Consider the following 55,551-nt stretch of genomic DNA (forward strand, 5'->3'; position numbering starts at 1 on the left):
TGCAATGGTAAGTTGAGGGCATTCACAAAGGCCGCAATAGCACCGTTACCATGGCCTTTGACCACTTGAACTTGACCATCTTTTTCGACTTTGGCTTGAATAGAGAAGTTGTCCTCGTTATCGGCATCTTCGCGACTGATAATTTGGTGACTGATAAGACGCCATGGTGTGTGGCGATCCAAATATTCAGCCTTAAAGATATCAAAGACTTGGTTGGCGACGACTTCTTGACCGGTCTCATCCGTCACACGTTGGATAGCGCGACTAAATTCAATTTGTAAGCGACGAGGCAAGTTCAAACCATGCTCTTGTTCGAGCAGATAAGAGACACCGCCTTTGCCGGATTGACTATTGACACGAATAATCGCATCATAGCTACGTCCCACATCAGCAGGATCAATAGGTAAATAAGGCACTTCCCAGACGGCGTCGGCTTTTTGTTGCGCCATGCCTTTTTTGATGGCATCTTGGTGTGAACCCGAAAAGGCTGTAAAGACCAAATCACCCGCATAAGGATGACGCGGATGCACCGGTAATTGGTTGCAGTATTCGGCCGTGAGGCGAACCGCATCAATATCAGAAAAATCCAATCCTGGATTAATGCCCTGACAATAAAGGTTAAGAGCAAGGGTGACCAAGCATACATTACCCGTGCGTTCACCACTAGCAAACAAGCAACCTTCGACCCTATCGGCGCCGGCCATTTGTGCTAATTCTGCAGCCGCCACGGCGGTACCACGGTCATTATGCGGATGCACACTGACAATACACGCCTCGCGGTTTTCGACATGGTTACAGAAATATTCGATTTGGTCAGCGTAGAGATTTGGCGTGGTTGATTCGATGGTCGCTGGCAAATTAAAGACGATTTTTTTGTCTGGGCTGGCACCATAGGTGCGGCCAACGGCATTGCAGACTTCAACGGCAAATTCAGGCTCAGTGGTACTGAAGACCTCTGGGGAGTACTCATAGCGCCATTGCGTTTGTGGATACTGCTCCATGGCTTGCATGACCATTTTGGTTCCCGCAATCGCTAAATCCCGAATCTGCTCCTTAGACATATTAAAGACAATCTTACGGAAAGAAGGCGCGCAGGCATTGTAAAGGTGGATCATGGCTTGTTTAGCACCGGAGGCGGCTTGCGCCGTACGTTCAATCAAATCCTGGCGCGATTGTGTCAAAACAATAATGGTGACATCATCTGGAATAAGGTGATCATCAATGAGACGGCGTACAAAGTCATAGTCCGTTTGTGAGGCTGAAGGGAAACCGACTTCGATTTCTTTGAAGCCGATTTCACAGAGCTTTTTAAAAAACTTGAGTTTACGCTCCACGCTCATCGGTTCAATCAAAGATTGGTTACCGTCACGCAAATCCGTACTCATCCAGATCGGCGGATGGGTGATGGACTTGGAGGGCCACGTTCTTTGAGAAAAATCACCATTAAAAGGTTTAAACGGCACGTATTTTGAGGCTGGATTGCTAAGCATAGGACACCTGTGTTTGAGTTAATTTATTAGTAAAAAAGGCAATACAAGTGGTTCTTGGGCAGTCTTGAGGAATGCTAAAAAAGGAGCTTGGAGAACCGTGGTGGCAAAAATCAGTATGTGGTTAGGTAGAACCAAACTATTTGAATGGTTACCAAGCGCCACCGAGCTCTAGGCCTGATAACCGATCGCTAAAAGAGATAGCAGAGATAGCAGTGACAGCAAAGCAGGCACAAACAGGGTTTGTGTGTCTGCGTGATTAGCGAAGTGAGATGGTAGATGAGAATAAGAAGAGCGCTGTGCAGGCATGTGAGCCATGGACACCATAAACACGCGAGAGCAAACACCTCGTGCTTGCTTAGGGCAAGCGACTAATGTCTTGTGAGAATGGGATAAAGTGTTTGTCTTCATGGTTAACTATTATTAGCATGGAAAGGGGTAATTGACAAGCGTTGAGCCTAAGTAATTACCCCTAGCAGCAACAACCATAAAGGTTTATTTGGGCGCCTGTTCATCACTCGCGCTGATGATCGGGGTAGGTGGCTCTTCAGCTGTACTGGCAGGTTCGAGACTACGATCACGTTCCCTGGCGCGATGACGTGGGGTTTTGAGCCAATCTTCTTGCTCTTGGATTTTGCTCAGATGCAGGTGGCGACCTTGGCGTATTTCTTGGCGAGTGCGATAAAGGTCTTGGATAGAGATAGGATGGTGCCGATCAACCCAGACCCAATCTAAAACGGCATGAGCCTGTACAGAGAGCTGCTGTAATAGCGGGCGCAAAGCGGTATTACTCGGGTATTGACGACTGACACTCTGTAGCATTTGCTTTAGGCTGGCACTGATAATGTAATAAAACACCACGGTAAGAATAAGGACCACGCCCCACCATAAATAGGGGTTAATGTTATTCATAAAATCCGGCAAGGTGCTCTGATTGATTTTGGAGAAGACCACCGAAAAAAAAGATTGGTCTGAGGATGCTTGCCCCAGACGCGACCAATCGACGTGATCCCCAAAGGCAAAAATTTTGTTAACGAGATATAACCAAAGGACAAAAAGCACAAGCAATAACAGACCCGTCAGGATTAGCGTCTTGCGGCTATGACGCAAGATAAACTGCTGTAAAAGCTTGAGATCTTGGCGTTGCTGATCGGGATTTTGAGCGGTCTTAGAATAGGCAGACATACGAAGAAAGATCAAAAAAAGGTTAAGTGAGCCGCGCACATGCGCTATATCAGTACCTGTGCGCCCACGCTAAGTGATTGATTTTAACCAAGAGTGTGGCAAAAAAGAACAGGTTTGTAAATAACCTTACTCCTGTGATAAGTATTATTGACAACTTTTTAAAAGAAAGTGATAATAATTCTTATGTATATTTGTATTTGTAACGCCGTCACCGACAAAGCCATCAAAGAAGCGGTGGCCAAAGGCGTTTCTACTTTCGATGAATTACAAAACGAGCTAGGCGTGGGTAATTGCTGCGGCTGTTGCAAGCAATCGGCCCATGAGTACCTGCCTCAGCGCGGTGCTGGCGCCAGCGGTGGTTTTTCTAATTTAGTCAAAGTAGTTTCTATGCGTGCCGAATAGGCTTTCTCATCAGTCATTATCAGCGCTTTGCTTAGAGCTCAGCGCTCGGCTTTTTTGCACCTTTTTTCTTGTCCTTTTGCCCGCTCTGAGGCTACCTTTCATTCCTCTCTGCCACCCTTGATCGCAGCATTTTTTAACAGCTCAAACCTACCCCTAAGTCATTGAATCTTAATGATATTCCTTATCAATTGTATTCAGAATTACTACCTGCATACATACGACCTGAACGAGGTTTTGTAAGTAAGTGGTTTTGCTATAATCGTGGTGTAGATTATTACCCTATCATTAAAGAGGGACGATTATGAAAGCAGATAAAGATGTTAATAAACAACTAAATATTCAACTCACTAAAACCTTAACAGCGATCAACCAGTACTTTTTGCATGCTCGCATCCTAAAACACTGGGGATTTGGCGAACTCAACGAACATGAGTACAAAAAATCCATTCGCGACATGAAAGATTCGGATATTTTGATTCAACGAATTTTATTACTCGAAGGTTTACCTAATCTTCAAGATATCAATAAAGTTCGTGTGGGCGAAGATATTCCAGAAATCATCTCCTGTGATTTAAGCCTCGAGCAAGAGCGTCATACGGGCTTAGTCGAAGCCATCGCTCACTGTGAAGAGGTTGGTGATTATGTGAGTCGTGATATTCTAAATCACTTGCTCGACGAAAACGAAGAGCAAATTGACTGGCTTGAAACTCAGCTCGAACTTATCGATAGCATGGGTCTAGAGAAATACAGTCAATCACAAATGGAAATTGAAACGGAATAAGGCCTTAGACCTTATCGGTCATAATGACGTTTGTGTACGAGCCCGAATAAGCGTTACGTTTATTCGGGCTTTTTTTAGCTTAGCCAGAAAGGGTAGTTTGCTAAGATTGAGGTGGACTTAAACCGTCAATAGGGCGCCTCATAATGCGGCGATACCTTCAAAGATATACACCTTTGTTTACAAAAAAACGATTTTAATTCAAAACCTTAGAGGCTATTAAGTTGTATAATGGTAATACATGCTAATACGGTGAGTGCAGCGTTTAAGGGTATAACGATTCGCTGTGAAGTATATTTCTGCAGATATCTGCTCTGCGATCCTTGCCGTATTTATTTTTAATTCTTTTCTTCTAGGAGATTGCTATGACAGATTGCAAACAAACTCATCACCAACAACATGATCACGAACATGGTCCTGATTGCGGTCATGTGGCTGTCGTTCACGACGGACATGTTGACTATTTGCATGATGGTCATTTACACCATCCACATGGTGATCACGTCGATGAGCACGTTATTGAAGTATCCGAGACCAATCCTGACCAATGCACACCAGAGCATGCTTGCAATGGTCACGAAAAAGGTCACGTCCATGGCCCAGATTGCGGCCACGAAGCGGTACCACACGGTGATCATGTCGACTATTTAGTCGATGGTCATTTACATCACCCTCATGGCGACCATTGTGATGATCATGGCCCTGTTGAATTAGCCAACAAAAAAGAATCTTAAGAGTTTCTGTAAGATACAAAGGCTACAAACTTAGGTTTGTAGCCTTTTTTGTGTATAAATCATACGAAGCCAAGGCGGCATACAAGAGCTCTATTCAATAGACACAAAAAAAGCCCGAATAATATGAGATTATTCGGGCTTTTGAAATTTGGAGCGGGAAACGAGTCTCGAACTCGCGACCTCAACCTTGGCAAGGTTGCGCTCTACCAACTGAGCTATTCCCGCAGTTAAGTAAATAACTATACACTAATTTATTGGGCAGGGCAATCATTTATTTGGCCCCAAGCGTTATTTGCCCCACAATATTGCTGACGAGTGTTGCGAATACACGACGGTCGGCTATTAAAGTCCAGGCGTCGGCAAGCGGCCATTTTTTGTTGGAACTCCCCTTGCCAAGCTGCACCCGCAGAACTAGTAGCCGTCGTATTATTTCTTTGCAACGGTCGATAGTTAGCGCTAGCACCCGTATCACCCTCAGTGACGGTATAGGCGCCGGCGTTATTGGCGCTGTTATTTTTTTCGCCAGTTTCTGCATTTTTCTCGGATTGTTTAACGCTATTGCTATCAATCTTCCAGTTGACAGCTTGATGTTCTGGAGGTACGCCTTGAGAGCCATTGAGTAGCGGTTGCTGTGGCTGATTCATGACGGGACGCCCTTGCGCATCGACTTGGGGTTCGGGATCCAAGATGGCGGTATTGGGAATGTTGGCTTGATCTGGAACGTGATCAATCAACCAGTCACCTGCTTTGAGACCAATCGTGGTGGCAATCGCCGCAAAAATCAAAAGAGAAAAAATTAATAAACGCCAAGACATATGGGTTCCTTTTAGGACATATAGGGTGATTTTACTCGGTTTATAAGTTTATTGCGTTTGCGAAAATACCTGACCACTATGCTCGCGCATCATATGGAACTCTATGGCTGGATTCAGATCTTGAGCAACCCGTAATTGCGCCGGTGAACTCACTAAAAATGCGGGCGCATTGACCACATCGTAAGCAATATGTTGGCTATTGCTTTGCATGAATTTTTTGAGCGCGACGGGATCATCGCTGGTAAACCAACGAGCCATATTGTAACGACTTGGACGCAAAATCGCATCTACGTTGTATTCGGTTTTCAGGCGATGTGCTACCACTTCAAATTGCAACTGTCCCACAGCTCCTAAGAGCAAAGCACTGCCGATTTCGGGACGGAAGACCTGAATGGCACCTTCCTCACCGAGTTGGGTCAGGCCCGTGCGTAATTGTTTACTACGCAGTGGATCTTTGACTTCGACTTCGCGGAATAATTCGGGCGCAAAAAAAGGTAAACCCGTAAAGTGCAGGGTCTCGCCTTCGGTGAGTACATCGCCTAAATGTAAGACTCCATGGTTGGGAATACCGATCACGTCGCCCGCATAGGCTTCATCGAGAATGTCGCGGCGCTGCGACAAAAACGAAACCACATTACTGCTGCGTAATTCTTTACCAGTGCGCACGATCTTAAGACGCATACCGCGCTCAAAACGTCCTGAGCTCACGCGCACAAAGGCTACACGGTCGCGGTGCGCAGGATCCATATTGGCTTGTACCTTAAAGACGACCCCTGTGAATTTATTTTCATCGGGCTCAACTAAGCGTTCAAGTGCTTGCCGTGGGCTTGGTGCTGGCGCCCATTGAACCAAGGTTTCTAGCACTTCTTGCACACCAAAGTTATTGACCGCAGAGCCAAAGAAAATCGGTGTTTGCTCTCCCGCCAGAAAGGCCGCTTGATCAAATGCAGGAGCCGCTTCTTGAATCAGTTCAATCTCTTCACGAGCCTTGGCAAAGGTGCTGCCAAAGCGTTCAGCAATCTGCGGATTATCTAGGCCTTGCATAAACTCAACGTCGCCACCACGCTTATCTTGACCCGCCTTAAAGACGCGCATGCGGTCTTTTTGTAAGTCAAACACTCCGGCAAAATGCTTACCCATGCCCACTGGCCATGTAAAGGGCACGCCATCCATGCCTAAGTGCGATTCGACTTCACTGAGCAGATCGAGCGGTTCTTGAACCTCACGGTCAAATTTATTAATAAAGGTAATGATAGGGGTATGGCGCGCCCGACAAACTTCTAATAGGCGAATAGTCTGAGGTTCGATACCATTGGCACCATCGATCACCATAATGGCGGCGTCGACTGCCGTGAGTACACGATAGGTATCTTCAGAAAAGTCTTGGTGGCCTGGGGTATCAAGTAAATTGATGACACAATCTTGATACTCCATTTGCATCACGGAAGAAGCCACGGAAATACCGCGTTGTTTTTCAATTTCCATCCAGTCCGACGAGGCATGACGGCTCGCCTTGCGAGCCTTAACGCTACCGGCAATTTGAATCGCCCCTGCAAACAAAAGTAGCTTTTCGGTTAAGGTGGTTTTACCCGCATCTGGGTGAGAAATAATGGCAAAGGTTCGGCGCCGCTTTACTTCTGAGCGGATTTTATTGGCGGCAGTAGGTTGAGACATAGGTTTGGTAATCAGTAGCAAGATGCTACCCAGAAACTAAAAGGTCTAAGCACTTGCATCAAGACCTACATTTCGGTAGCACTTAAAATGACTTATTTTAACAAAACCAACCATCACTTAGGATTGAACGACTAAGGAATAAGTATATTAAGAGGGGCTGATAATGAGGGGATGAGATAGCCAAAAATACAGGAAAGTGTGACCCTAAAGTGTATAAGATAGTTTTGTTATCAACGGTTGCGCCATATATAATACATTATTATATAGTAGTGAATATAATAGTTAAAATTAGCTAATAGGTTAAAATTACTAATATAACGAAGGCTCTAAATGGGTACAGCTAATGGCGCAAAAAGTAAACGTAAAAAATGTCCTCAAAAACATAGCATTATTCAGTAAGTTAGATGATCATGCCTTAGATATTTTGGTGGAAGGGACGCGCCGTATGCAATGCAAAAAGGGTGATGTGTTGTTTAGCTCTGGAGAGCGTTGCGAAGGGTTGCACACAGTGGTGTATGGCCTTGTCAAATTATCTATTCTCTCTGTCCCAGGGGTCGAAAAAGTCGTTCGTATCGTGCATCCTCCACAAAATGTCGGTAAGCCATTTTTGTTTAGCGATATGCCTTATAGCGTCACGGCCACGGTACTCGAGGACACCCTGATTTTTTTCACCAGCAAAGAAGCCATCTTTGAGGTCATGTATGACAATCCGGTGTTTGTCAATCAGATGCTGCATGGTTTAAGCAATTGGATTTATAGTTTGATGTACGACATCGAATCGTATTCATTACACTCAGCTGCACAGCGAGTGATTGGTTTTTTGCTCAAAGACAAAGAAATGGGTAATGGTGATGTCATTACCCTGAGTACCAATAAATCTGTGATTGCTTCTCGACTCAATATCACCCCCGAGCATTTTTCGCGTCTGCTACAAGAACTATCACATGACGGTCTCATAGAAGTTAAAGGGCGTAATATTAGAATCAACGACGTTGAACGACTCAAAAACTATTAAGTAAAAAGACTCGTTAGATGTGCACCTTAGTAGACGGTGACTTCGTAGTTGTGGTCAGCGATACGTTTTGTGCTAAAAGAGATACCGTTTTGTCGGAGAACACGGTAGACGTGGAAAGGATCAATATCAAAGATGAAGGTGGTAGGATTATTATTACTATTATTAATAATATCTAAGGCTTGGACGATGTATTCAACCGGTTCAGCACCTCGAAAATCGTAAATATTATTGGCCATGATTTGGCTCCTTATGCGATGAGATAGCCTTACAAAAAAGCTATGACATCAATAAATTTTTTTTAAAGATGCACTCATTAAAGCATAAGGGGGATTGATGAACAATAAAATCAGACTAGCAGGCTTTATTTTTTTAGTTTAGGTCAATAAATAATTGAATTATTTATAGTTTTGTTGCGTATAACCCAAAAAAAATGCCAATCCACCCACGAGATTGGCATACAAAATCGTCCTACATTATGTCGTCAGACTTAGTCTATTGCTAAGAGTATGTATTTGATTTCGATATAGTCTTCAATACCGTATTTGGAGCCTTCTCGGCCCAAGCCAGAATGTTTGACACCGCCAAATGGCGCGGCCTCATTGGAAATCAGACCGCTATTGACGCCGACAATACCATATTCCAATTGCTCAGCGACGCGTACGATGCGACTCACATCCTTGGCATAAAAATAAGAGGCCAAACCAAATTCCGTATCATTAGCGTATTGCACCACTTCGTCATCCGCTTCAAATTTAAAAATAGGGGCCAAAGGACCGAAGGTCTCTTCTTTGGCGACCTGCATGTCTTGGGTAACATCGCGTAATACGGTGGGCTCAAAAAAGAGTTCGCCTATCTCATTGAGGACCTTGCCACCCGCGACCACTTGGGCGCCTTTAGAGGTGGCGTCATTGATATGTTCTTGTACTTTTTTGATAGCGTCTGCATTGATCAGCGGACCGACTGTTACGCCTTCTTGGGTGCCATCGCCAACCTTCAGTTTGGCTACCGCGGCTTGGAATTTTTGTAGAAAGTCTTCGTAAACGGCACTCTGCACATAAATGCGATTGGCGCAAACGCAGGTCTGACCGGCATTGCGGTATTTGCAAGCGATCGCCCCTTCGACGGCTTGATCTAAATCGGCATCATCAAAGACGATGAAAGGTGCATTGCCTCCTAATTCCATACTGATTTTTTTGATGGTGGAAGCGGTTTGCGCCATCAGTTTGGCACCTACAGCGGTAGAACCCGTAAAACTAAATTTTTTGATGCGATCGTCTTCAGTGAGGACCTGGCCGAGTTCGCTCGAGCTCCCCGTAATGACGTTAAAAACACCCGCCGGGATGCCAGCACGGTGTGCGAGTTCAGCCAAGGCTAGGGCCGATAATGGCGTTTGCGATGCGGGACGAATAATAAAGGTACATCCAGCGGCTAAAGCGGGTGCGGCCTTGCGCGTGATCATGGCATTGGGGAAGTTCCACGGGGTAATGGCGGCGCAGACACCAATGGCTTGTTTCTTGACCAAAATATGGGTTTTACTATCTGGGCCAGGAATAATATCGCCATAGATCCGCTTGGCTTCTTCGGCATACCATTCTATATAGGAGGCACCGTAAGCGATTTCACCTTTGGCTTCTGCCAGCGGTTTGCCTTGTTCTAGGGTCAGGAGTAAACCTAAATCCTCTTGGTGCTGCATGATTAGGTCAAACCACTGCCGCAAAATCTGGCTGCGTTCTTTGGCTGATTTTTGTTGCCATGCCTTGAGCGCGTCTTGCGCGGCGCTGACTGCTTCTTCGGCTTCAGCGGCGCTAAGGGCAGGCACTTTGGCGATTTCTTGGCCTGTCGCGGGATTGACTACACTGATGGTTTCGGCGGATTTGGCATCACGCCAAGTACCGTTAATATAGACTTGTTGCTTGAGTAAGTTGCCGTCTTTGAGGCCTAAGCTAGACATGTGTACCTCCTTGGTAATCAAAAAGTCAGCGTAACAATTAGATTGTAATCGCTTACTTGACGAAAACAATGCCCTTGTTCACTAACATAACATGCTTAGCTTAAGCTTGGCGCTCTTGCCAAGCGAGGCGCCACTTTATTGGTCGGCGTGCTTAGCGCTCGGTTGGTCGCTGTGGTTGTCGTTATCCTTATCCTTATCCTTATCCTTATCTAGGATCTCAACACTGACAGTGCGACCCGCTACAAAACCTAAATTATCATGAGGGATCGCATCCAAAACGATTTTGACAGGAATACGTTGCGCTAAGCGTACCCATGTAAAGGTAGGGTTAACATTGGCCAACAAGCCTGAACTACGATCGCGCTCACGATCTTCGATACCGCTGGCAATACCCTGTACATGACCTTCATATACCTCAGACTCACCCATGAGTTTGACGCGTGCCCGGTCACCCAAATGGATTTTTTTAAGTTTAGTTTCTTCAAAGTAACCTACAACGTACAGTTGTTGACGATTAATAATGGCCGCAATCGGTTCTCCCGTGCGAACATAGTTGCCGACACGTAAGGAGAAATTCGATAGGGTGCCGTCGTCTGGCGCTTTGACATCAGCACGCTGGCGATTGAGCTTGGCTAAATCTAAATTGTGTTCGGCAATGCCAACGGCCGCTTTTTTCTGGGCGAGATTAGCTTGAGCCTGTTCAAGCACGGCACGTTTTTGTTCGTAAGCGGCTTGTTTAGAAGCACTGGTGGTGCGCATAGTATCGATTTCGAGCTTAGAAGCGGCGCCATTGTCCAGAGCGATATAACGTTGTGCATTCTTTTTGGCGAGCTCATATTCTTTTTTGGCCGCGCGGATATTGGCTTGGGCGACGGTAATATTGGCCTGAGCTTGTTGATAGGCGGCCTGGCTACTTTCAAGGTCTGCTTGGGCTTGTTGCACATTTAAATTAGCACGAGCGATATCGATTCTAAACAATAAATCACCTTTTTTGACCTCCTGATTGTCTTGCACCTGGACGTCAGTGACTAGGCCTGAGACATCGGGGGCGACATTATAAACGTCGGCGCGCACCCGACCATCGCGCGTCCATGGCTCTTCGCTGTAATATGACCAAATATGCAGACAGCCAAAAATCGCAATAATGATGACCAACAAAAGTAATAAATATCGAGCAATTTTTTTTGAAGTGGGCATGGTTTTTTATAAAAAAAGTGTATTCAGGAGCATATGCAATTTATGCACGATCACCAAGCAGGTGAAATACCAAAATAAATAGAAAATACTGGGGTAGGCTATCCAACCGCGAACGACTAGCTTATCGACGATTAAGTAATTAAAGAGGCGAAACACTAAATAGGCGAGCAGCAGCTCCACCAAAAACAAGGGTAGGTATAGACCAACAAAATCAAATTCACTAATGGTCATTGTGATAGTACCCAAGCGTGCAATATCTCTGTATATCTATGCATTATGTGACCTCCTGAGTATTTCTGTTAAGGAACAAAAAATCGTAGTACAAATTATTGCAAGCCATAATGACGCGCTCGCGATAATTGTCATCATCCATTTGGAATGCCTGACGTTGCAATTGTTGCAGAGACTTGAGAATCGCTTCGTAGTAATACGGCTGTCCCTGAAATTGCCGCGCTTGACTGCGGTATTCTTTGGTATAGAGCTGGCGCACACGACGAATAGCCGATTTGACTGTGGACGGCGTGTTGTCGAGTTGCTCAATTTCGTGTAAGCGATTGAGATCCAAAATATTGGTACTCTCTAGCAAGGATTCGTTTAGGGCCCGGTGTAGATCTTGATCACTGACTACCTTAGTATTGAGCAGGGCGATGCGATCAACAATCTCTCTGAGTTGCAGGCGTAAGCGAGCCCCAAAATTAAGCTGGACAGCTTTGGCTAGCGATTGGTAATGGGCGCTTAAGATACGTTTGGCTGAGGTATCGGGTGAGACGGCACGAATATAGTACATACAGGTCAAGGAAATCATTGGGCCGAGCACAGTACCAATGGCGCTTTCGATCGACATTTGCGGATTAATCACATAGGTATTGTGTAAATTTGTCGACATAATAAAGCCAACGCAGGACGCCAAACCAAAGCCATAGAGCTTAGGATTAGAAAACACTAAGGTGCAGGCAATAATCACGGGCGTAAACACGATCATTAATTGCACAAAGCTCGTGACTGACGGAAAAATATAAAACAAATACAAATACAACAGCACGAGACCACAAGTAGAACCTAGGGTAAATTGCTTGAGACCCGGTACGGGGTCGTCAAAGCGCGTCAAAATACACGCCGAAATAGCGGTAAATTGCGCCATCATATAGCCATCGAGCCATCCTGAATAAATCCACAACAGCATAGAAATGGTGACCGCTAAGAACGAAGCAAAGGCGCCACGTAAGGCCATACCATGGTCACGGTGGGGCCGCGCCGCATGTCTGACTTGCTCAATTTGTTTGGGCAGGCGGCGTCGGCCCATACCGATGTTGTACCAAATCAGGTGAATCGCATTCATACTCTGAATGAAGTGGCGTAAGTCCATACGAACCGCTTCGATCGTGGTTTGCGTGGTTTGGTCAAAAAAACGTAAGCGAGGATCTTCAAAAAACGCGTTGTACTGAGCGGGCAATTCTTCGGGGTGTCGGATGTCTTTGCCAGGCCGCTTAAGAAAACTGATGACTTCCTCGATCAAGGGCTGCATTTGGCTGCGAAATTTTGGTTGCAGTCGATCTAATTGCGCCAAACGCTGTGCTAAGGAGGCGAGATTTAGAAATACCAAAGAAAATTGCCGTAACAACTCCCGCAACGACTGGTACATACCGATGTATTTGCTTTTTTCATAGAGCAAATGGTCGACACTGAGCTGAATGTTGTAGACCGTGCTATTGAGGGCGGTGACATCTTGGAGCGTTTGTTCTGGGTGCTCAGTCTGGAATTGTTTACGTAGGACGTCTAGGGTTTGCTCAAGTGCCCGATTGATGCGGGGTTTAATGGAGTCACCAATATGTTGCGGAAAGATAGAGACACTGACGACGGCTGTGATGATGACGGCAATGGCATTTTCCATGACGCGATTAAAGACTATGTCATAGATACTGATATGTTTATCTATATTAAAAATAATCTCGACCGTAGCAATGACCCCCATATAAGCCGCAAAAAGCGCAATATTACCAATCGGACTGGCATCGATCATACAGACGTAAATACAAACGCCGACCCAACACGCCAAAAATACGGCATAAAGCACAGGGTAATTGATGAGGTGCGGCATGGTCAGTACAGCCATGGTGGCGCCGAGTAAGGTGCCGAGTAGACGGCCGATACTCTTAGAGATGACCATGCCCGATAAAGGCAAAGATACCAAGAACACTGAGCCCATCGATAAGACTGGCTTGAGAAAATCTAAAGAAAAAGATATATACAAAGCCAGAAACGCGGACAGCAGCGTCTTAAAAGCAAAAATCCAGTCGTTTTTAGACGGCCGGAAAGCAGCTATATCGTGTATTAACATAATTGGATGTAGGAATGCGGGGCTGTGGTTTTAAAGATTAGTTGTTATGACCACAGTGTCAAGCGATCCATTATACCGTATTCGCTAATACCTTTAAATGACTTAGGACTATTGTGGGGCGTCGTCAGCGACGCTGTCTTTCGTAAAAATTGTCAACACATGGCTGGTGTACTAGTAAATACTCAGTATAATGAATGGGTTCTTAACCTTAGCAATAGGAAATGGCATGAAAGCTTTTTTTAAATTATTAGCGTCTTTTATGATGCTAACGCTGCTGGCAGGTTGCGGCTATAACGACATCCAATCGCTCGATGAAAATGTCAAAGCGGCATGGTCAGAAACCCTCAACCAATACCAACGTCGTGCCGATTTAGTGCCGCAGTTGGTCAGTAGTGTTAACTCTTACATGAAACACGAGCATGATGTGCTGGCTGAAGTGACTGAGGCCCGCTCCAAAGTCGGCTCTGTCAACGTCAATGCCAGCGAATTGCCCTCCGATGAGCAAATGCAGCAATTCCAACAAGCCCAAGGTAGTTTAACGGCCGCCTTGTCACGTTTGATCGCTGTTTCAGAAAACTACCCAGAGCTCAAAAGTGATGCATTATTTAAGGATTTAAACGTGCAGCTTGAAGGCACCGAAAACCGTATTGCCACAGCACGCGGTCGTTACATCAAAGAAGTACAAACCTTTAATACCTTTATTCGTCGTTTCCCAACCGTGATTACAGCCAAGATTTTTGGTTACAAACGGGTGCCAAATTTTGGGGTGGGTCAGGAAGATCAGCTCATGAAGGCTCCTAAGCTAGAGTTTGATAATACCAAAGCCAACTAAAGGCACGATTTACAAAAAACCCCAGCGTTAAGCTGGGGTTTTTTGTGAGTGCGGGGATCTAGCTTTTTCGTGTTTGAGTTTTGTGACGAATTAACTCAATAATCATGGGTACCAGGGAGATAACAATAATGCCCAAAATGACAATAGAGAGGTTGTTTTTGACAATAGGTAAATTAGCGAATAAATAACCCGCCCCGACGAATAAGACAATCCACAAGGCACCCCCAATGATGTTATAGCGTAAGAAATGGCCATAATGCATATGACCTAGACCCGCAACAAATGGCGCAAACGTGCGTACGATAGGCACAAAGCGGGCGAGGATGATGGTTTTGCCGCCATATTTTTGATAGAACTGATGGGTTTTTTCGAGGTAGGCAGGCTTGAGGAATTTGGCATCGGGATTCTTAAATAAGCGTTGCCCAAAATATTTACCTATAAAAAAGTTACACGCATCGCCCAAAACCGCCGCCAAAAACAGTAGCGCCAGTAACAGCCAAATATTCATGCCGCCAATTGCCGCAATGCCACCGGCCGCAAATAATAAGGAGTCCCCTGGGAGTACAGGGGTGACCACTAAGCCAGTCTCGCAAAATACAATCAAAAATAAAATGGCATAAATCCAGAGACCATAATTGGCCGCGAGCCATTGTAAATGCTGGTCAATGTGGAGCACAAAATCGATAAAGGTTTGCAGCATCTTTGAGCCTATGAATAAAGGGAGGGAGAGATAAACGCCAGCAAAAAGAGACCCCTATGAGCGATACATGTGCGGGCTTAATAACAGCTGCCGTAAATTGTTGAAACGGTAATCTACATAGCTGGGACGCAGGGCTCTTTGCTTGCCTAAAGGCGAGCCACTATTATAAATATAAACCGTTTGCCAACCTAAGGTTTTGGCCGCTTTTAGGTTTCTAAGTGTATCTTCAACAAAGATGATTTTTTTGCTGGGTTCCTGTAGATGCGCTTGTAATTGACGCATTAAGGCAAGCGAGGGTTTGGTCTTGTGGCGACCCTGCAGTATCATATGATCGATGGCGCAAATGCCTTTAAAGCAAGAATGAATATTGAGTCGATGGAGTACTCTTTCGGCATATTCTTGGGGCGCGTTCGTCAGTACGTACAAGGTACCTGGTAAACGCTTAAGGAGCGCCGGTAGATTATGTTCAAAGAGTACTTCGGCTTGGACATTAAAATCGTGACTCAGACGCAAAAATTCTTGGCGATCAATATGATGATGTTTGCTCAAACCAATCACCGTTGCGCCGTACTTCTCGAGGTATTTTGTGCGCAGAAAAGCGGCCTCCTGCTCTGATACCTGCAGGCTGTGCATAACGGCTTGAGTCATTTTGTGGTGCAGGGTCTTAAAGACCGACCACGAGGCATTATGTAGGGTATTGTCTAAATCAAAAAACCAAATCGGTCCAGGACGATGGGCTTGATTGTGAAAATACTTAATCAGCATCTTAAACAGTGATCATAGTGCCGACCCCGTCATCACTCAACAGCTCAAGTAATAAGCAATGCGGCACTCGGCCATCGACGATGTGTACGGCACCTACGCCTTTTTGGGCCGCACCAAGGGCCGATTCGATTTTGGGGATCATGCCGCCAGAAATGGTCTGGTCGGCAATAAAGTCTTGAATACGTTGACTATCTAGATTGCGGATTAATTGTCCGGATTTATCGAGGACACCAGGGGTGTTAGTCATTAAGAGCAGTTTTTCGGCCTGTAAAACCGTCGCCATTTCGCCAGCGACAACATCTGCATTGATGTTATAGACCGAGTTATCTTCGGGATCAAAACCAATCGGTGAAACCACAGGAATAAATTGACTTTGTTGCAATACTTTGATGATGCTGGGATCGATCTTCGTGATGTTGCCCACATAGCCAATATCTAAGGGGTGGCTAGGCGCCTCTTGATTGGGCATGAGTTTTTTGTGAGCATGGATCATGGCACCGTCTTTGCCCGTCAGTCCTACGGCTTTGCCGCCAGCTTCGTTAATCATCATGACAATGTCTTGCTGGACTTGGCCTGCCAATACCCACTCGACCACTTCCATGGTGTCCATATCAGTGACGCGCATGCCTTGGATGAACGTACCCTCTTTGCCAAGGCGTTGGAGGGCTGAATTGATTTGTGGACCACCTCCATGGACAACAATAGGATTCATGCCAATAAGCTTGAGCATCACAATATCATAGGCAAAGCTGCGCTGTAACTGCTCATCAATCATGGCATTGCCGCCGTATTTGACCACAATGGTTTTGCCATGAAATTGCCGTATATAAGGCATGGATTCGGCAATGATATCGGCACGTAAGGCGGCACTAATAGGGTCGGTAGCGAGGGACGGTAGGGGTGCTTGACTCATAGCGTAAGGTACTTATAACACGGACGATGGACTAACTTTGTTGTAGCGTTTGTTGTAGTAAGGACTCAAATTCGGCATCATCGTAATCACCAATCAAGCGTTTCACAATATTGCCTTGGCGATCGAGCAGATAGGCGACGGGCGTATAACGGACATTATCAAAAGCCTTGGCAATGGAGCCGTCGTCGTGAACGACTGTAAAGGGCAGTTGATTTTTTTGGACATAGTTGTGGATCTTATCAGTTTGGTCGTAAGCCATGGCAACGGCCACTTGGTTATAGCCTTGGTCGTGATATTTATGATAGATCTTGACGAGCTGTGGCATTTTTTTGTTACAGGTGACGCAACTCGTTGCCCAGAATTCCACCAAGGTAACGTGGCCTTGGAGGTCTTTGGTCGTAAAGGTTTGACCATTAATGCTGGTGAACTGAGCCTGCGGTGCTGGTTCGCGGTTATGACAGGCACTGAGGCTCAGCCCTAGTAACGCGGTGATAAGTAAGAATTTGATGAGTTTGAACATCGTCCTGCTCCAGCGCACCCAGCGCGGGCTGGGTGTTTAAGTGTTTATTTGAGAGGATAGGTTTGAGTATAGCCACTGTCAGCCGCTTGTTGACTAGACTCATTGCTCGGCGTGGCTGGCGTCGTTTCACTGGTAGCGGTGGCGCTATTGCTAATAATGTCAAAAGCTTTGACGACTTGTTTGACACCGCTAATACGAGAAGCCGCTTGAGCCGCCAAATTGGCTTCGGTGGCATTGACTTGACCCATTAAATAGACTACGCCCTTAGACACCGTGAGGGCAATAGTGCGGCTTGGGACACCCTTAGTGGCAATCAGCTCAGTACGCACTTTGGAAGCAATCCATGAGTCATTACTGCGACTACCAAAGTCGGCCACAGGGCCCACTTTCAATTGATTAAGAACCTCTCGTACGTCTTTGCTCTTGCGCGCAATCTGACCGGCCTTGGTTTTGGAGGCTTCATCGAGGATCTCGCCCGTCAGTAGAACCCGCTGATTAAAGGTTAGGGCATTGACTCGAGTCGTATTAGATGGGAAAGCAGAACCGACCTCGTGCTCAACGCGTATGGAGATGGATTTATCAGTGAGCTGCATGCCAGAACTACGGCGGTCAGTCGCGACGGTGGCACCTGCGGCCGCAGCACCGCCCACAAATAAGGGTACACAAGCGGTATTGGTCAGACAAAGCGAAGCCAACAGTAGCGCCAAAGGTAAACGCTGAGGTAGTAAAGAAGAACTTGGTTTCATGCTTAAGAATCCCCAAAAATCGACGCGTCGAGTAGATCGCAAATAATATGTAAGAACAAGATGTGCATTTCTTGGATGCGCATGGTGCGTTGATCCGGTATGCATAAATGCACATCATCATTTTGCAACAGGGTGCCGATCTGACCACCATCACGGCCAGTTAACGCAATGACATGCATATCGGCGGCGTGCGCCGCCTCGATAGCTTGTATCACATTTTCTGAATTACCACTGGTCGAAAGAGCCACCAATAAGTCGCCGGCTTGACCGAGGGCCTGCACTTGGCGACTAAAGATCTGATCAAAGCCGTAATCATTGCCCACTGCCGTCAAAATGGAAGTATCTGTGGTGAGGGCGACGCCAGGAAGCGCAAAGCGTTCGTTCTCAAAGCGACCCACTAGTTCCGCAATAAAATGTTGGGCATCGGCCGCTGAGCCACCATTACCGCAAGCTAAGACCTTGCGATTATTGGCAATGACGCTGGTCAATAAAGAGCCGGCCGTCGCTAGAGGCTGAGCCAGCAACTCAAGGGTGCGGGTGGCCACGGCAATGTGGTCTTCAAAATGGGTTTGAATTCTTTGCTGACTATCCATGAAATCAAAGACTATAAAGGCAAGTTTAAAAGACTTATTTTAACTTATTTAAGATCATGCTTATAGTTAAATGAATGCCGATTGAGCGCCGACGAAAGACAGGGCGAGTGCGACACTAGACAAAAGCGCTTTTGATCCACTGTGGCGGTTCTTGACCTTCAAAAAGCACCACATCAAAGCGACAAGCAGGTAGCTGATCAGCAAAATAATGATGCGTACAAAAATCTAACCAAAGTGCCGCCGTTTGTCGTAGACGCTGCTGCTTAGCCGCATTGATGCTGGCGCCCGCACCGCCGTAACGCGCATGCTGCCTGGCTCTCACTTCGACCCACACTAAAATGGACTGATCGCGCATGACCAGATCGATTTCGCCAAAAGGAGATTTAAGATTGCGACAGAGCAGGTGCAAACCACGCTGCTGCAAAAATTCCAAAGCCGCTTCTTCGTAGGCTAAGCCTTGCTGTTGGGAGGGCGAGAGTTTAGTCTCTCGCGGCGCGGTTTGTGGGCAAAGCGTAGCCGCTTGGGTGAGGCGTTGCTGGCGACGCTTGAGCAGCTGCTGGCGACTAAGACGGAAAACTAGCTGCTGCAAGCTGTCGTCGGGTGGCAGTTCTGGCATGACAGTTCCGGCAGCTTAAGGGATAATAATAAAGCATAGCAACTACCTTTCTAGAGAATGATGATGAGCGGACAAAAATATCCCGCGGGCCTGAGCATGGATGAGCTAGCACAGCAACACTGGCCCGAAGCCACCTTATATGTAGTGGCGACGCCTATTGGTAATATGGCTGATTTGAGCCAACGCGCGTTGTACGCCTTGCAAATCGCGGATCAAATTGCTTGTGAAGACACCCGTAGCAGTCGCGGTTTATTAGCCAATTATGGTATCTCTAAACCCTTAATCGCGGCGCATCGTCATAATGAAAGCAAAGTCGCCGAGACTATCTTAATGGCACTCAGACGCGGTCAACGCTTGGCTTTAATTTCCGATGCAGGCACACCCGCCGTGAGTGATCCTGGTGCGCATATTGTGGAATTAGTGCACAAGACTGGCTTTAGGGTGGTGCCGATACCAGGTGCCTCGGCGGTGACTACGCTATTGATGGCCAGTGGCCTTACCTCCGACAAAAATCCAGCGTTTGCCTTTGCGGGCTTTGCGCCACACAGGGTCAAAGCTCGCCAGGCTTGGTTAGCGCAATGGGTCAAGCTACCGGCCACCGTGGTCATGTATGAAACACCGCACAGAATACAGGCCTTTGCCCGAGATCTCAGACAATTAGTGGCACCACAAAGACGTATTGCGGTGGGGCGAGAGCTGACTAAACGTTTTGAAGAAATCGCGGTGATGACTGTCTCGGATTTGGAAATGTGGCTATTAGAAGAAACAAATCGACTCAAGGGTGAATTTGCATTAGCGCTAGAAGCCCCCGCCGAGACCACTGATCAGGGCCTTGAGACCAAGGTGCAGGGGCTTTTAGAGGCCTTATTGCAACAGCAATTATCGGTGCGCGATAGTGTGGCCATTGTTTGTAATAGCTTTGATGTTAGTCGTGATATGGTTTATGAAGCGGCTTTAGCTCTCAAACAAAATATGTAAGATTAGTCAACCTTACTCGCACTCATACTAAGGGCACCTCAGTTCAAGTCCACAAAAAAAGCAGCCGAGGCTGCTTTTTTTGTATTCTTGCTGAGGCTGTGCGCATCACAGAAGATGCCCTGTCGCGACTTAAAGAATCGGTTTGCCTTTGTTCAGTAATTCGATTTTGACTTTGGCTTTACCCGATTTAATCATACCAAGCTTCTTAGCGGCCGCGTAAGATAAGTCCAAGACACGATTATCATGGAAGGGGCCTCTATCGGTCACTCGGACGACCACGCTTTTGCCAGTACCGACATGGGAGACGCGAATCAAGCTGTTGAGCGGTAATTCACGGTGAGCGGCCGTGAGTTCGTTAGCACTGAATTTCTCGCCATTGGCAGCCTTACGACCATGAAAACCAGGACCATACCAAGAGGCTGTGCCAGTTTGCGTAAATTGCTTGATTTCAGCAAAAGGCACATAGCGTTTGCCATTGACGACATAGGCTTTGCCTTTTTTGAATTGGCTTGGTGCGGCTTTTAGGCCCGCTTTACCACTACTGGCTGATAGTTTGTTAGCGGTGCTGCTATCACCAGTTGAGCTCAGGGTGACCACATCTTCGGGACTAAAGTCATCGCTTTCGTCTTGATCATCTAGGCTCGCGAGATGAAAGAATTTCGCTTGCTCTAATTCACTTTCAGGGAAAATACCATTGGTGGTCAGACGATAATGCTGAACCTTATTATCTGCAGTTTGATGTTGCAATTCAGTATTGGCAGGCAATAACTGTGTTGCTGCCAATGGTTGTGACGCAGCGCTGCTGGCGCTAGTAGAGGAGGCGCTAGCAGTAGTCACGGCCGCCGTTGCAGTAGGGGTGGGAGCGGCAATCGCTGTTGTAGGCGCTGTAGTTGCTGGATCAGCAGTCATGGTGGGGACTGTGTTGGCCACTACAGGGGCTGTATGACTTTGTAAATTATAATTAAGTTCCGGTTTGGCGCTTAAGGCTTGAGCCTGAGCAGAATACCCAGTTACCATTAAGGCAGAGACACCAATACAGCCACAAAATAGTTTTTTTAGAGTTAACATATGCTGAAAATATAGTTAAGACAACTATTTCTAGTGTAATGAGGGTCTACCAATATACCAGATTTTTGCACCTCTTAGCCATAATTGCCGTTAATAAATAGCAGTTATGGCTTTTTTTGTTGTTTTTGTGCCATGGCATCGACTAGAGATTCAAGGCACGGTGTCGAATCCGCAAGGGTTTGTGATCACTTAAGCGCTGGGCTAATTGTTCGGTTACATAGACGGAACGGTGTTGACCACCGGTACAGCCAATCGCAACAGTGAGATAGCTACGCGTGTCTTGCATATAAACAGGAAGCCATTTTTTGATGAAGTGCTCGATGTCGGTAATTAGCTCTTCTACATGATTTTGTTGTTGTAACCAGTCACCGATGGCTTGATCGCACCCAGTCAGGGGCCGTAAGTCACTGACATAATGAGGATTCGGTAAGCAGCGCACATCAAAAACAAGGTCAGCACTACTGGGTACGCCTTTTTTGAAGGCAAAGGATTCTAAGGTAAGCAAGAGGCTGCCTCTTTCGGCCTGAACTACATCCTTGACCCAGCTACGTAGTTTGATAGGGCTAAGGTTGGAGGTATCGATGACATGGCCCATTTGTCGCAAATAACCCATTAAATTGCGCTCATAGGCAATGCATTCTTCGAGAGAGGGCGAGGTCCCCAGTTGATGCTCAAGACGTTGGGTTAAAGGATGGCGACGGCGTGATTCTGAGTAACGATGGAAAAGCGTTTGGTCATTGGCTTCCAGGAAAAGAATCTCTAAAGCCACCCCCATGTTTTGGACGTTTTCGATGACGCTGCCTAATTTGGCGATATCGCCATGTGAGCGAGCATCAATCGCCACGGCGACTTTTTCGAGGTTTTCATCCTGAATCGAAACAATGAACTCGCTGAGCAAGCGCAGCGGTAGGTTATCGACGCAGTTGTAACCTAAGTCTTCTAACTGTTTGAGGGCAACAGATTTGCCCGATCCAGAAATCCCGGTAATAAGTACAATAGGTGCCATTACTGTTGACCTTGATCGAGTTGATTTTGTTTCATGGCGGCGCTTTGGCGTTGCATAAATTCGCCAAGTGTGTCGATACCGCGCAATTGCAAGATGGTGTTACGTACCGCTGCCTCGACCAAAACCGCCAGGTTACGACCGGCCGCGACAGGAATCATGACATAACGTATAGGCAAACCCAAGACTTCCTGGGTTTGAGCCTGCATAGGTAGACGCTCGTATTCATTATGATCCGCCTGCACTAAATTGACGATGAGTTTGAGGCTCATTTTGCGACGGACAGAGGTCTCGCCAAAGATGGTGCAGATATCGAGTAAACCAATACCACGGACCTCGAGGAGATTACGCAGCAGCGGTGGACAATGCCCTACGATAAGGGTGGGCGCGACTCTAGAAAACTGCACAGCATCATCGGCGACCAAGCCATGGCCGCGAGAGATCAATTCCAGTGCTAGCTCACTCTTGCCTAGACCCGACTTGCCAGTAATCAATACACCGACGCCAAGGACATCCATAAAAACGCCATGGACAGTGGTTTGTGGTGCATAGTGACGACCTAAGTACTCACGTAAAACATCAATCACATGAGCCGCATTCGAATTGGATGACAATAAAGGCAAGTCGTAACGATTACAGAAGTCAATCAGATCTGCTGGAACTTCGAGCTCATCAGCCACGATTAAACAGGGGGCGCCGCCATTACAGAGTTCAAGCAGAATACGTTCGCGCAGATTGGCCGATTTTTTGTTGTAAAAAACGATTTCTTCTTTGCCAAAAATTTGAATCCGAGAAGGATGGATCATATTAAGATGACCCACTAAATCCGAGCCTGAAGTATTCGCTCCGATGAATTTGCGATTGACGCCATTTTGGCCGGCAATCCACACTAAACGTGCGGTGTTTTGGTTAGCGGCGATAATGTCAGCAATCGATAGCATGGGCGGCTCTTAGGGCTGGGTGGTGAGCAATTCAAAAATACGCTGCGGTTCTTTTTCTTCGCGTAATTGCTTGCGGATTTCTTCGTTGGAGAGCACATGCGCTAAGTGCGCCAGAATCTCCAAATGCTCTTGGGTGGCATTTTCGGGAACCAGTAAGATCATCAATAAATTGACATTTTGGTTGTCGGGCGCATCGAAAGGAATGGCGTTTTCGAGACGCATAAAAGCGGCTAAAGGGCGTTCTAAGCTTTGAATACGGCCATGAGGAATTGCCACACCATGACCAAGCGCAGTGGAACCTAAGCGCTCGCGCGAAAATAAGCTATCTGAAATGACACTACGGGAAATACCTTCATTATTTTCGAATAGTAGTGCAACTTGTTCAAAGGCACGCTTCTTACTGGTTACATTTTGGTCAAGCAAAATATTGCTGACCGTTAATATATTGGATAGTTGATTCATAAAATAACTAAGAGGGATTTAGAGCAATAAACGTGGTGCAGTTTCAAGTAAAAACCCAGCGCTTAAAGCTGGGTTATGTAACAAAATAATTATCCTGAGATCATTATAGGAGATTTATGCTGCATGCACACGCTTGGTGCCCTGCTGCAGGGATTCTTTTTGTTTGGATTTATGTTTGCTGACCAAACGATCGAGTTTCTCGGAGAGGGCATCGATGGCTGTGTACAGATTATGGTCAGAGGCCTCGCAAAATAATTCTTTGCCTGGGATACGAACTGCAATTTCGGCTTGGTGATTATTGCGTTCAAGACTATAAATGCAGTGCGCTTCGGTGATATTGTCTAGGCGCTTAAGGACGCGTTGGAGTTTGTTTTCGGTGAACTCGCGAATAGCGGGAGTAACGTCTAGATGATGACCTGTAATTTTTAGATTCATAACGACTCCTTTATAGGTAAAGAACAAAGCGGAATGCCTTGTGACCGAGACTAACCGTAACTCATAGATAAATATTCTACGGTTAGACCCTGAATTCACTTTAGCATAAAGAAAAGCGTTTGCAAATAAAGAAGGCCTGAGGGCTAAAACCGACTCAAATTCGCACCAAAAGGGAGCCCTAGCGGCTATACATATCTCTTTTTGTGTAAAATTAGCAACAAATTGTTACGAACTACGTATTTTAACGTATGCACTTTTTGTCATAGCAAGAATTAAATAAAAAGCGGCTTTTAAAGTCGATAGCCGTGTTTGTGCGCCTAAAAAGTGCGACAAAAAACTCTCAATTTTATTTATGGATGGAGGCTTTCTGGTTTTTTACTAGTGTTTACCACGACTAACAATAAGGACTCAGCCGATATCTAGATAAAAACATCCACTTTACAAAAGAGCGTGAGTTTTTAACAATTGAAACTTCTTATCAATAATAAAATTTTAGGCGTTTTAGGCGCTGAACTATCACTAATTTTTATTAGTTAGGACAAGGGGAGTTATGAAAAGGTCTGTTGAAGCGTTAGGCATGGGATTAGCGTTTGTCACCATTCCTGATGAGTCAGATACGACACATCCAAAAACGGCACAGGAAGATCAGGCGTATACGCCCGATACCATCGAGCATATGATTCGGCAGCATCCGATGCTCACCAAACGCGAAAAACAAATTTGTTATTTAATTCTGCAAGGCATCCAAAACAAGGAAATCGCTTTTTTACTAAAAATATCCGAGCGCACTGTGGGTACCCATAGAGCCAATATTTATAGGAAATTTGACGTCAAAAATGCCGTGGAATTATTTCACTACCATTTTTTTGAATAGGGGGAATTATGTTAGCGAAATTAGAATCAGAAAAGCTGAGTCGTTTAACATCGAGAGAGAAGGAAGTTTTTGCTCTTATTTCTAAGGGGTTAACCAATAAGCTCTCGGCTGAATTATTGGGCATTTCCAAGCGCACGGTAGAAATTCATCGCGCCAATATCCTCAAAAAATATCAGGCCCGTAATGTTGTGCAGCTCAATCACATGCTGACGTTATTGGATCAGGATGATTATCAGGCCAGCGCTTAGGCGGCTAAAAGTGATGATAGTTTGAGGATCGTCATATTTAAAAAGCGGGGGCTTGACGTCTTGACCAGGCCGCTAACTGACAATAGTGAGCCCAATCAAAAAATGGGCCTGGATCGGTCTTGCGAACAGGGGCGATGTGCTCATGACCGCGCACAGCGCGTAAGGGATATCGCACTTTTAGGATCGCGGTGAGTGCTGCCGCTTGTTGATATTGCACCGGCGTAAAGGCTTCGAAATCGCAGCCTTCGAGCTCAATACCAATCGAGTAGGGGTTACAAGGACCCATACCCTCAAAGTCAGAGGCGCCGGCATGCCAGGCCGCTTGCTCGGTGCTAACAAACTGCACAATTAAGCCCTCACGACGAATCAGAAAATGGCTCGAGACGCGTAGCTGCGCAATGCCTGCAAAATAAGGATGTTGCTCAGGATTGAGGCAATTACAAAACAATTGCTCGATATAGGGACCGCCATATTGGTAGGGCGGCAGACTAATATTGTGCAGTACCAGCAAACACGGGGCTAAGTGGGTTGGCCGCGCTGCATAATTTGGGGATAAACAGTGTTGTACTTGTGGATGGTCTTTTAGGAAACCGTGGCGATCGAGTTGAAGCTGACTCATGACAATAGAACCTCAAGCACAAAGCGGGTGCCGGTATAAGCCAGCATAATCAGTACAAAACCCGTAAGCGTCCAACCTAGGGCTAAACGACCACGCCAGCCCCAGACCGCACGGCCAAACAATAAAAAGGCAAATACGGCCCAAGCAATAATCGTAAAAAACGTCTTGTGATCGAATGGCAAGAGCGTACCATCGCTGTGATAAGAGACCCACATACCCGTTAGAATCGCTAGCGTCAGCAATATAAAGCCCGTCCAAATGAGGCGGAATAACAAATGCTCTTGTGTGAGTAAAGGCGGTTGTGCATCAATCAAGCGCGATATAAACGCCTTGTGTTTGGCGAAGTTTTGGGGCTTATGTAAGTGCCGATCGAGTAAGGCCGTGCAAATTGCCTGGATCGTTGCTAATGCAATCAAACTATATGCAAATAAAGATATAATCAGATGCACGCGAAAGATCTCGTTTTTGATGACGATGGTCGCGCTATGATGCGAAACAGGAAATAGCGCTGCGACGATACAGACGATAGTCGCGGGGACGCTCAGTGGTAAAATCTGCGCATCTAGTCTATGAAAATTACCTTCTAGCCAAAATACGATCAAGCCTAACCACATCGTAAATGACAGGCTCAAACTCCAACTAATATGCAAGTGGTGTTGACTAATGAGTCCACTATGTATTGCAAAACCATGCACAATAATGGTGAGGGCCAACGCCCAGTGGCGTAAGCGGTGCCATTTTTCAAAATCTTGATTGTGCGTGAGGGCATAGCCTATAGAGCAGCCAAGCAAAATATAAGCAAGCGCGGCTAAATAATGCAATCCTATATCGGTGGACATAATTGTAGGTACCTAATATTTCAGCAATTAAGCAACAATAATGTAGTATAACCTGTCTGTTAGACAGCAACCAGAGTGAAAATACATGTTTGATAATCTTACCAACCGTTTAAGCAAAGTCGTAAAAACACTGCGGGGCCAAGCGCGACTGACTGAGGCAAATACCCAAGAGATGTTGCGTGAAGTACGCATGGCCTTACTCGAGGCGGATGTGGCTCTGCCTGTGGTCAAAGAGTTTATTAGTCGCGTCAAAGAAAAGGCGATGGGCGAGGAAGTCGCCGCCAGCCTGAGTCCAGGGCAGGCGTTGGTAGGTTTGGTGCACAAGGAATTAACCGCTATTATGGGCGGCGATGACCCCGCCAGTCAGGCCACATTGTCACTGGCCACGCAACCGCCAGCGATTATCTTGATGGCTGGTTTACAAGGGGCGGGTAAAACGACCACCACGGCCAAGTTGGCTAAATTACTACACGAGGGTGAGCTTAGCCAAAACGGCAAAAAAATCGCCAAAAAGAAAGTCTTAGTGGTCTCTGTCGACGTTTATCGACCAGCGGCTATTGAGCAGCTCAAGACCGTGGCTGCTCAGGTCGGAGTTGACTTTTTCCCGTCAGAGGGTTCACAAAAACCGTCAGATATTGCAGCAGCGGCGGTGGATTTCGCTAAAAAGCATTATTACGATGTCTTAATCGTCGATACTGCAGGGCGTTTGGGCATTGATGACGCCATGATGCAAGAAATTAGCGCCTTGCATACGCAACTTAACCCTATTGAAACCTTGTTTGTAGTTGATGCCATGCAAGGTCAGGATGCGGTCAATGTCGCCAAAGCCTTCTCTGAAGTACTGCCACTGACAGGCGTGGTCATGACCAAACTGGATGGTGATTCACGTGGCGGGGCGGCCTTGTCGGTGCGTTTTGTTACGGGCAAACCATTGAAATTCATCGGTGTCTCAGAAAAACTCGATGGTCTCGAAGTCTTTCACCCAGAGCGTATGGCGCAACGCGTATTGGGCATGGGCGATATCGTATCGTTGGTCGAACAAGCGCAACGCAACATTGATATTAGCGAAGCCGAAAAATTCGCCAAAAAAGTCAAAAAGGGTGAGCGCTTTGATTTGAATGATTTCAAAAATCAACTGCAGCAAATCAAAAACATGGGAGATATGGGCTCCTTGGTCAAAAAACTACCGGGCCAACTGGGGCAGGCAATGGGTCAAGTAGACAGCGCCGAAGCCGAAAAACAGCTCAAACGCACCGAAGCTATTATCAACTCCATGACCATACAAGAGCGTAGTAAACCAGAGATTTTGAAGGCCTCCCGAAAGCAGCGCATCGCCAAAGGTGCTGGTGTGCAAGTGCAAGAGGTGAATAAGCTGCTCAAACAATTTGAACAGATGCAAGGCATGATGAAACTCATGAAGAAAGGCGGCATGGGCAAGATGATGCGCGCCATGGGGGGTATGCGCAATATGCGCAATATGATGGGGGGCGGACGCCGTCGCTAAATTACCCCGGCCTCAATTAAAACCCGCCACTTATGTGCAAGTGTCACAGTTTTTTGTTGCTATTTGCACATAAGTCTCGGAATTTAAATAAAAAATTGCTGTTAGCCTTGCTAAAAACGAAAAAATATCATATACTTATGAATTCCATAATTTCTATGGAACTACAAACCCAGACATCAAACCCACAATAGTTAGTGAATAGCTACTGAATAGCTAGTGCTATAGAGAAACTATAGTAAGCATTAAAAACTTATGGGCTAAGAAATTATAAAAGCAAAGTATAAAAGCTACCTTTAATAAGCGGTTATATAAGAGATTATATACATAAGAACTTACAAACAAGTTCTTAGGGCTAAGCCCTTAGGAGTAAGTTTTTAGGCTTATAAGCTATTGATTTTATAATTAATTTTTTAGCTCCTCTAACTATTACGGGACCAATACTGGTTATATCAAGAGTGCGTGCCTTCTCAGGGCGCGAATTCTTATTTAGGTTCATTCTCTATGATTAGAGAATGGTAATGTAACTAAGTTGGAACAGGAATAATCATGATCCAAATGCAAAGCACGCTTGACGTGGCTGATAACACGGGTGCACGTAGCATTATGTGCATTAAAGTGTTGGGCGGCTCCAAACGCCGTTATGCTGCTATCGGTGACATTATCAAAGTCACTGTCAAAGAAGCAGCGCCTCGCGGTCGCGTAAAAAAAGGCGAAGTATATAACGCAGTGGTAGTACGCACTGCAAAAGGTGTTCGTCGTAAAGACGGCTCGTTAGTCCGCTTTGGCGGAAATGCAGCGGTATTGCTAAATAACAAATTAGAACCCATCGGTACACGTATCTTTGGCCCTGTTACGCGCGAATTGCGTACAGAAAAATTTATGAAGATCGTTTCGTTGGCGCCAGAAGTCATCTAGGAGCAATAATGCAACATATTCGTAAAGGTGATGAAGTTATTGTCTTAGCGGGTCGCGATAAGACTCGCCGCGGTACCGTATTGGCACGTGTTGGTGCTGATAAAGTGCTTGTCGAAGGCATTAACGAAGTAAAAAAACACCAAAAACCAAATCCTATGACCAATGAGCCTGGTGGCATCATCAAAAAAGCTATGCCTATCCACATCTCTAATGTGGCTTTGTTCAACCCAGAAACGGGTAAGGCTGACAAAGTTTCATTCAAAGAGCAAGATGGTCATAAAGTTCGTGTTTACCGCTCCAACGGCAATGTCGTTGGCGTGAAATCGTAAGGGGCGAAAAATATGTCTCGTTTTCAAGAGCTATATAACAGCAAAATTGCCGACGATTTGAAAAAACAATTCAACTACACCAGTTCAATGGAAGTGCCTCGCATTACCAAGATCACTTTGAACATCGGTCTATCTGAAGCAGTATCCGACAAAAAAGTCATCGAACATGCAGTTGAAGATTTAAGTAAAATTTCAGGCCAAAAACCTGTCGTAACCAAAAGCCGTAAAGCAATCGCGGGCTTCAAAATCCGTGAAAACTATCCTATCGGTTGCATGGTGACACTACGTGGCCGTCGTATGTACGAGTTTTTAGATCGTCTTATCACTATCGCTTTACCACGTGTACGTGACTTCCGAGGTGTCTCTGGTCGTTCGTTCGATGGTCGCGGTAATTACAACATTGGCGTAAAAGAGCAAATCATTTTCCCAGAAATCGAATACGATAAAATTGATGCGCTACGTGGTATGAACATCAGTATTACCACCTCCGCCAAAACTGATGAAGAAGCGAAAGCCTTGCTAAAAGCATTCCACTTTCCATTTCGTAATTAAGGGGCGAACGTGGCTAAATTATCACTTATCAACCGCGATATCAAACGCGCTAAATTAGTCGAAAAATACTCAGCTAAGCGCGCTGAATTAGTAGCGGTCATTAAAGATACATCTAAATCAGACGAAGAGCGTTATGAAGCGCGTCTAAAATTACAACAACTACCACGCAATGCGAACCCAACCCGTTTGCGTAACCGTTGTCAAATTACTGGACGTCCTCGTGGCGTTTACCGTGAATTCGGTTTAACCCGTCACAAACTACGTGAAATGGCTTTGCGTGGTGAAGTGCCTGGTATGACTAAAGCTAGCTGGTAGGAGAATATTATGAGCATGAGCGATCCAATCGCCGATATGTTGACGCGTATTCGTAACGCACAACAAGTCGAGAAAGTTTCAGTATCTATGCCCTCCTCAAAGCTAAAAGTAGCCATTGCTACTGTGCTTAAGGACGAGGGTTATATCGAGAATTTTGAAATCAAAGGTGACAAATCCAAGCCTGAGCTTGAGATTGCACTTAAATACTACGCCGGTCGTCCGGTTATTGACCGCATCGAGCGTGTTTCACGCCCAGGTTTGCGTGTCTACAAAGGCCATGGCGACATTCCACAAGTCATGAACGGCTTAGGTGTAGCAATTGTTTCTACTTCCCGCGGTGTCATGACCGATCGCAAAGCGCGGTCTACTGGCGTGGGTGGTGAAGTACTTTGCTATGTGGCGTAAGGAGGAATCAATATGTCACGTGTAGCATCATATCCAGTCGCCGTACCAAGCGGCGTAGAAGTCAAAATTGATGACAACAATATCCACGTCAAAGGTCCTTTAGGTGAACTAAACCAACCTTTGATTGGTGAAGTTGACGTTAAACTTGAAGATGGCAAATTAACATTTGCTAGCAAAAGTGAATCCAAATTTTCACGCGCTATGTCAGGCACAACCCGCGCCCTCGTCAATAACATGGTGATCGGCGTTAGCAAAGGTTTCGAGCGTCGCCTCAACCTTATTGGTGTGGGTTACAGAGCCCAAGTACAAGGTACTAACCTTAAATTAGACTTAGGCTATTCGCATGACATTCTTCATCCGATTCCAGAAGGCGTCAAAGCAGAATGCCCAACGCCTACTGAAGTTGTGATCAAGGGCTATGACAAACAAGCCGTCGGTCAAACTGCCGCTAAAATCCGCGAATACCGTCCACCTGAGCCATACAAAGGCAAGGGCGTACGCTACTCCGATGAGCGTGTAGTGATGAAAGAAGTCAAGAAAAAATAATAGCGCAGACAAGGAACAATCATGGATAAGAAAGTATCTCGTTTGCGTCGTGCCGCTGCAACGCGCCGTAAAATTGCTGGTTTAAAAGTAAACCGCTTGGCAGTGCACCGCAGTAATACGCACATCTACGCAAATATTATTTCGCCAGAAGGCGATAAAGTATTGGTTTCTGCTTCTACTCTAGAAGCTGAAGTTCGTAAAGAACTCGCCAATAACAACACTAGCAGCAGTAACGTTCAAGCTGCCGCTGCCGTCGGTAAGCGCGTCGCCGAAAAAGCGAAGGCGGCTGGCATCGAGGCAGTCGCTTTTGATCGTTCTGGTTTCCGTTATCATGGTCGTGTCAAAGCGTTAGCCGAAGCAGCGCGTGAAAACGGTCTTAAATTTTAAACGAGGATTGTCAAATGGCTAGAGCACAAAGAAATGCAGCTGAAGATCGTGATGACGGTTTTCGTGAAAAAATGATCGCGGTAAACCGTGTCAGCAAAACAGTAAAAGGTGGTCGCACTATGAGTTTCGCCGCTTTAACTGTCGTTGGTGATGGCGATGGCCGCATCGGCATGGGTAAGGGTAAAGCTCGCGAAGTACCTGTTTCTGTCCAAAAAGCGATGGAACAAGCACGCCGCGGCATGAAAAAAATCCCTTTAATCAATGGAACCTTATACCACTCTGTTGTCGGTAAACACGGTGCCGCTACTGTCATTATTTCTCCTGCCGCTGAAGGTACTGGCGTGATCGCTGGTGGTCCTATGCGCGCAGTCTTTGAAGTAATGGGTGTGCGTAACGTGGTTGCTAAAAGCTTAGGTTCTAGTAACCCATACAACTTGGTTCGTGCGACCTTAAACGGCCTTGAAGAGTGCATGACACCTTCTGACGTGGCTGCTAAGCGTGGCAAAACCGTTGAAGAAATTCTGGAGTAAGTAATGGCTAACAAACAACTTAAAGTTACTCTAGTGCGCTCTGTTATCGGTACCAAAAAAGATCACCGCGACACTGTCCGTGGCTTAGGTCTTGGTAAAGTTAACAGCAGCCGAGTGTTACTTGATACCCCTGAAGTTCGCGGGATGATTCGCAAAGTGAATTATCTCGTGACTGTATCAGAAGCATAAAGGAAGTCAAATGTCAGAATTGCAATTAAATACTATTTCTCCGGCACCAGGTAGCAAACACGCACCTCGCCGTGTCGGTCGTGGTATTGGATCTGGCTTAGGTAAAACCGCTGGCCGTGGCCACAAAGGTCAAAAATCACGTGCCGGTGGTTTCCATAAAGTCGGCTTCGAAGGTGGTCAAATGCCACTTGCTCGCCGCTTACCTAAGCGTGGTTTCACACCACCACATCAACACTTAAGTGCACAAATCAGATTATCTGATTTGGCTAAAGTCGATTCTGAGACTGTTGATGTACAAGCTCTGAAACAAGCAGGCGTAATCGGCCAAAAAGTCCGTTACGTCAAAGTCATTAAAGCCGGTGAAGTTACCAGCAAAGTGACCCTCAAAGGCATTAGTGCTACAGCAGGTGCACGCGCTGCGATCGAAGCGGCCGGTGGCTCATTGTCCGAGTAAAGGGGTAATTAGTGGCTAAAGCTAAAGCGCAAGCAAAAGCTCAAAAACAAGAGAGCAGCAATAAATACGGTGACCTTAAAAAACGTCTAGTATTTTTGATATTGGCGCTCATTGTTTATCGTTTGGGTACACATATTCCAGTACCGGGTATCAACCCAGACGGTATGAAACAAATGTTTAATTCACAATCCGGGGGCATATTGGGTTTATTCAATATGTTTTCAGGTGGTGCATTGCAGCGTTTCTCGGTTTTTGCCCTAGGAATTATGCCGTACATTTCTGCCTCTATTATTATGCAGATGATGTCCTCCGTCGTACCTTCTCTTGAGGCAATCAAAAAAGAAGGCGAAGCGGGTCGTCGTAAGATTACCCAATGGACACGTTACGGCACAGTCGTTCTAGCGCTAGTTCAGTCATTCGGTATTGCCAGCACATTACAGTCTATGCCTAATTTGGTCATTAATCCTGGCTTTATGTTTATCTTTACCACCGTCATCACCTTAGTAACAGGTACGATGTTCATGATGTGGCTAGGTGAACAGATTACCGAACGTGGTTTAGGCAATGGTATCTCTATTCTTATTTTTGCAGGTATTGTTGCCGGTATCCCAACAGGCTTGGGTACGATGTTCGAGTTAGTCAGTAATAACCAAATTACCATTATTGGCGCATTAGTAATTTTGCTATTAGTCGTCGCTGTGACCGCTTTGGTAGTGTTCGTAGAGCGCGGCCAACGTCGAATTACAGTAAATTACGCCAAACGCCAAGTAGGTAACAAAATATACGGTGGCCAAAGCTCACACTTGCCACTCAAGTTGAATATGGCCGGTGTGATCCCACCTATTTTTGCTTCATCGATTATTTTGTTCCCTGCGACTATTGTGAGTTTTTTCTCACAAGCCAAAGACATGCGTTGGTTATCTGACCTGAGTGCTAGTTTATCGCCAGGTAAACCGCTCTATATTGTGGTCTTTACCGCATTAATTATCTTCTTCTGCTTTTTCTATACGGCATTGGTTTTCAACAGTCGCGAAACAGCAGACAACCTGAAAAAAAGTGGCGCTTTTGTTCCCGGCATTCGTCCAGGACAACAAACCGCTAAATATATTGATAAAATCCTCATGCGTTTGACCTTAGTCGGTGCGATTTATATTACACTAGTATGTTTGGTCCCCGAATTTCTTAGAGCGCAATGGAGCAACATTCCATTCTTGTTTGGTGGTACTTCGCTACTCATTATTGTGGTAGTTGCGATGGATTTTATGGCACAAATACAAGCGTATATGATGTCGCATCAATATGATTCGTTACTGAAAAAATCAAGCTTTCGAAATACGAATTTAATGAGATAGAACTATGGCAAAGGATGATGTAATTCAGATGCAAGGCGAGGTCCTAGAAAACCTGCCAAACGCAACGTTTCGCGTGAAACTCGAAAATGGACATATGGTGTTAGGCCATATTTCCGGCAAAATGCGAATGCACTATATTCGAATACTGCCAGGTGATAAAGTCACAGTAGAGTTAACCCCCTACGACCTAAGCAAGGCAAGAATTGTGTTTCGTTCTAAGTAAACGAAATTTATTAGGAGTCAACCATGAAGGTAATGGCATCAGTCAAAAAGATCTGCCGCAACTGCAAGATTATCAAACGTCATGGAGTTGTTAGAGTTATTTGTGTAGATCCACGTCACAAACAACGCCAAGGTTAATCCTAGGCAAAGTGTTAACAAAGAGGAACAGTCATGGCCCGTATTGCAGGCATTAACATTCCACCGCACGTTCATACTGAAATCGGTTTAACAGCTATTTATGGTATTGGTCGTCCGCGTTCTCGCAAAATCTGCGAAGCGACTGGTATTCCAAGCGATAAAAAAGTAAAAGATTTAACCGATGCAGAACTCGAAAAAATTCGCGAAGCAATTGGCGAATATGTAATCGAGGGTGACTTGCGTCGTGAAGTACAACTATCAATTAAACGTTTAATTGATTTAGGAACCTACCGTGGCATGCGCCACAGACGCGGACTGCCCGCTCGCGGACAACGTACTCGTACGAATGCTCGTACTCGTAAAGGTCCACGTCGTGCAGCTCAATCTTTGAAGAAATAATTGAGGAAAGCATAATATGGCGAAAGCTCAAAGCGGCGCTACTCGCGCACGTAAAAAAATCAGGAAAGTAGTGACAGACGGCATCGCGCACGTTCACGCTTCTTTCAACAATACAATCATCACAATTACTGACCGTCAAGGTAACACCTTGGCATGGGCGACGTCGGGTGCAGCGGGCTTTAAAGGCTCACGCAAATCGACGCCTTTTGCAGCGCAAGTTGCAGCCGAGTCAGCGGGACGTGTTGCATTGGAATTTGGTATTAAAAATCTTGACGTCGAAGTCAAAGGTCCTGGCCCTGGCCGTGAATCTTCTATTCGTGCGTTAAATGCATTAGGTATCAAAATCACCAGCATCTCAGACATTACGCCTATCCCGCACAACGGTTGCCGTCCTCCAAAACGTCGTCGTATCTAATCGTCAGGATTCATTTAAGGGAAAACAATGGCACGATATACTGGTCCAAAATGCAAACTGTCACGCCGTGAAGGTATTGACTTATTTTTAAAGAGTGCTCGTCGTTCTTTAGACTCAAAATGTAAACTTGAATCAAAACCAGGTCAACACGGTCGCACTTCAGGTGCTCGTACTTCTGACTACGGTGTACAGTTACGCGAAAAACAAAAACTTAAACGTATGTACGGTGTGTTAGAAAAACAATTCCGTAAATATTTCACTGAAGCTGAGCGTCGTCGTGGTAATACCGGCGAGACCCTGATTCAGTTATTGGAATCTCGTTTAGACAACGTCGTTTACCGTATGGGTTTTGGTTCTACTCGCGCCGAAGCACGCCAATTAGTGGCTCACGGTGCTATCGAACTTAACGGTCACAAAGCTGACATTCCTTCTATGTTGGTCAAAAACGGTGACGTGATTTCTGTTCGTGAAAAATCTCAAGCGCAATTGCGCATCAAAGAAGCAATGGAACTTGCGGCTAATATTGGTCTCCCACAATGGGTAGAAGTTGACGCTAGCAAATTTAGCGGTACGTTCAAACAAGCGCCTGATCGCGCCGACGTTGCTCAAGATATTAACGAATCTCTAGTAGTCGAGCTTTACTCTCGTTAATTTTAGCGATACTTGCTTACAGATTCAGTTAATTGCTATTTTTACAAACAGCATAGCTCGGATTCGGGTTATGCTGTTGCTGCGCTTAAATACGCGCCTTTTTGTAGTATTGCAGTACTGATGGCTGCTGAACGATTAGCAGCTTTTTATTATCCATCAGCCTTATCGGTGTAACGAGCCGAGGGTATTGAAAAGGAAATGACACACATGGCACAAGCTTTTCTTAAACCTCGTTCAATCGAGGTCTCTGCTTATTCAGATTCTCACGCTAAAGTCGTGATGGAACCGTTTGAACGCGGTTTTGGTCACACCTTAGGTAATGCTTTACGTCGTATTTTATTGTCTTCAATGACCGGCTATGCACCGACAGAAGTACAAATTGACGACGTCGTCCACGAGTATTCAACGATTCCAGGCGTTGGCGAGGATGTGGTTGATATTATCCTCAACCTCAAAGGCGTTGTCTTCAAATGTCACGGTCGTGAAGAAGTCAATCTCACACTTAACAAAAAAGGCCCGGGCCTTGTGACAGCGGCTGACATCGAGTTACCGCATGACGTTGAGATTATTAATCCTGATCACGTGATTGCTAACTTAACCGACAATGGTCGTTTATCAATGACCATCAAGGTTGAACAAGGTCGCGGCTATGTGCCAGGAAATGTACGCGCCCTCAACGAAGATAAACACCACACTATTGGTCGTATCGTTCTTGACGCGTCTTATAGCCCGATTCGTCGTGTAAGTTATGAAGTAGAGAATGCCCGTGTGGAGCAACGTACCGACCTAGATAAATTAGTGCTAGACATCGAAACTAACGGTGTCATCACTCCAGAAGAGGCCGTGCGTCAAGCGGCGCGTATTCTGATGGATCAAATCTCTGTCTTTGCTGCGCTTGAAGGTTCGCCAGAAACCTTTGAAGCACCTGCTCGCGGTACACCGCAAATCGATCCTGTATTACTACAACCGGTGGATGATCTTGAGCTTACTGTTCGTTCTGCGAACTGCCTTAAAGCCGAGAGCATTTACTACATTGGTGATTTGATTCAACGCACCGAAAACGAACTACTCAAAACACCGAACTTAGGCCGTAAATCGCTTAATGAGATCAAAGAAGTATTGGCGGCACGCGGTTTGACTTTAGGCATGAAACTAGAAAACTGGTTGCCTGACGACGTCAAACGTAACTAAGCCAATGTCATGCTGGGTAGAGACTTAAGAACTTTACCCAGTTTGCAGCAACTGCCTATGCATACGGTGGATAGCCGTTATAATAGGCGAGCTAGTATTGACTAGCATTTTTTATTAACCCCAAGTTGGCCCGCTGGTTTACCAGATAGAAGAGCTCAACCGCTTATAGGCTAAGTAGCTTTATAAGCACCAAGATTTAAAGGAAATTATCATGCGCCATCGTCATGGTCTTCGTAAATTAAACCGTACTAGTGCTCATCGTTTAGCGATGTTCCGCAACATGTCAGTTTCTTTAATTGAACATGAAGCAATCAAAACAACCCTTCCAAAAGCTAAAGAATTGCGTCGTGTATTCGAGCCGTTGATCACTTTAGCCAAAAACCCAACCCTTGCTAATCGTCGTTTAGCTTTTGCTCGTCTTCGTGATCGTGACGCCGTGACTAAGCTTTTCAATGAATTAGGTCCGCGTTTCAAAGCGCGTAACGGTGGTTATACACGTGTTCTTAAAATGGGTTTCCGCCAAGGTGATAACGCACCAATGGCTTATATGGAACTTACGGAAAGAGCCGAAGAAGCTTCTGATAACACTAGCAACTAAGCATTCACTAGCACCACTTCGTGATTTAGGGTGGTGCTAGTACTTACTTATAGTTAAAGACTTTTTTCTTCATGAAAAAAGTCTTTTTTTATTTAACGCTTAGGGTAAGGCTTGGCTCAAGGTGTTCGCAAAGGTTCGTGCGTTTTCAAAACCGACAACCCGAGGATGGACTAACTCTTGGCCGTTGGCATCAAAGAAAATTACCGCTGGAGGGCCAAACAGTTTAAAGTGCTGCAATAGTTCGCGCTGCTCGGGGGTATTGGCGCTGACATCCACCTGTAAAAGATTAAATTGCTGCATACGCGCTTGCACGACTGGATCGGGATAAGTGAAGTTTTCAAATTCGCGGCAGGCGACACACCAATCGGCGTTAAATTCCAGCAAATAGGGCTTAGTATGGCCTTGTTGTAAGACGCTTTGCAATTGGGCGAGCGATTCAATAGACTGAAAATTAAGCGCCGATGGGGTTGCTTTTGTCGATGTAGGCACCTGCAAACTGAGCCCTTTTAGGGGTTGTAAAAGGCTGGGTTGACCGGTACTGAGTCCCACCATGAGTAGGATCGACCAAATCATCAGAAGCGCACCTATCGCGTTAATAAATTGCTGGATAACTGAGCCGGCATTGCTCTTAAAACTAAAACAAAATAAAGCGGCGAGCGCTGCCAAAAAGGCCCAGCCCAGAACAGCAACAGCAGGTGTGAGGAACGGATAAACCATCCACCAGGCAGTTGCCAATAACAGCAGGCCGCTGATTTTGTTGATCTGGTGCATCCACGCGCCTGCTTTGGGTAATAAAGCCCCTGAAGTGGCGCCCAGTACGATCAGGCTCATGCCTTGCCCCCAGGCAAGCGTAAATAGAGCCAGGGCACCCAAGAGCAAATTACCGCTTTGAGAGATAAATAATAATACCCCTGCTAATGGTGCAGCCACGCAGGGGCCGCATACAAGCGCAGACAACATCCCCATGACGAGCGCACTGCCATAATGACCACCTTTGCGTTTGCTGAGCGCTTGATCGACTCGCGATTGCCAGGCACTTGGCGTCTGAAAGTTAAGATTGGCAAACATAGCCAGTGCGAGTAGTGCAAGTAGTATCGCAAATATGGATAAGACCCATGGGGTTTGCATCCAAGATGAAAGTGCTGAGCCTAAGGATGCCGCCAGTAAACCCATAATGGTGTAAACCACTGAGGTTCCCAATACATAAATCAAAGCGAGTCCTAGGCTGGCACCGCGGCGGGTGGTGGTATGGGTGTTTGCTTGACGCCCTTGTTGCTGTCCAACTAGCAAGGCAAATAAAATGGGCAGCATGGGTAGTACGCATGGCGTAAATGACAGCAATACCCCTAACATAAAGGTCAAACCAATAATGCGCAGACCGCTAGCCTGAGTGAGATGTGAGGCCAACTCAGTATCGCCGCTAGTAAATATCGTATTCGTGCTTGATGAAATGGGCGTTGAGCTCTCAGTATTGGTGGGTGATGACGTGGTGCCACTGGGCTGTGCTGGATCTAAGAGCTTAGGTGTGGCGGGTCCTTGAGGATGGTTGGGGCTGTTTTGAATCTGTAGGCCTTGTGGACTGGGGGTTAGCTTTACTTGGTAGTCCATCGGCGGATAACATAATCCTGCTTCAGCGCAGCCTTGCGCGGTGACGGTCACCGTCATTGCTTGTTGGCTTTGTAGAGGCAAAAGCAGCGTGACTTGATCGTGATAGATCTCCATTTCTTGCTCAAAGGTTGGATCATACTTGCTTTGGGCCGCCGGCCAGTTGATCGGTCCAAATGCGTCCTGGATAAGCCCTTGATCGACTTGATCTCCATTGTCGGCTTGATTGGCTTGATCTGCATGAGCCGCAAAGCTAAAGCGCTGCTTATATAAGTAATACCCTGGGGCTATTTTAAATTGCACCGCTAATGTGTTTGGCGACTGTATCTGTGCAGAAAATTGAAACGCTTGCTCGGGTTCCAAAAATTCTTCTTCTGCCATCGCGTTAATGGGCTGAAGCATGCACATAAGTACTAAGGCCAGCCAAAGCAAGGGCTTGATAAAAGGTAAAAAAGTGTGATGAGAAGGATGAGACGTATGCATGAAATACCCACACGGATCACAGATGATGGAAAAAAGCTAAGTGTCTATTTTAGAACGGCTGGCAAGTGGCTAGTGTTTAAGTCCGCTTTTGAAACACAAAAGTCAGTCATTAAAACACCCAGAAGCGACCTTGTAGCGGCTTGATCAGCAATTTTTAAAGCCAATTTGTATAGTAGTAAAGATAACCCTATAATTTATGTGGGTATTTTTTGAATGGATATTCAGCAAATACAGGCGTTTGAAGATAGGTCAATAAAACTGTAAAAAATTTTTTATAAAATCTAACTTTTACTAACTGCGTGGTGCCTTGGTTTTCACGTATGATAACGGATTCTTTCAAGCTATCATCGTAATATTAGTCAGCGACTGTATTGTACTGGGCGGCTAGAAGTGCTGCTCACAGTAGGCGCTAAGTTAGTCGCTGATTGTTCATTTTTCTTTTAGAAAACGTTGTAACTCTCTAAAAACTAAGCGTTTTGGCCTTTTGGGCTGAGGGCTATCGAGGCCTTGGCAACGTTTAGTTTTGCGAATAATTTCCCACAACTTCGCGTATTTCAGGTCTGGATTAACCAGACAGTTTGGCTGCTCATCATGAGTGGCAGAGAGTGCTTTATAAAGCAACTTGATAAGCACTTAATAATTAACCTAATATATAACGTTTGATTGTATGAATAAAACTTTTCATGATAATTATGGATAATCCCTGTATAAATTAGTAGCTATACTATTATTTAATTTGATACAAAGGAGTATTTATGCGTATAACCTTGCGACAACTCGCTATTTTTCAGGCAGTCTATCGGCAAGGCTCAACACAAGCGGCAGCAGAACAAGTGTCACTTACGCAATCGGCAGTCAGTATGGCATTGTCTGCCCTTGAAAAGCAACTCGGTACACAATTATTCGATCGCATCGGGCGTCACTTAGTACCTAATCAACAAGCAGAAATTCTCTTACCTCAAGCAGAAGAGGTGCTTTTACGCTGTGTCAATATTGAGCAAATGTTTACGGGCGTCTATGGACGCCTCAAAATCGGTGCCAGTCAGACGATTGGCAACTATTTATTGCCTGGCCTGATTCAGCGCTTCAAACAGCTGCATCCACAAACAGATATTGCCTTGTTTATTCACAATTCCAAAGAGATTTGTGAGGGCTTATTAAATTTTGATTTTGACTTTGGCTTTGTGGAGGGGCCGAACCATTTGCCTGCCATCAAGAGCACGCCTTGGATCGAGGATGAAATGGTCTTGTTTTGTGCCGCCCATAGCCAACTTAGGGGCTTAGAACACGATCAAGATACGTTAGACTTTGAAGATTTAGGCCGACTGCCTATGATTGTGCGCGAAGTCGGTTCTGGCACCCGAGAGATCTTGGATCAGTTTTTGTTGCAGTATGTGGAACACCCACAAGTGGTGGAGCTCAGTAATTCTGAGGCCATTAAGCAATCTGTCGTCCATGATATGGGTGTCGGTTGCTTGTCTTTGTATACCTTGCAAGACTTGCTCGATATGCAAAAAATCCGTATCTTACGGGTCAATAAATTGCGCCCAATGATTCGTAAATTCTGCTTTATAGAGTCCCCTCATAAATTCGTGAGTCCAATTCAAGCCGAATTTATGCAGTTTTGTATGAATTCACGCCAAGATCTCAGACTCGACTCATTGAGTGCGATGGCTCAATAGCTCAGCGAATAAATCCAAATAACGCTGCGCCATCGCCTCTGCCATATTGTTTTTTTGTACATACTCATACGCCTTATCGATTCTCGCTTGTACCGATGCATCATGATCAAGGGTGGCGCCCAAGGCTTGAGCCAAGGCTTCATGATCATCGATAGGTACAATTAGGCCACGGCCATCGGCCAGGAGCTCACTGGGGCCTAAGCTCGCCGTCGCGACGACGGGGACTTTTTGATAAAAAGCATCCAAAATACTGCTTCCTAGGGCCTCGATACGAGCGCTAGAGGCAAAAATCGTAAAGAAACTGTAGATATTTTCTATGCTTTTGTGAAAGCCCGCCATTTTGTAATAGTCTGCCATACCCAGCTGGTCGATTAACTGCTGACACTCCGCAACCGAGCTACCACTCCCAAAGTGTAGAACTGCAAAGTCTTGGCGTTGTTGGCGCAACTTGGCGGCGGCTTTGATCAGCGTGAGAGGGCCTTTTTCGGGTCTGACAGCCGAAGCCGAGGCGATAATTTTGGTGCCTGGCGCAATCCCATAGTGCTCGAGTAGTTGCGCAAAGCGCTCGGCTTTTTGTAGATGCGGTTCTATGGCACTGGGAATGATCAGCGGCTCTATCCCCAAACGACGTGGTTCGCTGGCAGCTGATTGACTGATCGCCACCAGTTGGTCACAGCGTTGCCATTTTTGGCGTACGGTCTTGTCTTTGCCGGCTTTAACGGGAAAATCAGTGCGCCGCGAGAACACAAGCTTGCCCTTATATCGCCACTTAAAGAGCACGGCCCAAGTGAGGGTGTTAGGGGTTTGGCTGTGCACAATATCAAAGCCTTGAGCTCGACCACTCAAAAAAAATCCAGCGGCGCTGCTGCTCGATTTGCCTTCATAAACAGTAAATCCTAATTGTTTGGCCGCTTTACTCAACTCACTATCACGACGCGCCAGTAAGCTTACGTCGTGGCCGGCTTTTTGAAATTGCCGCATGCTTAATAGCGTCTGGCGTTCACCACCACGCCAGCCCTTTTCCATATTGAGTTCAAGAATTTTCATGGGAAGTAGAAGTTGTTGAGGTTGTTGAGTGCTGGGAGGCGTGCTTTTCTTTTTGTTTGAGGTATAGGGCAGCATATTTATTAAAAACGGATTGGCAGGCGAAAAGCGTGAGTAAAAAACCCGCTGAGCCGTCCAAAAAGCCTTTTTTAAAAATATAAGTCCTAAAAAAACGTCCAAAGCTGTGACCGCAAGCGGCTAATAAGCTTGTGCGCTTGCCCGCCTGGTATTTTTGTTGAGCCCAGGCTTGGGCGTAATTGGCCGATTTTGTTAAGTAGTCCTGTAAATTGCGGTAGGTATAGTGCAATAAATCACCGTCTAGAGTCTGGACTTGAGCGTGAGCGGGGACGATCACGCTCTCGTGCACTAAGGCGTCATCATAAGTGGTTAAGGCATGCGGATAAAAGCGCTCGACATAGCCAGGATACCAACCGCAATGCTTGATGAAGCGACCAAAAGCCCAACTCAAGCGTGCGACACTAAAGACCGTTTGTTGATAAGATGAACTCTGCTTGAGGACGCGTTCTATACTTTGGCGTAATTGTGGCGTCATACGTTCATCGGCATCAAGCCAGAAGACCCAGTCACAATGCACATATTGCTGCGCGATTTGGCGCTGTTTACCGTAGCCCGGCCAGTCTGTATGGGAATGAAAATCCGCCTTAAATTCGCGAGCAATGGCGGCCGTGGCATCGGTACTACCTGAATCTACGATCACAATTTGATCGGCTAAATCCGCCACTGAATGAAGACAATCCCGTAGTGATTGTTCCTCGTTTTTGACAATCATGACAATCGCCAAGCTCGCTGGCTTGGCGTGGTCTGTGGTCTGAGAGAGGCTTGAGTGAGAAGTGGTCATGCGCACGCAAGTCAAGAAGAATATCGACACATATGGACTTTGGACTACTTAGGGCTCCTCAAGGCTACTCAGCCTTAGGTGCTTTTTTTTCGGGGCGTTTCCAATTGCTTTTGCTGACTTGTTCACTCTTAGTCAGTGTCAGCTGACCCGCCGGCGCATCTTGACGTAAGGTCGTGCCAGCACCAATTGTCGCCGCTTTGCCGACATTCACCGGGGCGACCAATTGCGTACCTGAGCCAATAAAGGCCTCGGTGCCGATGGTGGTTTTGTGCTTATTAGCGCCGTCATAATTGCAAGTAATCGTACCGGCGCCGATATTGACACGGTCACCAATCTCGGCGTCTCCCAAATAGCTTAAATGATTGGCTTTACTGCCGTTGCCCAGTTTGGTTTTTTTGAGCTCGACAAAGTTACCAACATGACTGCTTGGGCCTAATTGACTACCTGGACGAATCCGTGCATAAGGGCCGACGGAGGCGTTATGCCCAATGATGGCATCTTCGATATGGGTAAATGCATGGATTTGTGTGTTGTCGCCAATTCGGGCATCACGAATAATGCAATTAGGACCGATCTGTACATTATCTCCAAGCTCGACCTTGCCTTCAAAAATACAATTGGCATCAATACTAACGTCTTGGCCACACTCGAGATGGCCTCGCAGATCAAAGCGATGTGGATCGATGAGGGTGACACCCCGCTTCATGATTGAGCGAGCTTGCTCAAATTGCCATTGGCGTTCAAGTTTGGCTTGTTGTTCTCGGCTATTAACACCCGCCGTCTCCCAAGCGTGATCGGGTTGCACGGTATTGATACTTACACCGTCTGCGACCGCTAGGGCGATAATATCGGTGAGGTAATACTCACCTTGGGCGTTGTTATTCGTGATACGACCGAGCCAATCTTTGAGCTTTTTGGTCGGCACACACAAAATACCGGTATTGATTTCGGTGATTTTTTGTTCTTCTGGGCTGGCGTCACGTTGCTCGACGATACGTACGACTTCTTGGTTTTGGTCACGTACAATACGACCATAGCCTGTAGGATCCGTCATCTCTTGGGTGAGTAAGCCCAAACCTTGACTCGCCGCCTTGATTAAACGGCGCAAGGTGCGTGGCTGAACCAAGGGCACATCGCCATATAGGATCAAGGTCAGATCATTATCATTGCTATCGATTAAATTAGGGATGGCTTGTTGCACAGCATGACCCGTGCCGTTTTGTTGTTCTTGAATAATGAACTTAAGAATAGAACGCTCGCAAAAAGTATTACGGATCAACTTAGCGCCATGACCGATGACCACCGTAATATTGCTAGATAAATCAGTCACATTATCGATGACATGTGAAAGCATGGACTTGCCAGCGATTTTGTGCAGGACTTTAGGAATTTCGGACTGCATCCGCGTGCCTTTGCCGGCTGCCAAAATAACAATACTTAGATTCATAGGTTCAGAAGAGTAGCTCATAGATTCCACTGCGATAGATAGTTAATTGTCTCGATAGCCTCTGTAGTCTTTGTTGTCTAGCGGGTCTGTCTGACTAAAGGCCATAAATATTCTTAGTTTAACGTGCTCAAGGGGCTTTTTCAAAAAGCAATAGGTAAATAATTGCAAGCAAAAAACGTCATCCTGCCTGCTTATGATTGGGTTGGCTTGGGCTTATCTGAGCGAGATGGTGCATCACTTGATGAGCTTGGCGTTTGAAAAGATTGCATAGCTTGGGTGGCGATATTTTGATATTGCTGTTGTAAGAAAGAAAACCAATTTTGCATCATGGCCTGAGCCTGTGCCGAGTTGTCGCTGGCCGATGTTTGCTGTTGAGTTTGCGGCTGTTGTGGCTGGTTCTGTGCTTGAGGATCGCTCTGATCAGGGGCGGTCGTCGTTGACTCATAGAAGGGACTCGTAAAAGCCTTAAACGCCGCGGCATTGGGTGCCATTTTCATGAAATCTTGCATGGCCTGTTGGCTGCTGCGTTGCATTTCTAGGCTCTGAATGGTGTTTTTCAGCATAGAGTGGTTAAGGGCTAACCATGCTTCTATGGTTTTGAGGTCTTGAATGCGCTTATCGATATCGGCATTGGCCTGTTGCCAAGATTGCCAATTCGCGGCGCCTACTTGTGCCATTTGTTGCCAAGACTGATTCAGGTTTTGCAGATTCTCAAAAATGTCTTGGTAATCACTAGCATTCTTAAAAAAATCCTGACTCATGCACAACGCTCCTTAGGAATGGGTAAAAGCCTCTAGCCCATGTTCGTGATATTGCAGCAGGCTTTCGGTTAATACAATAGCCGCCTCTAGGGTCAGCTGATCGGCCTCGATCAAGTCCAGCACCTCATCGGCACTAAAGGTTCGGAATTCAGACACTTCGCCATCTTGGTTCTTGAGTACGACATGATCGGGCAAACGGCATTGACTGACATATAACTCTTCGAGCTGATAGCCTTCGGGCAGTGGGCGTCGCAGCAGGGCGGCCTTTTGGATGGGCTGGCAAGGTTGTAAGTCCCTAGGATGTAAGCCCGCCTCCTCGAAACTCTCACGAATTAGCCCCTGTTGTAAGGTATCCTCGGCATTCAAAATGCCTCCGACCAGTGTATCCCATAGCCCTGGATCGATGGCCTTACTGGTAGCGCGCTTGGCTAAATAAATACGACCATCAGTATGCCAGGCATTCAGATGAATAGAGCGCGTCAACATCCCCAAAGGCCGTAAGGCACCGCGTTCCATTTGCGCCAAGACAGTGTGTTGATCTGCGCCATAGACGTTTAGTAACTCATTGCGCCAAGCGCGAATACAGCCATGCGCTTGTAATTGTTGTGCGATCTCGGCAAGGCGTTGGTTAAGTTGAGCCCCATTTAAGTGCTGGCAGTCAATTTGCAGCCCTTGCGGTAGACGTCGTACTTGTGGATCCTGACTAAGGACTTGAAGTGCATGGGGATGGATAACACCGACGGTTTCAGACCCCAAAAATAAAGCGACAGAGCCCTCAATCGGAGCTTGTGAAGCTTTTTCTAGGAGTTTGGCACGAAGCTTTTGTAAAAGCGCTACATTCACGTTATGAAACTTCCTTTAGAATATTTATTAGGGTAGAGAAAAAGCTCTGCCGTTGTAGTGGGTTTGGCATTTTGCTCAATGCTAACAAATCCTACAATTTTGTACTATGTTTATCATCAAAAAAGAGGCAAATTATGCACTACTTAAGGGGCTTAACGCAACCGCTAGGCGTTGTCTATCGTCTGTCTGTGGCCAGATTAACCTGTGGGCGGGGCTGGCTGTGCCAGTGTTTTGTGCTCTTAATTTTGGGTTTAGCCTGTCTGCATACACAAGCGGCGCCGTCATTAAATGGTGCCGATATTAGTGGCAGCCATTTTGGCCAAGGCTTGGCTGCCCAAAATCTCGTCGGACAGCGTGTCACCCTGAGTGATTATAGAGGCAAGGTGCTACTTTTGTTTTTTGGTTTTACACGTTGCGCCGATATCTGTCCTACGACAATGGCGCAGTTAGCGCAACTGCAACAAAGCCTCGAGCCTAAAGAGGCACAACAGGTTCAGGTATTTATGGTAGCCATTGATCCCGAGCGCGATAATCAACACACGCTCAATAGCTACGTCAAAGCCTTTGACGAGCATTTTGACGCACTTTGGGGCACGCCCGAACAAATGCAGCAATTAGCCAAGAGTTTCAAAGTTCATGTCAAAAAGAATGCTTATACCAATGGCAATTACGATATTGAGCACAGTGCCAGTATTTATGTGATCGACAAAAAAGGCGAGTCCGTTCTACTGTTTAAACCAGGGATGGATGTGGATGAAATGCTGGCAGATATTCGGGTCTTGCTGGCCCAATAAGTGGCTCGAAGCGTTAGGTAGGGCGTAACTAGGATTGTCTAGCGACTCAGGCGAAGCACGACACAAATGCAGCAAAAAAAAGCACTTCTGGAAAGGGGATAACCAGAAGTGCTAAAACATTCGCTCTTGATAGGGGAAGGAAAGAGGAGAATAAGAGCGAATGATGAACTTTATTGCAAAGATCATAATAGTTAGTCTTTATGTTCTCATAATAGTTCCCAAATAGGCCGCTCGTGTTGTTTCAATATGTTTCTGCTCTTAAGTAATTATTAAGATCCGATTTGCAAAGCCAAAGAATAAACCCACAGTTGCCTGTGGGTTTATCGCTTGAGAGATTAAAAAATCAGGTTAAAAACAATTACATATTTTGTGCGAGTGCTTTTCGCATTTTTTTGAGAGCAGCACTTTCGATTTGGCGAATGCGTTCGGCTGAAACACCATATTGTGCGGCTAGCTCGTGCAAGGTAGCGGCCTTGTCATCGTGCAACCAGCGCGCTTCTATGATATGGCGAGAACGCTCGTCTAAGGTTTTGAGGGCGTCTTGTACGCCTTGGGTTTGCATCTCGTAGGCAGATTGGCGCGCTAAGACATTGGTTGGCTCATGCTCGCCTTCGTCGGATAGATAATTGGCGGGTGAGTAATCCTCCTCGTCATCGGAGGATGATTCAAAAGCCATATCGTGACCTGTGAGGCGAACCTCCATTTCGGCGACATCCTCGGGGCGTACATTGAGTTTGCTAGCGATACCCTGAATGCTCTCAGGCTCTAGAGTACGGCTATCTGGGCGCATGCTACGCAGATTAAAAAATAATTTGCGTTGCGCCTTAGTGGTGGCGATTTTTACGAGGCGCCAGTTGCGAATAATGTATTCGTGAATCTCGGCCTTGATCCAATGCACCGCAAACGACATCAGACGCACGCCACGCGTAACATCATAGCGTTTGACGGCTTTCATGAGGCCAATATTGCCTTCTTGGATAAGGTCAGCATGTGGTAAACCATAACCCAAGTATTGGCGCGAAATTGACACGACTAAACGCAAGTGCGACATAATTAATTGGCGCGCTGCATCTAGATTCTCTTTGTATTGTAATTCCTCTGCGAGGGATTTTTCTTGTTCTGCTGTCAGCATAGGAATACGGTTAACTGCACTAATATACGACTCTATGCTACCCAGAGCGCCTGGATTCAGCAGAGCGCTAGAGTGGTTTGGTAAAGTCATTGGTAAGTTAGTCATATAAGTTTGAATTCCTTAAAAGAAGACGCGTAGGCTATTTTAACATTTCCTACAGTGATATAAATTAGACTCATATAGAACTAAAAAGTTCCTTATGTATGAGGCTAAAGAAGAGTAAAACTACCTGGTGCTAGAGCAGATGCAAGCTTGCATTAAAAAGACGATGGATACTAGCGAAAACTGAGGATGCTAGAAATTAGTATCAGAGATATAGCAATAAAGACTACAGAAATTAAAAGAAATTAAGTGCTGCGTTGGAACAAGTAAAATGGCCCGTTTATCGAGATTATTTATAGCACATATGCCGCATTTGGTTCAGATGGAGTTACGATGTTCCTTGCAAACGCATCCTCAATTAAAGAGCATAGTGCAAAACTGGCTGGCTCAGCAACTGCAGAAACAAAGTGTTGCACTTCATGCCTGGCGCATCGATGATCAATACATTCGCTTACTGCTCACGCCGTCGGCCCCGAGCACTATCGCCACCATGGTGCAAAGCCTCGGTCGCCAACTCGCATTAATACAAAACCAAGGTCAGGTCTTTAGAGGACGTTATCGTTGCTGTATAGCACAACCCCAGCGGTGGTTACTACCGCTCATGGTTTGGCTCGAATCCTACGCAGTGACGGCCAGTAGTGAGCAACAAAGCCTGTTCTGGCCATGGGCGTCGACAGCCGAACATGCCGGCTACCAGTCGCAGACACAATTAGCTCTGTCCGATGTAGACGATTATTGGCGTTTGGGAAATACGCCTTTTGAGCGCCAAATGGCCTATCGTCAATTGCTTGATGAAGGCTTGTCGCCACAGCAAATCGCGCGGATTCAGGCGGCCTTACGCGGTCAATGGGTACTTGGCGAGGCCGCCTACATTGACGCCTTACAACAGCATACCAAGCGCCCACTTGCGCCGCGAAAACGAGGGCGCCCACCTAAGTGTGGCAACGCTTAAAGCGCGCCGCCGCTACTCAAGCAAGGTCAAGCAAGGTCTAGGTTCTTATTGTCGCAAAACTCTGCCACACGATGACATTTGGCTATTGCATTAAGCGCGCTTTTAAGTGCTTGTTTTTGATGGTGGTTTGCAATAATTTTTGGAGAATGTTGGGAGCTTGTGGGCGGGGCACTGCCACAAAACTGACAAAATCAAAAATCGTAATCTTGCCGACTTGATCGCCCGCTAGACCGAGATCTTTAGTGAGCGTACCCAGGATATCACCGGCGCGGATCTTGTCTTTTTTGCCGCCTTTGATGCAGATTGTGCGCATGGCGGGTGCATAGGGATTTTTGTGATGAGTTGCCGGCAGATTTTGCCAAGCGATACTTTGCTCCTGGCCGACTAAGCGCTGAGCGCGATGCAGCTCCGCATCTGTCACAAGATTAAAGGCGAGACCTTTTTGACCACGGCGGCCGGTACGACCAATGCGGTGGGTATGCGTATCGAGATTGGGCGAAATATCTAGGCTAAGCACAAGATCTAATTGTTCAATATCCAAACCCCGTGCGGCTACATCTGTGGCAATCAGCACAGAACAGCTCTTATTCGCAAATTGCACCAATATATCCTGACGTTGGCGCTGCTCAAGATCGCCATGGAGCACCAAACTTAAGAGGCCCGTGTGCTGGAGATAATGCTGAAACGATTCTGCTTGTGCAATGGTATTACAAAACACCAAGCAGGATTCTGGGCGTTGCGCGAGTAATAGTTTTTTAGCTGTAGAAAAACGCTGATCTTCAGTGGTTTTATAAAAACGCTGCTGGATCGCAGGTGCTGGACTTTGCTCACTCACATCGACAAATAGGGGGTTGATCAAGAAACCTTCTGATTGCTTTAGTAAGGCCGGTGCGAACGTCGCTGAAAATAATAAAGTCTGGCGTTTTAGAGGACAAGCCAAACTAATCGCGCTAATCGGTTCATAAAAACCCATATCTAACATCCGATCCGCCTCGTCTAGTATCAGGGTCTTGACCTGATTGAGGCGTAGCTCATCGCGCTGTAATAAATCTAGCACCCGCCCGGGTGTGCCCACCACCACATGCGCACCATAGCGTAGTGAATGAATCTGCGGTCCTAAGCCTGAGCCACCACAGAGCTCGATAATTTTGACCGCCCCCAATGGGCGCGCCAAATCACGCAATACATCGGCCACTTGAGCCGCTAGCTCACGCGTTGGACAAAGTACTAGGGCTTGTATTTGTAAGGTCTCAAGCTGTAGCTTTTGCATAATGCCCAGCCCAAAGGCTAGGGTCTTACCACTACCAGTGGGGGCCTTAGCAATCACATCCTTACCCTGCAAAATACTGGGGAGGGTTTGGCACTGAATAGGGGTCATTTGCGTAAATCCCAACTGTTGCAGATTGGCTCTCTGTGCTTCTGGAAGCGGCAGTTGTTGAAAATGAGTGACGGTGCTGGCTGTGCTCATGAGGTAACTCTTAAGAAATACCCACTCGCTGAGTGTCGGTGGGACTAGGGGACTAGGATTCAAAAATTACTGTCATCATAGCGTATTTTACTCGCGCTCTAGACGCCCGCTGGCCTCTACGACGCCAAGAAAGTACGACTAGCAAAAAATATTATAGGGGTAATGAGACTGATAGCATAAATATTGCCTTTTTTGATTACGGTTATTCTTGCCTTAACTAATTGATTTTTATAAAAAAATGTGAATTTATAATTAAGTCTGTCCCTTTTTAATTAAATACACTGGTCCGAGTGATTAAAAATAGGGACAGACTTATGTAAAAAGCTATTGCTCAGGGCTATAAAACTATTTAATCTAAAAAACTTATTCTCATTATTATGACTATAGGCAGGAGACAAACGATGTTACGACCATTCAAGACGCCAGCTTTGCTAGCACCCTCAGATCACGCCTTATCCTGTACGCCGCCCACTCAAGGGCTTTACAACAAAGAACAAGAGCACGACGCCTGTGGAGTTGGTTTTGTCGTCAATATCAAAGGCGAACGCAAACATAGCGTCATTCAGCAAGGCCTTAAAATTCTCGAAAATCTTGATCATCGTGGTGCCGTAGGAGCGGATAAGCTCATGGGCGATGGCGCCGGTATTCTTTTGCAAATTCCGCATCAACTGTATCGAGAGGATATGGCCAAACAAGGTGTAATCCTACCGCCAGAGGGTGAGTATGGCGTGGTCATGGTGTTTTTGCCGCAAGAAACGGCTTCGCGCCTGGCCTGTGAACGCGAACTCGAACGCGCTGTCGTTGAGGAAGGACAGCAAGTACTGGGTTGGCGCGATGTCCCGGTATCACGCGATATGCCCATGTCAGCAGTTGTGCGCGCCTGTGAACCAGTGATTCGCCAATTATTTGTCGGGCGCGGTGCCGATGTCATGGTGCCGGATGCGCTCGAGCGCAAGCTCTATGTGATTCGTAAACGCGCCAGCCACGCCATTCATGATATGGATTTGGATCACACCGAAGAGTATTTTGTGCCCTCCGCGTCAGTGCGGACGGTGGTCTATAAAGGCTTATTACTGGCCAATCAAGTGGGTGAATACTTCCTAGATTTAGCCGATAGTCGTGCGGCCTCCGCCCTGGCCATGGTGCACCAACGATTTTCTACCAATACCTTTCCAGCATGGCCGTTGGCGCATCCGTTTCGCATGATCGCTCATAACGGTGAGATCAACACTGTGAAGGGCAATTTCAACTGGTTACGGGCTCGCGAAGGCGTTATGGATTCGGCCGTCTTGGGTGACGATCTGCAAAAACTCTACCCTATTGTTTATCAAGGGCAATCCGATACGGCAACGTTTGATAATTGCTTAGAGCTATTGGTCAATTCGGGGTATTCGTTATCGCATGCCATGATGATGATGATTCCTGAGGCCTGGGAACAACATCAAACCATGGATGAAAACCGTCGGGCCTTTTATGAATACAATGCCGCCAAAATGGAGCCTTGGGATGGTCCGGCCGCTGTCTGTTTTACCGATGGACGACAAATCGGTGCCACCTTAGATCGCAATGGCTTGCGTCCCGCGCGTTATTTGATTACGGATGATGATACGGTGGTGTTGGCCTCTGAGGCCGGCACCTTGCATATTCCTGAACATAAGATTGTCAAAAAATGGCGCTTGCAACCGGGCAAAATGTTGCTCATCGATCTAGAGCAGGGTCGTATTATTGATGATCAAGAAATCAAGCAGCAACTCGCCAATAGCCGCCCTTATGGCGAATGGATTAAGCGCCTACGTATTAAGATTGACGATTTAGCGCCTATCTTTAAGGGGGATCAACACATCCAGTTGCGCGCTGAGTTATTGGACTTACAACAAGCGTTTGGTTGGACGCAAGAAGACATTAAATTTATCTTGCAGCCGATGGCTAACAATGGTGAAGAGAGTATTGGCTCAATGGGCAATGATGCACCCTTGGCCATTCTCTCGGATCGCCCAAAATCCTTATACAATTATTTTCGTCAGTTATTTGCCCAGGTCACCAATCCACCGATTGATCCAATTCGCGAGCAAATCGTCATGTCTTTGGTGTCTTTTATTGGACCCAAACCGAATTTGCTAGATATTAACAATGTCAACCCGCCACAACGGATCGAAGTCGCGCAACCCGTCTTAAGCAGTCATGAGATGGCCTTGTTGCGTAATATCGGCACCTATACGGGTAATAAATTCCGTAGTTTTGAACTCGATATTACCTATCCGGTGGCTTGGGGCAAAAAAGGCATTCAAGCCAGTATCGCCTCCTTATGTGCCACGGCCGCTGATGCCGTACAAAGTGGTTACAACATACTCATTGTTTCCGATGTGGCCGTGAGCCAAGAGCGCGTCGCGATCCCGGCCTTATTAGTGACCTCAGCGATCCATCAACATCTCATCAAAAAAGGTCTGCGTACGCGTACGGGCTTAGTCGTCGAGAGTGGTTCTGTGCGTGAAGTTCATCATTTTGCGCTGTTGGGTAGTTACGGTGCCGAGGCAGTACACCCGTATCTGGCCTTGCGCACCCTAAAAACCTTTGATAATGCCGATAAGGCTCAACAAAACTATATTCAAGCTATCGGCAAAGGCCTCAAGAAGGTCATGTCCAAAATGGGCATTTCAACCTATATGTCGTATACAGGGGCCCAGATCTTCGAGGCAATTGGTTTACGAGCAGACTTTATCCAAAAATACTTTACGGGCACTCCTAGCAAGATCGAGGGCATTGGCGTGTTTGAAGTGGCCGAAGAGGCGCTCCGCTTGCATCGAGCCGCCTTTGGCAATGACCCAGTGCTCAGTCAAATGTTGGATACCGGTGGCGAGTATGCCTATCGCATTCGTGGTGAAGACCATATGTGGAAACCGGACTCGATCGCTAAATTACAGCATTCTACGCGAGCCAATAGCTATCAAACCTACAAAGAATACGCACAATTAATTAATGAGCAATCAGAAAAACTGAAAACCTTACGCGGTCTTTTTAAATTTAAGTTCGATCCGAGTCGCGCAATTGCACTTGAAGAAGTAGAACCCGCCAAAGAGATCGTCAAGCGTTTTGCGACGGGCGCCATGTCAATGGGCTCTATTTCCACCGAAGCGCATACCGTCTTGGCCGTGGCCATGAACCGCATTGGTGGTAAATCTAATACGGGTGAAGGTGGTGAGGACGAACGTCGCTATCGTCAAGAGATGCAAACGGGCAAAAGTGGCATCAAGGACGGAGATACCCTGGCTGACATTATTGGTCGTGATCGAGTCCATGCCCCTATCTTCCTCAAAAAAGAAGATTCACTGCGCTCACGGATCAAACAAGTGGCCTCCGGGCGTTTTGGGGTCAGTGCAGAGTACTTATCGAGTGCCGACCAGATTCAGATCAAGATGGCACAGGGGGCAAAACCCGGCGAAGGCGGACAGTTACCAGGGCATAAGGTGTCGGAATATATTGCGCAATTGCGCTATTCGGTGCCAGGCGTGGGCTTGATTTCACCGCCCCCGCACCATGATATTTACTCGATCGAGGATTTAGCACAGCTGATTCACGACCTCAAGAATGTCAATCCTCAGGCGTCTATCTCCACAAAACTCGTCGCGCAGGTGGGGGTCGGTACAGTCGCCGCGGGGGTGGCCAAGGCTAAGTCCGATCATATTGTGATCGCGGGGCATGATGGAGGTACCGGTGCTTCGCCCTTATCGTCTATCAAACACGTCGGCGCCCCTTGGGAACTCGGCTTGGCGGAAACGCAGCAAACCTTGGTGCTTAATCAATTGCGTAGTCGTGTGCGGATCCAGGCGGACGGTCAAATGAAAACCGGCAGAGATGTGGTGATTGCAGCCTTATTAGGGGCCGATGAGTGTGGTTTTGCGACGGCACCTTTGGTAGTTGAAGGCTGTATTATGATGCGCAAATGTCACCTCAATACTTGCCCTGTCGGCGTGGCGACACAAGATCCGGAATTGCGTAAAAAATTTACAGGACAGCCTGAACATGTGGTTAACTTCTTTTTCTTTATTGCCGAAGAAGTTCGTGAAATCATGGCGCAGTTGGGGGTTCGCAAATTTGATGATTTGATTGGCCATACCGAGTATTTGGATACACAAGATGCGCATGCGCACTGGAAAGCGCATGGTTTGGACTTCTCTGCAGTGTTCCATCAGCCCCAAGTCGAGACCCCTAAACTGCATCAAGATTCGCAAGATCATGGTCTTGATAATGCCCTAGACGTAACCTTAATAGAACGCTGCCAAGAGGCCATTCAAGACGGCAAAAACGTGTCATTTATCATGCCAGTGCGCAATCGCAATCGTTCGGTAGGCGCGATGTTATCCGGTGTTGTGGCGCGTAAATATGGGCATCAAGGATTGGCTGATGACAGTATCCACATTCAATTTAGTGGCGTCGCTGGCCAAAGTTTTGGCGCCTTTTTAGCCCATGGCATTACGTTTGATTTAGTCGGTGAAGCGAATGACTACGTCGGTAAAGGCCTGTCGGGCGGCCGCATCTATGTTCGCTCGCCTAACGACTTC

General features: G+C 46.4%; 63 protein-coding genes and 1 tRNA gene (2 of these 64 running past the window's edge). 31 read left to right on the forward strand and 33 right to left on the reverse strand.

Going from position 1 to position 55,551, the window contains the following annotated elements:
- From leuA to Q335_RS0102635, 3 genes are all read right to left on the reverse strand, one after another.
- Positions 1–1,490: the 5' portion of a 2-isopropylmalate synthase gene (leuA, locus tag Q335_RS0102630; RefSeq protein WP_028357305.1), read on the reverse strand. Its footprint begins 202 nt before the window's first position; only the first 1,490 of its 1,692 coding nucleotides appear in the window; its start codon is at positions 1,488–1,490; its stop codon lies beyond the left edge, outside the window.
- 168 nt (positions 1,491–1,658) lie between these two features.
- Positions 1,659–1,898: a hypothetical protein gene (locus Q335_RS10190; RefSeq protein WP_156929876.1), complete on the reverse strand. Its 240-nt coding sequence runs from the start codon at positions 1,896–1,898 to the stop codon at positions 1,659–1,661.
- Positions 1,899–1,982: 84 nt separating this feature from the next.
- Positions 1,983–2,672, reverse strand: coding sequence for a hypothetical protein (locus Q335_RS0102635; RefSeq protein WP_028357306.1), 690 nt, complete (start codon positions 2,670–2,672; stop codon positions 1,983–1,985).
- 183 nt (positions 2,673–2,855) lie between these two features.
- Here Q335_RS0102635 and Q335_RS09015 point away from each other — a divergent pair, with 183 nt between their 5' ends.
- The 3 genes from Q335_RS09015 to Q335_RS0102650 all read left to right on the forward strand — a co-directional run bounded on the left by Q335_RS09015 (position 2,856) and on the right by Q335_RS0102650 (position 4,586).
- Positions 2,856–3,074 (forward strand): (2Fe-2S)-binding protein, encoded by a 219-nt coding sequence (locus Q335_RS09015; protein ID WP_038369278.1) that lies wholly within the window; start codon positions 2,856–2,858, stop codon positions 3,072–3,074.
- 301 nt (positions 3,075–3,375) lie between these two features.
- A complete protein-coding gene (bfr, locus tag Q335_RS0102645; protein WP_028357307.1) occupies positions 3,376–3,855 on the forward strand; it encodes a bacterioferritin in 480 nt (159 codons plus the stop codon).
- 362 nt (positions 3,856–4,217) lie between these two features.
- Entirely contained in the window at positions 4,218–4,586 is a 369-nt protein-coding gene (locus tag Q335_RS0102650) for a hypothetical protein (protein WP_028357308.1), read from the forward strand.
- Positions 4,587–4,735: 149 nt separating this feature from the next.
- On the opposite strand, the gene Q335_RS0102655 is transcribed toward Q335_RS0102650, so the two are convergent.
- From Q335_RS0102655 to Q335_RS0102665, 3 genes are all read right to left on the reverse strand, one after another.
- Positions 4,736–4,811 (reverse strand) — tRNA-Gly (locus Q335_RS0102655).
- Between the two features lie 26 nt (positions 4,812–4,837).
- Positions 4,838–5,401: a hypothetical protein gene (locus Q335_RS0102660; RefSeq protein ID WP_028357309.1), complete on the reverse strand. Its 564-nt coding sequence runs from the start codon at positions 5,399–5,401 to the stop codon at positions 4,838–4,840.
- 48 nt (positions 5,402–5,449) lie between these two features.
- Positions 5,450–7,075, reverse strand: coding sequence for a peptide chain release factor 3 (locus Q335_RS0102665; RefSeq protein ID WP_051532255.1), 1,626 nt, complete (start codon positions 7,073–7,075; stop codon positions 5,450–5,452).
- A 343-nt stretch (positions 7,076–7,418) separates the two neighbouring features.
- Between Q335_RS0102665 and Q335_RS0102670 the strand changes: the two genes are divergently transcribed.
- The gene (locus Q335_RS0102670; protein WP_028357311.1) at positions 7,419–8,090 is read left to right on the forward strand and encodes a Crp/Fnr family transcriptional regulator; all 672 of its coding nucleotides are present in this window, start codon (positions 7,419–7,421) and stop codon (positions 8,088–8,090) included.
- 26 nt (positions 8,091–8,116) lie between these two features.
- Here the strand turns inward: Q335_RS0102670 and Q335_RS0102675 are convergent, their stop codons facing one another.
- The 5 genes from Q335_RS0102675 to Q335_RS0102695 all read right to left on the reverse strand — a co-directional run bounded on the left by Q335_RS0102675 (position 8,117) and on the right by Q335_RS0102695 (position 13,576).
- Positions 8,117–8,326, reverse strand: coding sequence for a hypothetical protein (locus Q335_RS0102675; protein WP_028357312.1), 210 nt, complete (start codon positions 8,324–8,326; stop codon positions 8,117–8,119).
- A 251-nt stretch (positions 8,327–8,577) separates the two neighbouring features.
- Complete coding sequence (locus tag Q335_RS0102680) at positions 8,578–10,041, reverse strand: NAD-dependent succinate-semialdehyde dehydrogenase (RefSeq protein ID WP_038369279.1); 1,464 nt, start codon at positions 10,039–10,041, stop codon at positions 8,578–8,580.
- A 135-nt stretch (positions 10,042–10,176) separates the two neighbouring features.
- Positions 10,177–11,238, reverse strand: a complete 1,062-nt coding sequence (locus Q335_RS09020; protein WP_051532256.1) for an HlyD family secretion protein — start codon at positions 11,236–11,238, stop codon at positions 10,177–10,179.
- 6 nt (positions 11,239–11,244) lie between these two features.
- Positions 11,245–11,469, reverse strand: a complete 225-nt coding sequence (locus tag Q335_RS0102690; protein WP_051532257.1) for a hypothetical protein — start codon at positions 11,467–11,469, stop codon at positions 11,245–11,247.
- Between the two features lie 43 nt (positions 11,470–11,512).
- A complete protein-coding gene (locus Q335_RS0102695) occupies positions 11,513–13,576 on the reverse strand; it encodes an FUSC family protein (protein ID WP_084493519.1) in 2,064 nt (687 codons plus the stop codon).
- Positions 13,577–13,802: 226 nt separating this feature from the next.
- Between Q335_RS0102695 and Q335_RS0102705 the strand changes: the two genes are divergently transcribed.
- Complete coding sequence (locus tag Q335_RS0102705; protein WP_028357317.1) at positions 13,803–14,408, forward strand: LemA family protein; 606 nt, start codon at positions 13,803–13,805, stop codon at positions 14,406–14,408.
- 58 nt (positions 14,409–14,466) lie between these two features.
- Here Q335_RS0102705 and Q335_RS0102710 read toward each other — a convergent pair whose 3' ends face one another.
- From Q335_RS0102710 to Q335_RS10100, 7 genes are all read right to left on the reverse strand, one after another.
- The gene (locus Q335_RS0102710; RefSeq protein WP_028357318.1) at positions 14,467–15,108 is read right to left on the reverse strand and encodes a DedA family protein; all 642 of its coding nucleotides are present in this window, start codon (positions 15,106–15,108) and stop codon (positions 14,467–14,469) included.
- 54 nt (positions 15,109–15,162) lie between these two features.
- Complete coding sequence (locus Q335_RS09025; protein WP_051532258.1) at positions 15,163–15,873, reverse strand: pyrimidine 5'-nucleotidase; 711 nt, start codon at positions 15,871–15,873, stop codon at positions 15,163–15,165.
- 1 nt (position 15,874) lies between these two features.
- Positions 15,875–16,786, reverse strand: coding sequence for an acetylglutamate kinase (gene argB / locus Q335_RS0102720; protein ID WP_028357319.1), 912 nt, complete (start codon positions 16,784–16,786; stop codon positions 15,875–15,877).
- A 31-nt stretch (positions 16,787–16,817) separates the two neighbouring features.
- Positions 16,818–17,306, reverse strand: coding sequence for a TlpA family protein disulfide reductase (locus tag Q335_RS0102725; protein ID WP_028357320.1), 489 nt, complete (start codon positions 17,304–17,306; stop codon positions 16,818–16,820).
- A gap of 44 nt (positions 17,307–17,350) precedes the next feature.
- Positions 17,351–18,052 carry a BON domain-containing protein gene (locus Q335_RS09030; RefSeq protein ID WP_028357321.1) on the reverse strand — a complete coding sequence of 234 codons (702 nt, stop codon included), beginning with the start codon at positions 18,050–18,052 and terminating at the stop codon, positions 17,351–17,353.
- Between the two features lie 2 nt (positions 18,053–18,054).
- Entirely contained in the window at positions 18,055–18,645 is a 591-nt protein-coding gene (locus Q335_RS0102735; RefSeq protein WP_028357322.1) for a phosphoheptose isomerase, read from the reverse strand.
- 115 nt (positions 18,646–18,760) lie between these two features.
- Positions 18,761–19,261 carry a YraN family protein gene (locus Q335_RS10100; RefSeq protein WP_038369282.1) on the reverse strand — a complete coding sequence of 167 codons (501 nt, stop codon included), beginning with the start codon at positions 19,259–19,261 and terminating at the stop codon, positions 18,761–18,763.
- Positions 19,262–19,357: 96 nt separating this feature from the next.
- On the opposite strand from Q335_RS10100, the gene rsmI reads away from it, so the two are divergent.
- Positions 19,358–20,239 (forward strand): 16S rRNA (cytidine(1402)-2'-O)-methyltransferase, encoded by an 882-nt coding sequence (gene rsmI, locus Q335_RS0102745; RefSeq protein WP_245588265.1) that lies wholly within the window; start codon positions 19,358–19,360, stop codon positions 20,237–20,239.
- A gap of 129 nt (positions 20,240–20,368) precedes the next feature.
- Here the strand turns inward: rsmI and Q335_RS10460 are convergent, their stop codons facing one another.
- The 5 genes from Q335_RS10460 to hpf all read right to left on the reverse strand — a co-directional run bounded on the left by Q335_RS10460 (position 20,369) and on the right by hpf (position 24,148).
- Positions 20,369–21,307, reverse strand: coding sequence for a septal ring lytic transglycosylase RlpA family protein (locus tag Q335_RS10460; RefSeq protein ID WP_245588266.1), 939 nt, complete (start codon positions 21,305–21,307; stop codon positions 20,369–20,371).
- Positions 21,308–21,449: 142 nt separating this feature from the next.
- Positions 21,450–22,313: an RNase adapter RapZ gene (gene rapZ, locus Q335_RS0102755; protein ID WP_028357326.1), complete on the reverse strand. Its 864-nt coding sequence runs from the start codon at positions 22,311–22,313 to the stop codon at positions 21,450–21,452.
- Positions 22,313–23,251 (reverse strand): HPr(Ser) kinase/phosphatase, encoded by a 939-nt coding sequence (gene hprK / locus Q335_RS0102760; protein ID WP_028357327.1) that lies wholly within the window; start codon positions 23,249–23,251, stop codon positions 22,313–22,315. The genes rapZ and hprK overlap by 1 nt, the downstream gene beginning before the upstream one ends.
- Before the next feature lie 9 nt (positions 23,252–23,260).
- A complete protein-coding gene (locus tag Q335_RS0102765; RefSeq protein ID WP_028357328.1) occupies positions 23,261–23,713 on the reverse strand; it encodes a PTS sugar transporter subunit IIA in 453 nt (150 codons plus the stop codon).
- 114 nt (positions 23,714–23,827) lie between these two features.
- Positions 23,828–24,148, reverse strand: coding sequence for a ribosome hibernation-promoting factor, HPF/YfiA family (gene hpf / locus Q335_RS0102770; RefSeq protein ID WP_028357329.1), 321 nt, complete (start codon positions 24,146–24,148; stop codon positions 23,828–23,830).
- Positions 24,149–24,698: 550 nt separating this feature from the next.
- Between hpf and Q335_RS10375 the strand changes: the two genes are divergently transcribed.
- Positions 24,699–25,022: a response regulator transcription factor gene (locus Q335_RS10375; protein WP_245588267.1), complete on the forward strand. Its 324-nt coding sequence runs from the start codon at positions 24,699–24,701 to the stop codon at positions 25,020–25,022.
- 8 nt (positions 25,023–25,030) lie between these two features.
- Complete coding sequence (locus Q335_RS09040) at positions 25,031–25,270, forward strand: LuxR C-terminal-related transcriptional regulator (RefSeq protein ID WP_038369284.1); 240 nt, start codon at positions 25,031–25,033, stop codon at positions 25,268–25,270.
- Between the two features lie 37 nt (positions 25,271–25,307).
- Here Q335_RS09040 and ampD read toward each other — a convergent pair whose 3' ends face one another.
- Positions 25,308–25,889, reverse strand: a complete 582-nt coding sequence (ampD, locus tag Q335_RS0102785; protein ID WP_028357330.1) for a 1,6-anhydro-N-acetylmuramyl-L-alanine amidase AmpD — start codon at positions 25,887–25,889, stop codon at positions 25,308–25,310.
- Entirely contained in the window at positions 25,886–26,728 is an 843-nt protein-coding gene (locus tag Q335_RS0102790) for a cytochrome C assembly family protein (protein WP_028357331.1), read from the reverse strand. The genes ampD and Q335_RS0102790 overlap by 4 nt, the downstream gene beginning before the upstream one ends.
- Before the next feature lie 85 nt (positions 26,729–26,813).
- Here Q335_RS0102790 and ffh point away from each other — a divergent pair, with 85 nt between their 5' ends.
- The 19 genes from ffh to rplQ all read left to right on the forward strand — a co-directional run bounded on the left by ffh (position 26,814) and on the right by rplQ (position 37,820).
- The gene (ffh, locus tag Q335_RS0102795; protein WP_028357332.1) at positions 26,814–28,232 is read left to right on the forward strand and encodes a signal recognition particle protein; all 1,419 of its coding nucleotides are present in this window, start codon (positions 26,814–26,816) and stop codon (positions 28,230–28,232) included.
- A 546-nt stretch (positions 28,233–28,778) separates the two neighbouring features.
- On the forward strand, positions 28,779–29,147 hold the full coding sequence (gene rplN / locus Q335_RS0102800) for a 50S ribosomal protein L14 (protein WP_028357333.1): 369 nt from the start codon (positions 28,779–28,781) through the stop codon (positions 29,145–29,147).
- 8 nt (positions 29,148–29,155) lie between these two features.
- Positions 29,156–29,476 (forward strand): 50S ribosomal protein L24, encoded by a 321-nt coding sequence (rplX, locus tag Q335_RS0102805; protein ID WP_028357334.1) that lies wholly within the window; start codon positions 29,156–29,158, stop codon positions 29,474–29,476.
- A 12-nt stretch (positions 29,477–29,488) separates the two neighbouring features.
- The gene (gene rplE / locus Q335_RS0102810) at positions 29,489–30,028 is read left to right on the forward strand and encodes a 50S ribosomal protein L5 (RefSeq protein ID WP_028357335.1); all 540 of its coding nucleotides are present in this window, start codon (positions 29,489–29,491) and stop codon (positions 30,026–30,028) included.
- Between the two features lie 9 nt (positions 30,029–30,037).
- Entirely contained in the window at positions 30,038–30,343 is a 306-nt protein-coding gene (gene rpsN / locus Q335_RS0102815; protein WP_028357336.1) for a 30S ribosomal protein S14, read from the forward strand.
- 9 nt (positions 30,344–30,352) lie between these two features.
- Complete coding sequence (gene rpsH, locus Q335_RS0102820) at positions 30,353–30,748, forward strand: 30S ribosomal protein S8 (RefSeq protein ID WP_028357337.1); 396 nt, start codon at positions 30,353–30,355, stop codon at positions 30,746–30,748.
- Positions 30,749–30,760: 12 nt separating this feature from the next.
- Positions 30,761–31,294 carry a 50S ribosomal protein L6 gene (gene rplF / locus Q335_RS0102825; RefSeq protein WP_028357338.1) on the forward strand — a complete coding sequence of 178 codons (534 nt, stop codon included), beginning with the start codon at positions 30,761–30,763 and terminating at the stop codon, positions 31,292–31,294.
- A gap of 21 nt (positions 31,295–31,315) precedes the next feature.
- Positions 31,316–31,681, forward strand: a complete 366-nt coding sequence (gene rplR / locus Q335_RS0102830) for a 50S ribosomal protein L18 (protein ID WP_028357339.1) — start codon at positions 31,316–31,318, stop codon at positions 31,679–31,681.
- Positions 31,682–31,695: 14 nt separating this feature from the next.
- Positions 31,696–32,211 carry a 30S ribosomal protein S5 gene (gene rpsE, locus Q335_RS0102835; protein WP_028357340.1) on the forward strand — a complete coding sequence of 172 codons (516 nt, stop codon included), beginning with the start codon at positions 31,696–31,698 and terminating at the stop codon, positions 32,209–32,211.
- A 3-nt stretch (positions 32,212–32,214) separates the two neighbouring features.
- Entirely contained in the window at positions 32,215–32,400 is a 186-nt protein-coding gene (gene rpmD / locus Q335_RS0102840) for a 50S ribosomal protein L30 (RefSeq protein ID WP_028357341.1), read from the forward strand.
- A gap of 10 nt (positions 32,401–32,410) precedes the next feature.
- Positions 32,411–32,854, forward strand: coding sequence for a 50S ribosomal protein L15 (rplO, locus tag Q335_RS0102845; protein ID WP_038369286.1), 444 nt, complete (start codon positions 32,411–32,413; stop codon positions 32,852–32,854).
- Positions 32,855–32,865: 11 nt separating this feature from the next.
- Positions 32,866–34,206, forward strand: a complete 1,341-nt coding sequence (secY, locus tag Q335_RS0102850; RefSeq protein ID WP_028357343.1) for a preprotein translocase subunit SecY — start codon at positions 32,866–32,868, stop codon at positions 34,204–34,206.
- A 4-nt stretch (positions 34,207–34,210) separates the two neighbouring features.
- Positions 34,211–34,429 carry a translation initiation factor IF-1 gene (infA, locus tag Q335_RS0102855; RefSeq protein WP_028357344.1) on the forward strand — a complete coding sequence of 73 codons (219 nt, stop codon included), beginning with the start codon at positions 34,211–34,213 and terminating at the stop codon, positions 34,427–34,429.
- A gap of 23 nt (positions 34,430–34,452) precedes the next feature.
- Positions 34,453–34,566, forward strand: coding sequence for a 50S ribosomal protein L36 (gene rpmJ, locus Q335_RS10105; protein ID WP_084493520.1), 114 nt, complete (start codon positions 34,453–34,455; stop codon positions 34,564–34,566).
- A 33-nt stretch (positions 34,567–34,599) separates the two neighbouring features.
- A complete protein-coding gene (gene rpsM / locus Q335_RS0102860; protein WP_028357345.1) occupies positions 34,600–34,965 on the forward strand; it encodes a 30S ribosomal protein S13 in 366 nt (121 codons plus the stop codon).
- A 16-nt stretch (positions 34,966–34,981) separates the two neighbouring features.
- Positions 34,982–35,380 (forward strand): 30S ribosomal protein S11, encoded by a 399-nt coding sequence (gene rpsK, locus Q335_RS0102865; RefSeq protein WP_028357346.1) that lies wholly within the window; start codon positions 34,982–34,984, stop codon positions 35,378–35,380.
- Between the two features lie 27 nt (positions 35,381–35,407).
- A complete protein-coding gene (rpsD, locus tag Q335_RS0102870) occupies positions 35,408–36,031 on the forward strand; it encodes a 30S ribosomal protein S4 (RefSeq protein WP_028357347.1) in 624 nt (207 codons plus the stop codon).
- Between the two features lie 207 nt (positions 36,032–36,238).
- Positions 36,239–37,222, forward strand: a complete 984-nt coding sequence (locus Q335_RS0102875; protein WP_028357348.1) for a DNA-directed RNA polymerase subunit alpha — start codon at positions 36,239–36,241, stop codon at positions 37,220–37,222.
- Positions 37,223–37,433: 211 nt separating this feature from the next.
- The gene (gene rplQ / locus Q335_RS0102880) at positions 37,434–37,820 is read left to right on the forward strand and encodes a 50S ribosomal protein L17 (RefSeq protein ID WP_028357349.1); all 387 of its coding nucleotides are present in this window, start codon (positions 37,434–37,436) and stop codon (positions 37,818–37,820) included.
- Between the two features lie 99 nt (positions 37,821–37,919).
- Here rplQ and dsbD read toward each other — a convergent pair whose 3' ends face one another.
- Positions 37,920–39,908, reverse strand: a complete 1,989-nt coding sequence (gene dsbD / locus Q335_RS0102885; protein ID WP_028357350.1) for a protein-disulfide reductase DsbD — start codon at positions 39,906–39,908, stop codon at positions 37,920–37,922.
- Positions 39,909–40,663: 755 nt separating this feature from the next.
- Here dsbD and Q335_RS09045 point away from each other — a divergent pair.
- Positions 40,664–41,590 carry a LysR substrate-binding domain-containing protein gene (locus Q335_RS09045; protein ID WP_051532259.1) on the forward strand — a complete coding sequence of 309 codons (927 nt, stop codon included), beginning with the start codon at positions 40,664–40,666 and terminating at the stop codon, positions 41,588–41,590.
- Here the strand turns inward: Q335_RS09045 and Q335_RS0102905 are convergent.
- The 5 genes from Q335_RS0102905 to Q335_RS0102925 all read right to left on the reverse strand — a co-directional run bounded on the left by Q335_RS0102905 (position 41,567) and on the right by Q335_RS0102925 (position 46,544).
- Positions 41,567–42,637 (reverse strand): glycosyltransferase family 4 protein, encoded by a 1,071-nt coding sequence (locus Q335_RS0102905; RefSeq protein WP_028357352.1) that lies wholly within the window; start codon positions 42,635–42,637, stop codon positions 41,567–41,569. The two genes, Q335_RS09045 and Q335_RS0102905, sit on opposite strands and share 24 nt — an antisense overlap.
- Entirely contained in the window at positions 42,624–43,493 is an 870-nt protein-coding gene (locus Q335_RS09050) for a glycosyltransferase family 2 protein (protein ID WP_051532260.1), read from the reverse strand. The genes Q335_RS0102905 and Q335_RS09050 overlap by 14 nt, the downstream gene beginning before the upstream one ends.
- A 64-nt stretch (positions 43,494–43,557) precedes the next feature.
- Entirely contained in the window at positions 43,558–44,961 is a 1,404-nt protein-coding gene (gene glmU, locus Q335_RS0102915) for a bifunctional UDP-N-acetylglucosamine diphosphorylase/glucosamine-1-phosphate N-acetyltransferase GlmU (protein ID WP_245588269.1), read from the reverse strand.
- Positions 44,962–45,131: 170 nt separating this feature from the next.
- Entirely contained in the window at positions 45,132–45,701 is a 570-nt protein-coding gene (locus tag Q335_RS0102920) for a PhaM family polyhydroxyalkanoate granule multifunctional regulatory protein (RefSeq protein WP_028357354.1), read from the reverse strand.
- Between the two features lie 12 nt (positions 45,702–45,713).
- Complete coding sequence (locus Q335_RS0102925; RefSeq protein ID WP_028357355.1) at positions 45,714–46,544, reverse strand: NUDIX hydrolase; 831 nt, start codon at positions 46,542–46,544, stop codon at positions 45,714–45,716.
- Positions 46,545–46,678: 134 nt separating this feature from the next.
- Between Q335_RS0102925 and Q335_RS0102930 the strand changes: the two genes are divergently transcribed.
- Positions 46,679–47,338: an SCO family protein gene (locus tag Q335_RS0102930; RefSeq protein WP_051532261.1), complete on the forward strand. Its 660-nt coding sequence runs from the start codon at positions 46,679–46,681 to the stop codon at positions 47,336–47,338.
- A 358-nt stretch (positions 47,339–47,696) separates the two neighbouring features.
- On the opposite strand, the gene rpoH is transcribed toward Q335_RS0102930, so the two are convergent.
- Positions 47,697–48,575 carry an RNA polymerase sigma factor RpoH gene (rpoH, locus tag Q335_RS0102935; protein ID WP_038369289.1) on the reverse strand — a complete coding sequence of 293 codons (879 nt, stop codon included), beginning with the start codon at positions 48,573–48,575 and terminating at the stop codon, positions 47,697–47,699.
- Positions 48,576–48,876: 301 nt separating this feature from the next.
- Here rpoH and Q335_RS09055 point away from each other — a divergent pair, with 301 nt between their 5' ends.
- On the forward strand, positions 48,877–49,524 hold the full coding sequence (locus Q335_RS09055; protein ID WP_156929877.1) for a hypothetical protein: 648 nt from the start codon (positions 48,877–48,879) through the stop codon (positions 49,522–49,524).
- Between the two features lie 82 nt (positions 49,525–49,606).
- Here the strand turns inward: Q335_RS09055 and dbpA are convergent, their stop codons facing one another.
- Entirely contained in the window at positions 49,607–50,992 is a 1,386-nt protein-coding gene (gene dbpA / locus Q335_RS0102945) for an ATP-dependent RNA helicase DbpA (protein WP_038369292.1), read from the reverse strand.
- A 401-nt stretch (positions 50,993–51,393) separates the two neighbouring features.
- Between dbpA and Q335_RS09060 the strand changes: the two genes are divergently transcribed.
- Positions 51,394–55,551, forward strand: partial view of a glutamate synthase-related protein gene (locus Q335_RS09060; protein ID WP_245588270.1) — the 5' portion only. It continues 579 nt past the right edge of the window; only the first 4,158 of its 4,737 coding nucleotides appear in the window; it begins with the start codon at positions 51,394–51,396; its stop codon lies off the right edge, out of view.

This window comes from Brackiella oedipodis DSM 13743 (assembly GCF_000621025.1).
Taxonomy (GTDB): Bacteria; Pseudomonadota; Gammaproteobacteria; order Burkholderiales; family Burkholderiaceae_B; genus Oligella; species Oligella oedipodis.

Bases quoted from the DNA above. Each gene is read 5' to 3' on its own strand.
- Q335_RS09020 (WP_051532256.1), bottom strand. From the start codon at position 11,238: ATGCCCACTTCAAAAAAAATTGCTCGATATTTATTACTTTTGTTGGTC.
- Q335_RS0102675 (WP_028357312.1), bottom strand. From the start codon at position 8,326: ATGGCCAATAATATTTACGATTTTCGAGGTGCTGAACCGGTTGAATAC.
- Q335_RS0102670 (WP_028357311.1), top strand. From the start codon at position 7,419: ATGGCGCAAAAAGTAAACGTAAAAAATGTCCTCAAAAACATAGCATTA.
- Q335_RS09015 (WP_038369278.1), top strand. From the start codon at position 2,856: ATGTATATTTGTATTTGTAACGCCGTCACCGACAAAGCCATCAAAGAA.
- rpsM (WP_028357345.1), top strand. From the start codon at position 34,600: ATGGCCCGTATTGCAGGCATTAACATTCCACCGCACGTTCATACTGAA.
- glmU (WP_245588269.1), bottom strand. From the start codon at position 44,961: ATGAGCTACTCTTCTGAACCTATGAATCTAAGTATTGTTATTTTGGCA.
- ffh (WP_028357332.1), top strand. From the start codon at position 26,814: ATGTTTGATAATCTTACCAACCGTTTAAGCAAAGTCGTAAAAACACTG.
- rplQ (WP_028357349.1), top strand. From the start codon at position 37,434: ATGCGCCATCGTCATGGTCTTCGTAAATTAAACCGTACTAGTGCTCAT.
- Q335_RS0102790 (WP_028357331.1), bottom strand. From the start codon at position 26,728: ATGTCCACCGATATAGGATTGCATTATTTAGCCGCGCTTGCTTATATT.
- rpsD (WP_028357347.1), top strand. From the start codon at position 35,408: ATGGCACGATATACTGGTCCAAAATGCAAACTGTCACGCCGTGAAGGT.
- Q335_RS0102695 (WP_084493519.1), bottom strand. From the start codon at position 13,576: ATGTTAATACACGATATAGCTGCTTTCCGGCCGTCTAAAAACGACTGG.
- rplR (WP_028357339.1), top strand. From the start codon at position 31,316: ATGGATAAGAAAGTATCTCGTTTGCGTCGTGCCGCTGCAACGCGCCGT.
- Q335_RS09055 (WP_156929877.1), top strand. From the start codon at position 48,877: ATGCCGCATTTGGTTCAGATGGAGTTACGATGTTCCTTGCAAACGCAT.
- Q335_RS10460 (WP_245588266.1), bottom strand. From the start codon at position 21,307: ATGTTAACTCTAAAAAAACTATTTTGTGGCTGTATTGGTGTCTCTGCC.
- hprK (WP_028357327.1), bottom strand. From the start codon at position 23,251: ATGCTATCGATTGCTGACATTATCGCCGCTAACCAAAACACCGCACGT.
- Q335_RS0102875 (WP_028357348.1), top strand. From the start codon at position 36,239: ATGGCACAAGCTTTTCTTAAACCTCGTTCAATCGAGGTCTCTGCTTAT.
- ampD (WP_028357330.1), bottom strand. From the start codon at position 25,889: ATGAGTCAGCTTCAACTCGATCGCCACGGTTTCCTAAAAGACCATCCA.
- rsmI (WP_245588265.1), top strand. From the start codon at position 19,358: ATGGATGAGCTAGCACAGCAACACTGGCCCGAAGCCACCTTATATGTA.
- Q335_RS0102665 (WP_051532255.1), bottom strand. From the start codon at position 7,075: ATGTCTCAACCTACTGCCGCCAATAAAATCCGCTCAGAAGTAAAGCGG.
- rpsH (WP_028357337.1), top strand. From the start codon at position 30,353: ATGAGCATGAGCGATCCAATCGCCGATATGTTGACGCGTATTCGTAAC.
- Q335_RS0102725 (WP_028357320.1), bottom strand. From the start codon at position 17,306: ATGTTCAAACTCATCAAATTCTTACTTATCACCGCGTTACTAGGGCTG.
- bfr (WP_028357307.1), top strand. From the start codon at position 3,376: ATGAAAGCAGATAAAGATGTTAATAAACAACTAAATATTCAACTCACT.
- Q335_RS0102930 (WP_051532261.1), top strand. From the start codon at position 46,679: ATGCACTACTTAAGGGGCTTAACGCAACCGCTAGGCGTTGTCTATCGT.
- dbpA (WP_038369292.1), bottom strand. From the start codon at position 50,992: ATGAGCACAGCCAGCACCGTCACTCATTTTCAACAACTGCCGCTTCCA.
- rplN (WP_028357333.1), top strand. From the start codon at position 28,779: ATGATCCAAATGCAAAGCACGCTTGACGTGGCTGATAACACGGGTGCA.
- rpmJ (WP_084493520.1), top strand. From the start codon at position 34,453: ATGAAGGTAATGGCATCAGTCAAAAAGATCTGCCGCAACTGCAAGATT.
- rplX (WP_028357334.1), top strand. From the start codon at position 29,156: ATGCAACATATTCGTAAAGGTGATGAAGTTATTGTCTTAGCGGGTCGC.
- Q335_RS09025 (WP_051532258.1), bottom strand. From the start codon at position 15,873: ATGCTGATTAAGTATTTTCACAATCAAGCCCATCGTCCTGGACCGATT.
- dsbD (WP_028357350.1), bottom strand. From the start codon at position 39,908: ATGCATACGTCTCATCCTTCTCATCACACTTTTTTACCTTTTATCAAG.
- Q335_RS09045 (WP_051532259.1), top strand. From the start codon at position 40,664: ATGCGTATAACCTTGCGACAACTCGCTATTTTTCAGGCAGTCTATCGG.
- Q335_RS0102735 (WP_028357322.1), bottom strand. From the start codon at position 18,645: ATGGATAGTCAGCAAAGAATTCAAACCCATTTTGAAGACCACATTGCC.
- rpsE (WP_028357340.1), top strand. From the start codon at position 31,696: ATGGCTAGAGCACAAAGAAATGCAGCTGAAGATCGTGATGACGGTTTT.
- Q335_RS0102650 (WP_028357308.1), top strand. From the start codon at position 4,218: ATGACAGATTGCAAACAAACTCATCACCAACAACATGATCACGAACAT.
- Q335_RS09050 (WP_051532260.1), bottom strand. From the start codon at position 43,493: ATGACCACTTCTCACTCAAGCCTCTCTCAGACCACAGACCACGCCAAG.
- Q335_RS10375 (WP_245588267.1), top strand. From the start codon at position 24,699: ATGAAAAGGTCTGTTGAAGCGTTAGGCATGGGATTAGCGTTTGTCACC.
- Q335_RS0102920 (WP_028357354.1), bottom strand. From the start codon at position 45,701: ATGAGTCAGGATTTTTTTAAGAATGCTAGTGATTACCAAGACATTTTT.
- Q335_RS0102635 (WP_028357306.1), bottom strand. From the start codon at position 2,672: ATGTCTGCCTATTCTAAGACCGCTCAAAATCCCGATCAGCAACGCCAA.
- rplO (WP_038369286.1), top strand. From the start codon at position 32,411: ATGTCAGAATTGCAATTAAATACTATTTCTCCGGCACCAGGTAGCAAA.
- Q335_RS0102690 (WP_051532257.1), bottom strand. From the start codon at position 11,469: ATGACCATTAGTGAATTTGATTTTGTTGGTCTATACCTACCCTTGTTT.
- rplF (WP_028357338.1), top strand. From the start codon at position 30,761: ATGTCACGTGTAGCATCATATCCAGTCGCCGTACCAAGCGGCGTAGAA.
- Q335_RS0102710 (WP_028357318.1), bottom strand. From the start codon at position 15,108: ATGCTGCAAACCTTTATCGATTTTGTGCTCCACATTGACCAGCATTTA.
- Q335_RS0102765 (WP_028357328.1), bottom strand. From the start codon at position 23,713: ATGAATCAACTATCCAATATATTAACGGTCAGCAATATTTTGCTTGAC.
- rapZ (WP_028357326.1), bottom strand. From the start codon at position 22,313: ATGGCACCTATTGTACTTATTACCGGGATTTCTGGATCGGGCAAATCT.
- Q335_RS0102705 (WP_028357317.1), top strand. From the start codon at position 13,803: ATGAAAGCTTTTTTTAAATTATTAGCGTCTTTTATGATGCTAACGCTG.
- rpsK (WP_028357346.1), top strand. From the start codon at position 34,982: ATGGCGAAAGCTCAAAGCGGCGCTACTCGCGCACGTAAAAAAATCAGG.
- Q335_RS10190 (WP_156929876.1), bottom strand. From the start codon at position 1,898: ATGAAGACAAACACTTTATCCCATTCTCACAAGACATTAGTCGCTTGC.
- infA (WP_028357344.1), top strand. From the start codon at position 34,211: ATGGCAAAGGATGATGTAATTCAGATGCAAGGCGAGGTCCTAGAAAAC.
- Q335_RS09030 (WP_028357321.1), bottom strand. From the start codon at position 18,052: ATGAAACCAAGTTCTTCTTTACTACCTCAGCGTTTACCTTTGGCGCTA.
- Q335_RS0102680 (WP_038369279.1), bottom strand. From the start codon at position 10,041: ATGTCTAGCTTAGGCCTCAAAGACGGCAACTTACTCAAGCAACAAGTC.
- Q335_RS09040 (WP_038369284.1), top strand. From the start codon at position 25,031: ATGTTAGCGAAATTAGAATCAGAAAAGCTGAGTCGTTTAACATCGAGA.
- hpf (WP_028357329.1), bottom strand. From the start codon at position 24,148: ATGAATCTAAAAATTACAGGTCATCATCTAGACGTTACTCCCGCTATT.
- Q335_RS0102905 (WP_028357352.1), bottom strand. From the start codon at position 42,637: ATGAAAATTCTTGAACTCAATATGGAAAAGGGCTGGCGTGGTGGTGAA.
- argB (WP_028357319.1), bottom strand. From the start codon at position 16,786: ATGAGTCAAGCACCCCTACCGTCCCTCGCTACCGACCCTATTAGTGCC.
- Q335_RS0102660 (WP_028357309.1), bottom strand. From the start codon at position 5,401: ATGTCTTGGCGTTTATTAATTTTTTCTCTTTTGATTTTTGCGGCGATT.
- Q335_RS10100 (WP_038369282.1), bottom strand. From the start codon at position 19,261: ATGCCAGAACTGCCACCCGACGACAGCTTGCAGCAGCTAGTTTTCCGT.
- rpoH (WP_038369289.1), bottom strand. From the start codon at position 48,575: ATGACTAACTTACCAATGACTTTACCAAACCACTCTAGCGCTCTGCTG.
- rpmD (WP_028357341.1), top strand. From the start codon at position 32,215: ATGGCTAACAAACAACTTAAAGTTACTCTAGTGCGCTCTGTTATCGGT.
- rplE (WP_028357335.1), top strand. From the start codon at position 29,489: ATGTCTCGTTTTCAAGAGCTATATAACAGCAAAATTGCCGACGATTTG.